Origin of the sequence: Streptomyces sp. NPDC088817 (assembly GCF_044750345.1) — a bacterium.
Lineage (GTDB): Bacteria > Actinomycetota > Actinomycetes > Streptomycetales > Streptomycetaceae > Streptomyces.
The window spans coordinates 228,181-284,814 of the sequence record NZ_JBIVJN010000011.1 but is presented as its reverse complement, the minus strand read 5'-3'; the positions used below and the strand labels follow the sequence as shown (position 1 = coordinate 284,814).

Below are 56,634 nucleotides of genomic sequence, written 5' to 3'. Positions count from 1 at the left end.
CCGCGGCTCCGCCGGCATCGAGGTCGGACACGCGAGTCAGCAGCCACCCCGGCAGGCCGGGGTGGCATCGCTGTCGCGGCGTCCGGCATCTCCCGGGCGCTCGGCGGCTCGGCGAGGAGGTCCGGCCACCGGTGCCCCGCCGACCGGCACACCGCGTCATCCCGAAGGAATGCGAAACTCGAATTCGGGACGGTCCCACGGCACGGCGGGCGGGTTCGCGAACGCGGTCCCGGTCCGCACCGCACCGACGCGGTGGTAGAAGTCCTCGGCAGGAAGGTGCGACACGACCTGGACCCGGTCGATCCCGGCGGTACGGGCCTCGGACTGCATGTGCGCGACGAGCAGTCGTCCAATACCCCGTCCTTGCATGTCGTCGGCGACGAACAGCAGGTCGAGCTCCGGTGGAGCGAGGACGAGCGAGTAGAACCCGAGGACCCGGCCTCCGTGCTCGTCGGCGCCGACGGCCACAAAGACACGGTGGGCCTCGATGTAATCAGGACCGACCCGATAGCCCGCCACTGCGGCCGCGTACTGACCCTCGTAGGCGCCTGAGCCACGCACGAGCCGCGTGAGCCGTTTGGCATCCCGCGCGACAGCCCTCCGTATCGTGATCAGCCGGCTGATCGGGGAAGTACGTGAACTCATCGGGAGAGTATTTCGCACCGAGGAGTGCCTTCGTGCGGCGGGTCGGCTGCTCGGGCAGGCGCCCCTGCACCGCTCCCGGGACACCGGCCCTGGAGTGGGACAGCCGGGCCTGCGAAACCAGGGCGTGCCCTGCCGACCCCTGATCCGGCCGAGACCACCGATCACGCCGCCGTGTTCGCACTGCTTTCCCGGTCCGCCCCTGGCCCGACTGAGCGCACCGAAGACATCGCCTGGCCCGGCAAGGTGCTCACCGCCGCCCGTGGGCAGGCGCACCGAGACGGACCGCCGCGCACCAACCCTGGTCGTGGGCCTCGCCGGCCGGCCCTGGCCGAGGCCGTCCATGGTGCCCGGGCGGCACCTGAGAGCGGCATCTTCGACGCGCTCGCCGAGGCCGGCGTCCGGTGCTGGGCGGGCAAAGGGATACCCCAGCGCCGGAGCGGGGCGGTCGGCGGTCCTCAACGCGGCGCGGCGGTAGCCGCCGCCAATAAGTGACTCGGCCAGTTTATTTACCCAGTTCAGTTTATGCTGTGACGCGGAGACCGCCGTCCGGCCCGGCACGGCGGCGCGCAGGCCCGTCACCTCGGAAAGGTCTCGATCGATGACGTCACACGTCCAGGACACGTACGGCGTCCAGGAGGCCGTCGGACTCGACGACGAACTGGCCCTGGAGCGTGCGTACGTCGCGACGTGCCGCGAGGCGATGACCCGTCAGGTGGGCGATGCCCAGTACCAGGTCGTCGCGGGCGAGGACGTGTCCGGCGACGGCGCGAGCGCCGAGGCGCTCGGACGTTGTCTGCGCACCCGCGCACGGCAGATGGCGGAGGAGCCCGACAGCCCGCTGTTCTTCGGGCGGCTCGACTTCGAGGACTCCGACGAGGCGGGAGACCACCGGCGGCAGCGGTACTACGTCGGCCGCAGGCGGGTCTCGGAACACCCGTCCGCACCGCCCCTGGTGATCGACTGGCGCGCTCCGGTCTCCCGCACCTACTACCAGGCGAGCGCCCTGGAGCCGCGCGGAGTGGCGGTGCGGCGGCGCTTCGGGTGGGCGCCGTGGAGCCACGGCGCCCCGGAGGACCTCACCGGGCTTGAGGACGAGCACCTCGACCACGCCCGGGAGGACGGCGACACGGCGAGCGCGATCGTCGCCGCCGAGATCGAGCGGCCCCGCCTCGGCCCGATGCGCGACATCGTCGCCACCATCCAGCCGGAACAGGACAACCTCGTCCGCAGCGAGCTGACCGAATCGGTCTGCGTCCAGGGCGCGCCGGGCAGCGGGAAGACCGTCGTCGGACTGCACCGCGCCGCGTACCTCCTCTACACGTTCCCCCAGCGGCTGCAGCGCAGCGGTCTGCTGATCATCGGGCCGAACCGGACCTTCCTGCGCTACATCTCGGAGGTGCTGCCCTCGCTCGGCGAGATCGACATCGCCCAGCTCACGGTGGAGGACGTGGTCGCCCGGCACCCGGTGCGGCGGGTGGACTCGGAGGACGTCAGCGCCCTCAAGCACAGCGACCGGATGGCCACGGTCCTGGAGCGGGCCCTGTACGCCCGCGTCCGGCATCCCGAGGACTCCATCGCGGTCACCGACGGCTCGTACCGCTGGCGGGTCGATTCGGGCGAACTGGCCCGGGTCATCGACGAGGTACGGGCCGTGGGGGTACCGTACGCGGTCGGCCGCGAGCACGTGCGCTCGCGGGTGATGACGCTGATCCAGCAGCAGGCCGAGCGGCGGGCCGGTCCGAAGAGCGTCACCTGGGCCCGGAAGATCGGCCGTTCGAAGCCGGTCGCCGCGCTCCTGGAGGTCGCGTGGCCGGTGGCGCGGCCTGAGGAGGTGGTGGCCTCGCTGCTGAGTGATCCGGCGGTGCTGGAGGCCGCGGCGGACGGCGTGTTCGACGCCGCGGAACAGGCGGCCCTGCTGTGGGCCAAGCCGCCGAGGTCGGAGAAGAGTGCCCCCTGGTCGGTCGAGGACATGCTGCTGCTGGATGAGGTCGCCGGGCTCGTCGAACGCCCCGAGAGCTTCGGCCACGTGGTCGCGGACGAGGCTCAGGACCTGTCTCCGATGCAGTGCCGGGCGATCGCCCGGCGCAGCGCCTTCGGCTCGATCACGGTGCTGGGCGACCTGGCCCAGGCAACCGCGCCCTGGTCGGCGCGGACCTGGCAGGAACAGCTCACGCACCTGGGCAAGGCGCAGGCCACCGTCGTCCCGCTGACCACCGGCTTCCGGGTCCCCGCCGCCGTCATGGAACTGGCCAACCGGCTGGTGGCCGACCTCGGCGTCGATGTGCCGCCGGCTCGCTCGCTGCGCCGCGACGGCGAGTTGACGGTCAGCTCGGTCGACGACACGTCGGCGGCCACCGTGTCCGCCGTCCGCGCGGCTCTCGAACGCGAAGGGTCGGTCGCCGTCATCGCCGCCGACGACGCGGTGGCCGCCACCTCGGCGGCCCTGCGCGAGGCGGGCATCGAGACGGCGACCGCCGAGGAGGTCGGCACGGCCGCCCGGGTGAGCGTACTGCCCGCGACGGTCGTCAAGGGCCTCGAGTACGACCATGTCGTCGTGGTGGAACCGGCCGCGATCGTCGAGTCCGAGCCGCGCGGGCTGCACCGGCTGTACGTCGTGGTGACGCGGGCGGTGTCCCGGCTCGACATCCTGCACGCCCGGCCGTTACCCGAGCCGCTCGCCGGCTGACGGTTGCGCTTTGGGAGATTTGACAACCAAGTCAACATACATACCGGGTAACCGTATTGCCCTGGTAAGAGATGCCGCTAGGATGGCCTGGTGAATGCGCCGATGGGCTTGCGGGAGCGCAAGAAGCAGCGAACGCGGCAGACGATCTCCGATACGGCGATCACGCTCTTCCTGGAGCACGGGTTCGACCAGGTCTCGGTCGTCGACATCGCGGCCGCGGCCGAGGTCTCCAAACCCACGCTGTTCAAGTACTTCCCCACCAAGGAAGACCTGGTCGTCCACCGGTTCGCCGACCACCAGACGGTGAGCGGCACCGTCGTGGCGGAGCGGCCGCCGGGCACGTCCGCGATCGACGCCCTGCACCAGCACTTCCTGAGCGGGCTGGCGGCGCGGGACCCCATCACGGGGCTCAACGACGACGAGGACGTCCTGGCCTTCCACAGCCTCGTCCACTCCACGCCGAGTCTCGTGGCGCGCGTCAGTGAGTACCTGGCCCACGCCGAGGAGGCGCTGGCCCGGGCCCTGGTCGACGCGCTCGACTCGAACCGCGAGATCACGGCGGCCCTGCTGGCCGGCCAGGTGATCGCCACGGAGCGCATCCTGGCGTCGATGAACTGGCAGCGCATCGTCGCCGGCCGGTCCGCGGACGAGGTCTGCCCCGAGGCGGTGGCCGACGCCGACCACGCCTTCGCACTGTTGCGCCACGGTCTGGCGGGGGTCGTCCCGCCGAAGTGAACGACGCCAGGGGCCGTTTCGAGGCGGACGGCAGCAGTCGTAATTCTGCCGTCGGCCAAGACGGTGGCGCCGCCCGCGCCGCGGCCGAAAGGATCGGCACATGCAGCCGGTCTTCGTTCTCGTGCACAGTCCGTCCGTGGGTCCCTCGACCTGGCACCCTGTGGCCGAACGCCTGGCAGCGGCGGGACACCAGGTACGTGTGCCGTCGTTGCTGCACGTCGGTGTCGGCGGTCCGCCCTTCTGGCCCCGTACGGTCAGTGCCGTCCGCGACGACCTCCGGCGGGTCCCAACCGACAGTCCCATCGTGCTGGTGGCACACAGCAACGCGGGGTTGTTCCTGCCGGCGATCCGCTCGGGCCTCGATCGTCCGGTGACCGGCTCCGTCTTCGTGGATGCCGCGCTGCCGGCCCGTCGCGGGCAAACCCCCGTCGCCTCACCCGAGTTGCTGGAGTTCCTCCGCCCGATGGCCGTGGACGGCAGGCTGCCGCGCTGGACCGACTGGTGGGACGAAGCCGACGTCGCGCCCATGTTCTCCGATCCGGAAACGCGGCGGACGGTCGTGGAGGAGCAGCCCGCCCTGCCACTGTCCTACTACGAGCAGCACGTCCCGGTCCCCGACGGCTGGGACGACCACCCCTGCTCCTACCTGCTGTTCGGCCCTCCGTACGTCGAACTCGCCGCCGAGGCACGCGAACGCGGCTGGCGTGTGGCCCACCTGCCCGGCGCACACCTCCATCAGATCGTCGACCCCACGGGAACAGCCCGACACCTCCTCGAACTCGCGGCCACGACGTGATGTCCCTTACACACTCGGTCCGGCCGGGATTCCGACGGGCCACGTGCTGATCGTCGCGCGAGGCCGTGGACCGTGACCGCATGGCCGCCGTGGTGAGCGGGTATCTCAGCCGACGGATCCGTGCGGGTGCCGAAGGCCCGCCGACTTCAAGGGGGAGCAGAACCAGGGGACATGGCGCGCTCTTCCTCCTGTTCGACAAGAACAACCGACGGGCACGGCTGCGACCCGTCCTCATCACGCTGCGTCCGGTCGCGCTGCCCGTCGCCGCGAGCGCCCCGGCCCTGCCCCGGACGCAGTGGCTGTGGTCGCTGGTCCTGCTGAGCGGACTTCCCCTGTTCGCCGACCAGTTGGGGCGCAGCAGGGGCAAGCGCATCGAGCAGCGGCTCTTCCTGTCGTGGGGAGGGAAGCCCGGCGTGCAGGTGCTGCGCTGGCGCGGCCCGACCGGCCGGCAGCAATTGGGCTTTCTGCACGCCCGCGTTCAGGAGATCACCGGCCCTTCGCTGCGGTTGCCGACCGCGGCGGAGGAGGAGGACCCGTGGAAGGCCGACCCGATCTACGACGCCGCGGGACTGGCCCTGCGGGTCAGGGCCCGCGGACTGCCGGGGGCCGAACTGGTCCACGAGCAGAACTGCGAGTACGGGTTCCGGCGCAATGTGCCAGGGTTGCGCCCGTACGCCCCGCCCGTCGCCGTGGCCGGGCTGCTGGCCGCACTGGCCTAATGCGGTTCCCGCTCACCAAGCCACCTCCGCGGTGTCGTCGCGGTCGGCGAGGCCCAGTTCACGGTCGCCGAGCGGGGCGAAGAAGCGGTCCACGTCGGCGTCGGTGACCTCGGCGAGGGTCCCGCAGGACCAGCGCGGGTCGCGGTCCTTGTCGATGACCTGGGCGCGGATGCCCTCCACCAGGTCGGGGCTGCTCAGGGTGGCGCAGGAGACGCGGTACTCCTGGTCGAGGACCGCCTCCAGCGATCCGAGACGGCGGGCGCGGCGCAGCGCGGTGAGGGTCACCTTCAGCGCGGTGGGCGACTTGGTGAGCAGGGTTTCGGCCGCCTCCTTGGCGGCGGGCTCCCCGTGATCGAGCAGTCGGCCCACGATGTCCTCGACCGTCCCGGCGTCGTAGCAGGAGTCGATCCACTCCCGCCGCCCCGCCAACTCCCCCTGCGGCGCGGGCCGGACATGGCGCGCGAGCACCTCCCACACGGGAGTGAGGGCGAGGTCGTCAATGAGGTCCGGCACGGAGGCCGAGGGGACGTAGTGGTCGGCGAGCCCGCAGAGCAGGGCGTCGGCGGCGCCGATCTGCGCGCCGGTCAGCGCGAGATGGGTGCCCAGTTCCCCGGGGGCGAGGGCCAACAGATGGGTGCCGCCGACGTCGGGGACGAAGCCGATGCCGGTCTCGGGCATCGCGATCCGGGAGCGCTCGGTGACGACGCGGACGCTGCCGTGCGCGGAGACGCCGACGCCGCCGCCCATGACGATGCCGTCCATGACGGCGAAATACGGCTTCGGATAGCGGGCGATACGGGCATTGAGGTGGTACTCGTCGCGCCAGAAGGCTGCCGCGGCGACGCCGTCCCCGTCGCGGGCGTCGTCGTGGATGGCGCGGATGTCGCCGCCCGCGCACAGGCCGCGCTCGCCCGCACCGGTGATGACGACGGTCTCCACGGCCGGGTCGTGCTCCCAGGCCGTCAGTGCCTCGTCGATACGGCGCACCATCTCGTGGGTGAGGGCGTTGAGGACCCTGGGCCGGTTGAGGGTGATGTGGGCGGCCCGTCCGGCGGTGTGGAACAGGACGGGTTCCTCGGTGGCGGTCATCCGAGCGCCTCCGTCAGGCCGTGGGCCACGATGACGCGCATGGTCTCGTTGGTTCCTTCCAGGATCTGGTGGACACGCAGGTCACAGACGATCTTCTCAGTGCCGTACTCGCTGAGGTAGTCGTCTCCACCAGGGCGATCGAACGAAACACGCCGGGCGCCGGAAATCAGCGGTTCCAGGGGTCTCCTACAGTCGATGTATGCGCATCGTCTCCCTGCTGCCCGCCGCGACCGACATCGTCGCCGAACTCGGCCTTTCGGAGCAGTTGGCCGGCCGCACCCACGAGTGCGACTGGCCGCCGCGCGAGGTCGCCTCCGTGCCCGTGGTGACCGGGGCGGACCTGGACCAGGACGCGCTCACCAGCCGGGAGATCTCCGACGCCGTCGGAGGGTCGGCGCACTCCGGTTCGTCGCTGTACACGCTGGACACCGAGGCTCTGGCCGCCCTGCGCCCCGACGTGGTGCTCACCCAGGACCTGTGCGACGTGTGCGCGGTGTCGTACGAGAAGGTCAGCCGGACCGTACGGCTGCTCGACGCCGGCACCTGGGTCCTCAGCCTGGAGCCGCGCACGCTCGACGACGTCCTGGACTGCCTGGTCACCGTCGGTGATCTGCTCGGTGTGAGCGAGCGCGCGCGGCGGCGCCGGGCCGAGTTGCGGGACCGCCTCGACCGGGTCCGCGGCGCGGTCGCCGGACTCGGCCGGCCCCGGGTGGTGGCGATCGAGTGGCTCGACCCGCTGTGGCCCGCCGGACACTGGGTCCCCGAGCAGATCACCACCGCCGGAGGCGAGCCGCTCCTCGCCGCCCCCGGCGAGCACACCAAGCCGATGACCTGGGAGGCGGTACGGGCCGCGCAGCCGGACGTCGTCCTCGTCCTGCCGTGCGGCTTTCCTCCCGAACGCACCCTGCGGGAAGCCTCGTTGCTCGGCGACCTGCCCGGCTGGGCGGATCTGCCCGCCGTCCCGTCCGGTCGCGTCCGGGTGCTGGACGGCCCGTCCTACTTCAACCGGCCGGGGCCCCGGGTGGTGCGCGGCGCCGAGATACTCGCGCAGGTGCTGCACGGCGTGCGGGCCGGCGACCCGGTCGCCCCGGCGGAGGCCCGGCCGTTCCCCGTCGGGTGACGACGGGCCGGTCTCCTCGGTGTACGGGCCTCCGCGCGAGCGCGTGACTCAGGACTCCGTGGCGCGTCGCGGCGGGGGGAAGGTGTACAGGTCGAGGATCTCCGGCAGGGGGGCCACCCCCGGACCACCGGCGCGCACCCAGGCGACGATGTCCTCCGTCGCGTCCGCGTCGTTGACGAGCCCGAGCCAGACCGGTCGCGCACCGGCCGCCCGGCCCTCGGCGGAGGGCTGGACCACGACGACGTTCGCCTGCTCGCACACGTCGAGGCATTCAGAGATGCGCATCGGCACCTCCGCGCGCAGCCGCGCGGTCTGCGTCGCGTGATCCACCCCGGTCACCTTGGCGCTGCCGCAGCAGCAGTCCCGGCACAGGACGACCCGGCACGGCACCGGACCGCTCCCCGCCACGGCACCGTCCGGCGCCTCGTCCGTCGGCTTCTCGGGCACGCCGCCCCACTCCCCTCCCGGGGAGATCCGCCCCGGTGTTCGTTCGAGGAGGCGACCGCGTGAGTCTCCTGGCTCCCGGGTCCTCGCTCGTCCCGCCTTCCCGCCCCGGACGGGGCAGTGGCGTTCCGGAACTCGCTCACCGGTCACAGTGGCGGGACCGCGCCGGATTCACACCGGCTTCCTCGGACCGCCGTCGCCTTTTGTCGCCGGTCATCATCCCATGATCGGTTCCGCCCCCCGCAACGGCCCGTTCCGCTCATCCCTGGCACCGCGGGCACCAGACCGTGCGGCGTCCGCCGACGCGGTTCGAGCACAGGGGCCGCCCGCAGCGAGGACACATCGGTACGCGGTCGTCCCGTTGTCCGGTGAGCCAGGACTCCCTCGGCGGCACGCACCCGGCACGGACGGACGACTCCAGGACCCTGCCCATCCCCGCATGGACACGTCGAAGCGCGGTCTCGCCCAGCTCCCCCGCCGGAGTCCGGGGTGCCACCCGGGCCCGCCAGAGGATCTCGTCGCACAGGAGGTTCCCGAGACCCGCGATCACGGACTGGTCCATCAACGCGCTCTTGACGGCGCGCCGCCGTCCCGACAACAGGTCCCGGAACTCAGCCCGGCTCACGGTCAGGGCGTCGGGCCCCAGACCGTCCACGATCCGCGCGAGCTGCGCTCCGTCGGCCAACCGCACGCCTTGGAGCTTGCGTTGATCGCGATAGCGCAGATGCCGGGCGTCGTCGAGCGTCAGCACGATGCGGTCGTGCGGCGCGAGGGGCTCGTCCGGGGCACAGCACCGCAGTGATCCCGTCATGCCGAAGTGCCAGACCAGCCAGACCAGTACGGGACCGTCGTCGCCGACCGGCACGAACAGCCACTTGCCGTGCCGCCACGCCTGACCCAGACGCCTGCCCGTCAGCTCCCTCCGCAGCCGCCGCGCGCTGACACCCCGGAGCACCCCGGTGTCCCGCACCTCGACGTCCGTGACACACCGCTGACAACCGCAGGTCATCAGCACCTCGCGGAATCCCTCGACATCCGGCAGTTCGGGCATGCGTTCGCCCCGATCGGCTCGTTCGTCGCGGCTCTTCGTCGTACGTCGTCGGCGTACGGTCATCGACGTATGGTCGTCGGCGTACGGTCGTCGGCCCGCCGCACGCGGAGACGGGTACCCGCGGAGGGCGACCGCACGCACTCGTCGTTCCGCCGCAGCCACGATGCCCCGAGGCAGGACGCACCGAGGCAGGACGCATCGGGGCACGGTGCCCCGATCGGACGTCCGCCGGTTTCGGCCTGCGGCCCGACCGGGATACCCATGGCACGTGATCCCGTCCAAGGTCGACGACACGCTGCCCGAGCTGGCTCCCTTCGTCCACGCCGTACAGGGCCGAAGGCCCGACGACGGCACGTGGTGCGAGGCGTGGACGGTACGCGACATCCTGGTCCACCAGACGGGGAACGCCGAGGAGCCGGCCCGGGTACTGCGAGCGTTTCACGCGGGCACACCGGTCGAGACCAGGAGCTTCGCGCACGAGGCTCCCTACCGGCGGATGTCGGACACCGAACTCTGGGCGGCGTTCTTGACCAACTGTGAACAGCTCACCGAGGTCGCGGCGGCCGCGGCACGGGACCTGTCCCCGGACACGGAAGTGATGTGGACCGGCCGGTCCGTGTAGGTCCCCTTCTTCGCGGAACACATGCGTGAGGAACTGATCCTCCACCGCTGGGACCTGACCGGCGACGACCGGACGGCCGTGCGGTCCCTCAACGAGTCGTGGATGACCGAGCACAGCGTGGTGTCGGTGGGCCGGCCCTTGCTGGTCCGGGGCCGCGCCGGTCTGAACCTGGGCCCCGAGGGGCGGGTCGAGGGCCGCCTGCGTACGCCGGGCACCGACGACATCGTGGTGACGGCCGACGCCGACGGCGGCACGATCCGGTTCGCCGCTCCCGAGGGCCCGGCCACGATCGAGAGCGACGCGGCCACCCGCGTCCTCCTCCTGTGGGGCCGCCGCCCCGCCGACCCCGCCCGCCGACCCCGCCCGCTGGCACAGCACCGCAGGCCCGGAGGCACTGCGGAGCGTACGGGCCCTCCTCGGCGGCTACTGAGTCACGGCGCCCGGACTACCCCACGAACCCGAGGAACTCCGCCCACGCCGGGGAGGCGACCTCGAACCGCGGTCCGTCACTCCGCTTGGAGTCGCGTACGTGCACGGCTCCGGGAGCGAGTGCGACTTCCACGCAGTCGTCACCCTCGGACCCGCTGTAGCTGCTCTTGAACCAGTCCAGTGCACTGTCGGTGTTCATAGCGCTCCTCGCATCCGCTGCAACAACTCGGCCGAGTCCGCGGGGGACAGAGCCTGCGAGCGCATCTTGGCATAGCGCATCTGCATCACGCTCACCGCTTCCCGGTCAGAAACCAGTTGCCCGGTCTTCTGCCCCTCCGAGTACCCCAACCACTGGCGCTCCGGGGTCTCCAGGAGCCGCATGGGACCGTCCGTACCCGCGTGGTGGGGTTGCCGCTGCGGCATGATCTGCAGCTCCACGTTCCACGGTTGCGTGCGGACGAGGAGGTGGTCGAGCAGTTCCCGGGTGACCTCCTCACCTCCGGTCTGCCGCAGCAGTACCGACTCCTCGACGATGAAACTGAACGCGACCGGCGGCCTGCGCGTCAACAGTTCCTGCCGCGCCAGCCGGGCGGCGATCCGCTCCTGCAACTGCTCCTCCGTGGGCGGAGGCGGCACGTTGAGCATCACCGCGCGCGTGTGGGCCTCGGTCTGGAGCAGCCCCGGCACGACCCGGCACTCGTACGTGCACAGGCTGACCGCCGCCTCCTCGAGCTGCGCCCACTCCCGGAACCAGACCGCAAGCCCGCGCTGCCGTCCCACGTGCCGGGCCACGGCCCGCAGCACACCGAACGACTCCAGCGCCTCCTCCGCCCGCTCGACGAAGGTCGCGGTGGGCATCCGCCGCCCCTGCTCCACCGAAGCGACAGAAGCATGCGAGTAGTTGAGCCTCTCGGCCAACTGTTCCTGCGTCAGCAGGGCCCGTTCACGGAAGACCTTCAGGGCCGCCCCGAACGCCTTCATACTGCCGGACGAATCAAGCGCACTGCCACCACCTGCCATGGCTGAACACCCCCTTGTCACACCGCGTCACCTCTTGCAACGAGTACAACGGCCGGACCCGGAGCAGGGGTTACGCGCCGGGCCCGCCTGGAACCCGTACACGAGGGCGTGTACGGGCGGCGTCACAGCACACGCGTGACTGTGGACGCCCACCCCGGAGGCGTCACTCGCGGTCGCGCAGGAAGGCGGTGATCTCCTCGCGGGTGGGGTGGTCGGGCAGGGCTCGGCGATGATCGTCCGGTGCTCCGCCCTCCACACCGACGCCGACGCGCAGGGGCCGTCCGACGAGGTGGCGCCGCGCCAGGAGTTGATCCGGCTGCGCGACGGGGAGCCGATCCCCACACGGATGTGGGTGCTCACTCCGCGGCTCTGGGAGGACCTCCTGACCGAGTACGGCTTCCAGGTGGAAGGAATCGAACTCCTCACCGCACCGGACCCCGACAACCCCGGGATCCTCCAACTCGTCCGAGCCCGACGCGACCACACGCCCAGCCGACATCCTGTGACCAGCCGCCCACGGACCACCCGGCCGCCCGTGCCGCACGCCGCGATCGGCGTCGGAGCCATCGTGTTCGGCGAACGGGGCCTGCTGCTGGGACGCCACCGGCACGGCACCTGGGAGCTGCCCGGGGGCACCGTCGAGCCCGGCGAGTCCCTGCACGACACCGTCGTACGCGAACTCGCCGAGGAGACCGGGCTCGTCACGCGCCCCGAGGACGTGACCCTGCTGGGCACACTCCTCGACCACGTCGACGACGTCGTACGCGTCACCGTCGGCGCCGTCGTCACGTCCTGGCAGGGCGAACCCGCCGACCAGCCGAACGAAAGCGTGGGCACCTGGCGCTGGTGGCCCCTGCACGAACTGCCCCAGGGCGTGTTCGTATGCAGCGCCCAGATCCTCACATCCTGGCGCCCCGACCTACCCCCCATCACCCACACGCCGGCCCACTTCACTCCGTACGCGCCCCTCGGATGACGTCGTCGAAGATCGCTGGCTGCTGGCCCGCAAGCGGTAGCGACCGCAGCCACTCGGATCTTGCGGGAGGCATACGCACGATCGATTCCCTGCGGTGTCTGCTCGGGGACTGACGCCGGGTCCCGACACGGTTGGAGGGGACGTACAGGCGGTGGCGGCTGGGCTCGGATCAGGCGCGCATGTGTTTCGGGGCGTCGGCTGCCCAGGCGGGTGTCCGATGATGCCAGGACCCAGTGGTTCCGGTCCTGTGTTCGGAGGAGGCGGCGACACATCAGGGATACCAGGATCGCCGTCCGCGTTCGTCTCACCCTGATGACATCGCCACCCGACCTTCCTTAGTCATCAGTGACGGGGTACATGTCGGCATAGGGGTCGGGCTCGCCGGTTTGCGGGTCCAGCCCGGCCACGAGCCGTCGACGTTGCTGCCCCCGGCAGCGTCGTCGAGCTCGCACGGACACTCCCCAACGACCAGGCGGACCTGGTGTATCAGCAGCAGCCGGCGCCGGTTGCGCTCGGGGTGGCGCTCTTGCCGAGGGTGTCCGTGTCGGACTTCACGACGTAGACCTCCCAAGGTTCTTGGCCGGGGCCGTGGACCCAGACCTTGTCCTGGAGGGCGTAGCAGCAGGAGGTGTCGTTCTGCTCGAAGGTGGCCAGTCCGGCGTTCCTGAGGCGGTCGGTGGCCGCGGCGACCTGTTCGGTGGTGTCCACCTCGACGCCCAGATGGTCGAGGCGGGTCTCCTGGCCGGGCTCGCCCTCGATCAGGACGAGCTTGAGCGGCGGCTCGGCGATGGCGAAGTTGGCGTAGCCCTCGCGCCGCTTGGCCGGTTCGGTGCCGAAGAGTTTCGAGTAGAAGGCGATCGACCCTTCGAGGTCGCTGACACGCAGGGCGAGCTGAGCACGGGACATGACATGGCTCCCATCGGGTTGCATTGATGTCTCTCGATGCAACCTTGTGACCTGGATCGAAGGATGTCAACATAGACGCATGTCGAAGCAAGAGTTTGTCGTGCTCGGTCGGAGCGACACGGACGGCACATGCTGCCCCGGGCTGGTGGCCGCGCCCTTGGACGAGACCCAGGCCGTCGAGTTGGCGAAGCTGTTCAAGGCGCTGGGCGACCCCGTGCGGCTGCGCCTGCTGTCGATGATCGCTTCGCGGGACGGCGGTGAGGTCTGCGTCTGTGACCTGACTCCGGCCTTCGACCTGTCCCAGCCGACGATCTCCCATCACCTGAAGTCGCTGCGGCAGGCCGGTCTGATCGACTGCGAGCGTCGGGGCACGTGGGTCTACTACTGGGCACTGCCCGCCACCCTCGACCGGCTCGCCGCGTTCCTCCAGACGTCACGGACGGCCGAGGCACCCGCGTGAGTGCCTCGCCGGCTCGCCGGGCCCTGGCGGAGGCGGTGGGGTCGGCCGCCCTGGTGGCCGTGGTCGTCGGCTCCGGCATTCAGGCGACCGAGCTGACCCGGGACGCCGGGGTGCAACTGCTGGCCAACTCACTGGCCACGGTCTTCGGCCTGGGCGTGCTCATCGCGCTGCTCGGGCCGGTGTCCGGCGCGCACTTCAACCCGGTCGTCACGCTCGCGGCCTGGCTCGGCGCACGCCGCGGCGGGGGCGGGCCGACCGCACGGGACGTCGCCGCCTACGTTCCCGCCCAGATCGCGGGAGCCGTCGTCGGCGCCGTCGTGGCCGACGCCATGTTCGGCAGGCCGCTCGTGCAGTGGTCCGCCCACGACCGCTTCGCCGGTCACCTGTGGCTGGGCGAGGTGGTCGCGACCGCCGGACTCGTCCTGCTGGTCCTCGGGCTGGGCCGCACCGACCGCGACCACCTCGGCCCGGTGGCCGTGGCGTCCTACATCGGCGCGGCCTACTGGTTCACGTCCTCCACCTCGTTCACGAACCCGGCGGTCACCATCGGCCGGGCCTTCACCGACACGTTCGCCGGCATCGCGCCCGGCTCGCTCGGGCCGTTCATCGCGGCCCAGTTGGCCGGTGCCGCGCTGGGACTCGGGCTGGTGAGCGCGGTGTTCGGGCGCCCGGCGCCCGTGTCGACCGGCACCGTGCCTCTTCGGGGCGGACCCGAACCTGAACCCGAACCCGCCACCCCCACCCTCCCCCGACCGGTTACTGTCCAGAAGGACCACTCGCCGTGAACACTTCCCCTGAGCGTCCGTCCGTGCTGTTCGTCTGCGTCCACAACGCCGGACGCTCCCAGATGGCCGCCGCGTTCCTCACGCACCTCGCGGGCGACCGCGTACAGGTGCGCTCCGCCGGGTCCGCTCCGGCCGACACCGTCAATCCGGCCGTCGCCGAGGCCATGGCGGAAGCCGGGATCGACATCTCGGCCGAGGTGCCCAAGGTTCTGACCGCCGAAGCCGTCCGGACGTCCGACGTGGTCATCACGATGGGCTGCGGCGACACCTGCCCGGTCTTCCCCGGCAAGCTCTACCTCGACTGGGAGCTGCCCGACCCGGCCGGACGAGGAGTCGCCGCCGTCCGCCCCATCCGCGACGAGATCGAGAAGCGCGTCCGCGGCCTGCTCGGTGAGATCGCCCGGGCGAGCCGGGTGTGACCACGTCGCAGCACCGCCGTGGCACAGGGCGTACGCGCCCCTGAACGCGTCCGGGGCCGCTCAGGGCGGCCCCGGAGTGCTGTCCGTGCTTCGGTGGTCAGGCGTGACCGCCCTGGCCGCCGTAGCGGAGGTGGTCGATGAGGGTGAGGAGGAGGAAGAGGTTCGGGATCCTCTTGACCTGCACCTGGGCCCAGGGCAGCTTCTTGCCGTGCTTGCGCAGTACCAGCATGCCCTGGGACATCTCGACCTTCTCGATCTCCGCCCAGGTCAGGCTGCCCTTGGGCGTGGCCGCACCGCCCGGGTTCACCGAGACGGTCCCGTAGGTCAGGGTCTCGCCGTGCTCCAGTCTGGTCAGCAGCCCGGGCAGTTGCGTCCGGGTGATCTCCTGCTGGAACGCCGGGCCCCAGCACTCGGGCCGCTCGTAGAACTCGGTGACCTTGAGCGTCGTACCGTCAGCACGGTGGAGCGTGTACACGTAGGTGGTCCCGACGTACATGCCGTTCGCGTACCGCTCGGTGATCTCCTGGAGCACCGTCATCGAGTCCCAGCGGAAGACGGAGACCTCACCGTTCCTTCCCACCTCGGCCAGGCCGTGCTCGAAGAGGTGCAGCCGGCGGGCGGCCTGCTTGCGCGAGAGGTTGGGCGTCCTGAAGGCGAGCCAGAAGAAGTAGACGCCGAAGGGGGGAAGGACCATGGCGACGATCCCCATGACCATCATGAGGGCTGTCCGCCATGCGCTGATGCGCTTCGGCAGGAATGTCTCCCGCAGTTGCCCAAGCCCTTCGGTCCCCGGGAGCGCCGTGTGATGCGCTGTCGCCTGCCCGGGGTCCTGCTGAGCGGTGGGTCCTGCCATGAGCCGTGCTCCTCGCCGAAGTGATCAGGGATTCGGCGATCATTGTGCGGCCAGGACCGCCGCTCGCACACATCGGGGTGCCTCCCGGCAGATGCCGGAATACGAGCACTTCAAGACGCCGTTTCGCCGAACCGACCGTCGGCAACCGCACTCGCGGCGGTGCCTCGGGGGTACTCGTTCAGGAAGGGCCCGGCGTGTGGGCGGTGAGGAGGGCCATGAGGCGATGACGGTCTCCGCCGTCAACCCGACGGACAGTGCCTCGGTGCTGGCCGCCTTCGGTGCGCTGGGAGTCCTGGTCGTGACCTTCGCCGAGTCGGGTCTGATCGTGGTCGGCTTCTTCCTTCCCGGTGACACGCTGCTGATCCCGGCCGGTGTGCTGTGCGCGCAGACCGACTCCCAGGCGCCGCGGATGGCGTTGTGGCAGGTGCTCGTGTGCGGCGCCGTGGGCGCGGTTGCCGGCGGGCAGGTGGGGTTCCTGCTCGGGCGGCGGGGCGGGCGGACCCTGCTGGCCCGCACCTCCAACAGGCGGCTGAAGGAACGGGCCGCGCGGGCGCAGGAGCTCCTGGCCCGCTACGGGCAGGCCAAGGCGCTGGTCATCGGACGCTTCATCCCCATGCTGCGGAGCGTTCTGCACCCCGCGGCCGGGGCGCTCGGCGTGCCCACGCGGACCTTCACGCTCTGGGCGACCGTCGGAGGCGTGCTCTGGTCCCAGAGCCTGGTGCTGGCGGGATACGGCCTGGGAGCGTCGGTGCCGCGCATCGGCGACTACGTCCTGGTCATGGTCGCCGTGCTCGTCGTGCTCTCCCTCGTGCCGCTGCTGGTGCAGGTACGGCGTACACGGCACATCCGGCAGCCGCCCTCGGGGTGAGCGCCCCCGGCCCCACGTCTGAAGGCCTACGCCACCGCCTCCCGCGCCTCCTCCGCCCGCTGCTCGTACTGCGTCCGGTACAGCTCCGCGTACCGGCCCCCCGCCGCCAGCAGTTCGTCGTGGGCTCCGCGTTCGACGATCAGTCCGCCCTCGACGACCAGGATGAGGTCGGCGGTCCGCACCGTGGACAGCCGGTGGGCGATCACCACCGCGGTCCGGCCCTCCAGAGCCTCGGCCAGCGCCTCCTGGACGGCCGCCTCCGAGGTGTTGTCGAGGTGGGCGGTGGCCTCGTCGAGGATGACCACCCGCTGGCGGGCCAGCAGCAGCCGGGCGATGGTCATCCGCTGGCGCTCGCCGCCGGACAGGCGGTAGCCACGCTCGCCGACGACCGTGTCGAGGCCGTCGGGCAGGGAGCGTACGAGGTCGTCGAGGCGGGCCCGGCGCAGGGCGTCCCACAGTTCCGCGTCGGTCGCGGCCGGGCGGGCCAGCAGCAGGTTGGCGCGCACGGAGTCGTGGAAGAGGTGGCCGTCCTGGGTGACCATGCCGAGGGTGGCCCGCAGGGACGCGGAGGTCAGGTCGCGTACGTCGACTCCGCCGATGCGCACGGCGCCCTCGTCGACGTCGTACAGGCGCGGCAGCAGTTGCGCGATCGTGGACTTGCCGGCGCCGGAGGAGCCGACGAGGGCGACGGTCTGCCCGGCCTCGGCGCGGAAGGAGACGCCGTGCAGGACCTCGGCGTGGCTGCGGGTGTCGAGGCCGGCGACCTCCTCGAGGGAGGCGAGGGAGACCTTGTCGGCGGACGGGTAGCCGAAGCGGACGCCGTCGAACTCCACGGCGAGGGGTCCCCCGGGCACCTCGCGCGCGTCCGGCTTCTCCTCGATCAGCGGCTTGAGGTCGAGCACCTCGAAGACCCGTTCGAAGCTGACCAGGGCGCTCATCACCTCGACGCGCGCCCCGGCGAGCGCGGTGAGCGGCGCGTACAGGCGGGTCAGCAGCAGGGCGAGCGACACGACGGCGCCCGGCTCCAGGGTGCCGCGCAGGGCGAAGTACCCGCCGAGGCCGTAGACCAGGGCCAGCGCCAGCGAGGACACCAGGGTGAGCGCGGTGATGAAGGCGGACTGCGCCGTCGCCGTACGGACGCCGATGTCCCGTACCCGGCCGGCGCGGGCCGCGAACTCCTCCGACTCCTGCTCGGGGCGGCCGAAGAGCTTGACCAGGGTGGCTCCGGGGGCGGAGAAGCGCTCGGTCATCCGGGTGCCCATCGCCGCGTTCAGCATGGCCGCCTCCCGCTGCATACGGGCCATCCGGCTGCCCATCCGCCGGGCCGGCACCACGAACACCGGGAGCAGTACGAGCGCGAGCAGGGTGATCTGCCAGGACAGGGTGAGCATCACGGCGAGGGTGAGCAGCAGCGTGACCACGTTGCTGACGACCCCCGAGAGGGTGTTGCTGAAGGCCCGCTGGGCGCCGATGACGTCGTTGTTGAGCCGGGAGACGAGCGCCCCCGTACGCGTGCGCGTGAAGAACGCCACCGGCATGCGCTGGACATGGTCGAACACCGCGGTGCGCAGATCGAGGATGAGTCCCTCGCCGAGCGTGGCCGAAAGACGTCTGCCGAGCACGCCGAACGCCGCCTCGGCCACCGCGATCAGGGCGATGAGCAGGGCCAGCCGTACGACGGTGCCCTGGTCGCCGCGGGACACGATCACGTCGACGACGCGTCCGGCGAGCACCGGGGTCGCCACCGCGAGCAGCGCGGTCACCACCCCGAGGGCGACGAACCGCGCGATACGGCGGCGGTGGGGGCGGGCGAACGCGCCGATGCGGCGCAGCGTCGCACGGGCGAACGGGCGCCGCTCCTGCTGGGCGGTCATGACGCTGTGCAGCTGCGTCCAGGCGGTGGTCTCCATACTCATGAAGGAGAACCTAGAACCTCAAGCTTCGTTGAGGTCAATGTGCGCACCCCGAAGGCTCCGGCGACTCCGCCTGTCCACCCGCTTCCCGCTCGTAAGGCGCCGTCCTCGGTTCCGCCACCCGGCGTTGACGCGGCGGGGGGAACCTCTTCGGATGTGACCCCGGATGCGACAGCGGTCGAACTCCCCGTCCCCGATCTGCGGCCAGGAAGGCTTCCACGGCGCCTGCCCGTGCGCCAGGTGCTGTGCCTGCTGCCGGTGCTGCTGGTGGCGGTGGCCGCGGTGCGGCACCGGTCGGTGCTGGCCGAGGGCTTCGCGCACCTGCGGACCGCCGAGTGGCCGTGGCTGCTGGCCGCGGTCGGCACGACCTGTCTGACCTGGGTCGCGGCGGCCGTGACCCGGCAGGGCGCGGTCGTGCAGCGGTTGCCGAGACGGCGGCTGCTCGCCACCCAGTTCGCGGCCGGCGCCGCCAACCACCTGCTGCCGACCGGCCTCGGGGCGAGCGCGGTGAACCTGCGGTTCCTGACGGTGTGCGGGGTCTCCCTGGCCCGGTCCTCCGCCGCGCTCGCGCTGTACATGCTCGCGGAGAGCATCGCCCGGCTTGCCCTGCTCGCCGCGCTGCTGCTCGCGTTCCCGGACGCGCTGCGGCTCGGCGGCCTGCTGCCCTCGGGCATGGCCGGTCCGCTGCTGTACACCGTGGGCGGGGTCCTGATCGCCGCGACCGGGGTGGCGTTGTGCGTACGGCGGCTGCGCGCGGCGGTGGCCGCGTTCGTGCGCACGGCGCTGAGCGAGGCACGGTCGGTGCACGCGCGTCCGGCGCGGGCGCTCGCGCTGTGGGGCGGCTCGCTGGCCTTCCCTGCCCTGCAGGCGGTCTCCCTGGTCGCGGTGGGGCGGGCGCTGGCGCTGCCGGTGCCGTCCGTGTACATGGCGCTGGCGTATCTGGCGGCCACCACGGCGGTCGCGCTGGTGCCCACGCCCGGCGGGATCGGTTCGGTGGAGGCGGCGCTCGTCGTGGCGCTGGTGGCGGCGGGCGGGCCGGCCGTGGTCGTGACGGCGGTGGTGGTGGCCTACCGGATCATCACCGTCTGGCTGCCGCTGCTGCCGGGGGCGCTCACGTTGGGGGCGCTGGTCCGGCTGAAGGTCATCTGACCTCTCCCCCTCCCGAGGCTCCGGCACCGGCCCGTACTCCCGTCTCCCGCGTGAGGTGACCGAGGAGTAACCTGCCCGTCCCAGCACGCAGCAGGAGGTCGACGCCATGCCGGTGCGGATCGAGCGCCAGGGGTACGTCACCACGGTCGTCCTGTCCCGGCCCGGCGCCCGCAACGCGGTGGACGGCCCGACCGCCGCCGAACTCGCCGACGCCTTTCGCAGGTTCGAGTCCGACGAGGAGGCCAGGGTGGCCGTGCTGTGGGGCGAGGGCGGCACGTTCTGCGCGGGCGCGGACCTGAAGGCGGTCGGGAGTGAACGGGGCAACCGGGTCGCGGAGGACGGCGACGGGCCGATGGGGCCGACCCGGATGCGGTTGTCCAAGCCGGTGATCGCGGCGGTGGCCGGACATGCCGTGGCGGGCGGTCTGGAACTGGCGCTCTGGTGCGATCTGCGGGTGGCGGAGGAGGACGCCGTGTTCGGAGTGTTCTGCCGCCGCTGGGGCGTGCCGCTGATCGACGGCGGCACGGTACGGCTGCCCCGGCTGATCGGCACCAGCCGCGCCATGGACATGATCCTCACCGGACGGCCTGTCCCGGCCCGCGAGGCGTACGAGACGGGCCTGGTGAACCGGCTCGTGCCCACGGGCCGTGCCCGCGCCGAGGCCGAGTCGCTGGCCGCCCGGCTCGCCGGGTTCCCCCAGGCCTGCCTGCGTGCGGACCGCGCCTCGGTCCTGGAGCAGGAGTCCCTGGACGAGTCGTCGGCCCTGCGCGGGGAACTCCGGCACGGCACGGGCGTTCTGGCCGAGGGCCTCCGGGGCGCGGCCCGGTTCGCCGCGGGTGCGGGACGGCACGGCTCGTTCGCGGACGACTGAGCCCGCCCCGCGGAGACGGCCGAGCGCCCCTTCCTGAGAAGAGTGAGCCCGCCCTCCCGATCGGGGGCGGACCCCTGTCGAGTCGGGGGCCGTCACGAGATATCTTGATGTCGAGCAATGTTGCAGACGTGGAGCGGAGCACCCGGTGACTGACTCGACCATCATCTACACACACACTGACGAGGCCCCGGCCCTGGCGACGTATTCCTTCCTGCCGGTGGTCCAGGCGTACGCCTCGCAGGCGGGTGTCACGGTGGAGACGCGTGACATCTCGCTGGCCGGGCGCATCATCGCCGTGTTCCCGGAGTACCTCGCCGAGGACCAGCGGATCCCGGACGCGCTGACCGAGCTGGGCGAGCTCGCCAAGACGCCCGAGGCCAACATCATCAAGCTGCCGAACATCTCGGCCTCGATCCCTCAGCTCAAGGCCGCGGTCGCCGAGCTCCAGGGCCAGGGTTACGCGCTGCCGGACTACCCGGACGCCCCGAAGACCGACGAGGAGCGGGTGATCCGCGCCCGTTACGACAAGGTCAAGGGCTCCGCGGTGAACCCGGTGCTGCGCGAGGGCAACTCCGACCGCCGCGCCCCCGCCTCGGTGAAGAACTACGCCAAGACCCACCCGCACCGCATGGGCGCCTGGACCTCCGCGTCCCTCACCAACGTGGCGACCATGGGCGTCGACGACTTCCGCTCCACCGAGAAGTCCGTCGTGATCGCCGAGGACGGCGCGCTGCGCATCGAGCTGAAGGGCGACGACGGCTCCACCACCGTGCTGCGCGAGTCCGTGCCCGTCCTCGAGGGCGAGGTCGTGGACGCCTCCGTGATGCGCGTCGCCGCGCTGCGCGAGTTCCTGACCGCCCAGGTCGCCCGCGCCAAGCAGGAGGGCGTCCTGTTCTCCGTGCACCTGAAGGCCACGATGATGAAGGTCTCCGACCCGATCGTCTTCGGTCACGTGGTGCGCGCCTTCTTCCCGAAGACGTTCGCGAAGTACGGCGAGACGTTCGCCGCGGCCGGCCTGACCCCGAACGACGGTCTGGGCGGCATCTACAAGGGCCTGGAGAACCTGCCCGAGGGCGCCGAGATCAAGGCCTCCTTCGACGCCGAGCTCGCCGAGGGCCCGGAGCTGGCCATGGTCGACTCCGACAAGGGCATCACCAACCTGCACGTCCCCTCCGACGTGATCGTCGACGCCTCCATGCCGGCCATGATCCGCACCTCCGGCCACATGTGGGGCCCGGACGGCCAGGAGCACGACACCCTCGCGGTCATCCCGGACTCCAGCTACGCGGGCGTCTACCAGGCCGTGATCGACGACTGCCGCGCCCACGGCGCCTACGACCCGTCGACCATGGGCTCGGTCCCGAACGTCGGCCTCATGGCGCAGAAGGCCGAGGAGTACGGCAGCCACGACAAGACCTTCGAGATCCCGGTCACCGGCACCGTCCGCCTGGTCGACCAGGCCGGCGACGCCGTGCTCGAACTGACCGTCTCGGCCGGTGACATCTTCCGCGCCTGCCAGACCAAGGACGCCCCGATCAAGGACTGGGTGAAGCTGGCCGTCACCCGCGCCCGCGCCACCGGCGACCCGGCCGTGTTCTGGCTGGACGAGGGCCGCGCCCACGACGCCAACCTGATCGCCAAGATCAAGCAGTACCTGCCGGAGCACGACACCGAGGGCCTGGACATCAGGATCCTGTCCCCGGTCGAGGCGACGAAGCTGTCGGTGGAGCGCATCCGCCGCGGTGAGAACACCATCTCGGTCACCGGCAACGTGCTGCGCGACTACCTCACCGACCTGTTCCCGATCCTGGAGCTGGGCACCAGCGCCAAGATGCTCTCCGTGGTCCCGCTGATGGCGGGCGGCGGCCTGTTCGAGACGGGCGCCGGCGGCTCCGCGCCGAAGCACGTGCAGCAGCTCGTCAAGGAGGACTACCTGCGCTGGGACTCCCTGGGCGAGTTCTTCGCCCTGGTGCCGTCCCTGGAGCAGTACGCCGAGGCCACCGGCAACGCCCGCGCCAAGGTGCTCGCCGACACCCTCGACCGGGCCACGGCGACCTTCCTCAACGAGGACAAGTCCCCGACCCGTCGCGTCGGCGGCATCGACAACCGCGGCAGCCACTTCTACCTGTCCCTGTACTGGGCGCAGGAGCTGGCGAAGCAGACCGACGACGCCGGTCTGGCCAAGGCGTTCGCACCGCTCGCCGAGAGTCTCGCCGCCAACGAGCGGAAGATCGTCGACGAGCTGGTCGCCGTCCAGGGCAAGCCGGCCGAGATCGGCGGCTACTACCAGCCCGACCCGGCCAAGGCCGCCCAGGTCATGCGCCCCTCGGCCACCTGGAACGCGGCTCTGGCCGCCCTCTGAGACGACCCGGGCGCCGGCACCCCGCCGGGCCCGGCGGTCCTCACCGCTCCGCCCCGACCGGCATTCCGCCGGCCGGGGCGGAGCCCTTTTGTGACGGCTGTGTGTCGTCCCCGCTCCGGCGCTGGTGCGCCGCTGGAGCCCTGTGCTTACCTGTTCGCATGATCGCGCTCGTGAGCCGCCGCCACGTCGACTACGGACGTGTCACCAGCATGGGTTGTCGCCTCGCCGGCTGACCTGCCCCGAAGCCCACAGGCAACTCTCCTTCCTCTCGCCTCCCGCGGGTCCCGCACGCGCTTCCGTCTGCCCGGGACACCCCTGGTGCTGTGACCGGCACGCCGCGCCCGGGACCCGCGGCACATCCGTGGCCTTCCGCGCCACCGCACTTCGTACGAGGAGCACCATGAGCGACCCCACGCAGCCCATCGACGCCGTCACCGCAGGTCACACGCCCGACGAGGCGTCCGCCGGGCCCGACACCTCCGCCTGGTCGTTCGAGACCAGGCAGGTCCACGCCGGGGCCGTGCCCGATCCGGCGACCGGCGCGCGGGCGACGCCGATCTACCAGACCACCTCGTTCGTCTTCCGGGACACCCGGCACGCCGCCGACCTGTTCTCGCTCGCCGAACCCGGCAACATCTACACCCGCATCCACAACCCCACCCAGGACGTCTTCGAGCAGCGGATCGCGGCGCTCGAGGGCGGGGTCGCCGCGGTGGCGCTGTCCTCCGGGCAGGCCGCGGAGACGCTCGCGCTGCTGACGGTCGCGCGCGCCGGCGACCACGTCGTCTCCAGCACGTCGCTGTACGGCGGCACCTACAACCTGTTCCGGCACACCCTGCCGAAGTTCGGCATCGAGGTGTCGTTCGTGGACGACCCCGACGACCCGGACGCCTGGCGGGCGGCGGTCCGCCCGAACACCAAGGCGCTGTTCGCAGAGACGCTGGGCAATCCGCGCGGCAACGTGCTGGACGTGCGGGCGGTCGCCGACGTGGCGCACGCGGCGGGCGTGCCCCTGATCGTCGACAACACGGTGCCCACGCCCTACCTGCTGCGCCCGATCGAGCACGGCGCGGACGTCGTGGTGCACTCGGCGACCAAGTTCCTCGGCGGGCACGGCACCGCGATCGCGGGGGTCGTGGTGGACGGCGGCACGTTCGACTTCGGCGCGCACGCCGACCGCTTCCCGGACTTCACCGAGCCCGACCCCAGCTACCACGGTCTGCGCTACTGGCCTGCACTCGGGCCCGGCGCGTTCGCCGCCAAGCTGCGGGTGCAGCTGCTGCGCGACCTGGGCCCCGCGCTGTCCCCGCACTCGGCGTTCCTGCTGCTCCAGGGCGTGGAGACGCTGAGCCTGCGCATCGAGCGGCACTCCGCCAACGCGCAGGCCCTCGCGGAGTGGCTGGAGCGGCGCGACGAGGTGTCGGCGGTCCACTACGCCGGACTGCCCTCCAGCCCCTGGTACGAGGCGGGGCGCAGGTATCTGCCGCGGGGCGCGGGCGCCGTGGTGTCCTTCGAGCTGCGCGACGGGGTCGAGGCGGGCAAGCGGTTCGTGGACGGGGTGGAGCTGTTCAGCCATCTCGCCAACATCGGCGACGTACGGAGCCTGATCATCCACCCGGCGTCGACCACGCACAGCCAGCTGGACGAGGAGCAGTTGGCGGCGACCGGGACCGCGCCGGGCCTGGTGCGGCTGTCGGTCGGCATCGAGAGCCTCGTGGACCTCAAGGCCGATCTGGAGGCCGGCTTCCGCGCGGCCAAGGCGGCGTCCTGAACAGCGTGCTCGCCTCCCCCGCCAACGCGTTCCCCCGCCCGCCGGCCTCCGGGGCCTGGCGGGCGGGGGACCCGCCGGGGCGCCGTCGGTGGCACGCGCTCGACAGGCCGCTGCCGCTGGAGGCGGGTGGTGAACTCCCAGGCGTGCGGCTGGCGTTCGAGACGTGGGGCCGCCTGGCTCCGGACGGCTCCAACGCGGTGCTGGTGCTGCACGCGCTCACCGGTGACAGCCATGTCGCCGGGCCGGCCGGGCCCGGTCATCCCACGCCGGGCTGGTGGGAGGGGCTGGTCGGGCCGGGCCGGGCGCTGGACACCGACCGGTGGTTCGTCGTGGCGCCGAACGTGCTGGGCGGCTGCCAGGGCAGTACGGGACCGGCCTCGCCGCGGCCCGGCGGCGGGCGGTGCTGGGGCGGGGCCTTCCCGTTCGTGACCCCGCGGGACCAGGTGGCGGCCGAACGGCACCTGGCGGACGCCCTCGGCGTCGAGAGGTGGGCCCTGGTGGCCGGCGGCTCGATGGGCGGGATGCGGGCGCTGGAATGGGCGGTGTCGTACCCCGAGCGCACGGGCGCGCTGCTGCTGCTCGCCACGACGGCGGCGGCGAGCGCGGAGCAGATCGCCTGGGCGAACATCCAGTCGCAGGCCGTCCGCGGCGACCCGCACTGGCGCGGCGGCGACTACCACGACACCGGCCTCGGACCGCACGCCGGTCTGGGGCTCGCGCGTCGGCTGGCCCATGTCACCTACCGCAGCGAGCCCGAACTCCAGCTCCGTTTCGGCCGTTCGCCACAGGGCGCGGAGCATCCGTGGCGCGGCGGCCGCTACCAGGTGGAGTCCTACCTCGACCACCACGCGGGCAAGCTGGTGCGGCGGTTCGACGCGGCCAGCTACGTCGTCCTGACCGAGGCGATGAACGCCCACGACGCCGGCCGTGGCCGGGGTGGTGTGCGCGCCGCCCTGCGCCGGGTGACCGCTCCCACGGTGGTGGCCGGGGTCGACTCCGACCGTCTCTACCCGCTCGTTCAGCAGGCCGAGTTGGCCGACGGCATCCCGGGCGCCGACCGGCTCCGGGTGATCGAGTCGCCGTACGGCCACGACGGCTTCCTGATCGAGACGGAGCAGGTGGGAGGGCTGGTCCGGGAGCTGCTGGGGGCGGGCTGAGCCGCGTTGTCAGTGGGGTGCGGCAGGATCAAGTGTGGCCATGGCGCCGAGATGCGCGTGGCGACGCGAAGAGAGACAGGAACAGCAGCATGCACGACACCCCGCCGTCGTTCGAACTGCTGCCCGGCGCCGCCGAGTCGCCGGTGATCCTGCATGTGCCGCACGCGGCGCGGGCGATACCGGCCGCCGTCCGGGCCGGGATCGTGCTGGACGACGCGGAGCTGGAGCGGGAGCTGGACCACATCACCGACGCGTACACCGACCGGATCGCCGAGGCGGCGGCCGGGCTGGCGGGGCTGACCCCGTGGCGGTTCGTCAACCGGCTGTCGCGGCTGGTGGTGGACCCGGAGCGGTTCCCGGACGAGCGGGAGGAGATGCTCGCCGCCGGGATGGGCGCGGTGTACACGCGGACCACGCACCGGGAGGTCCTGCGGCCCTCGGGCACCGACCCGGAGCCGCTGATCGAGCGGTACTTCCGGCCGTACGCCGAGGCGATGACGAAGGCCGTCGCCGACCGGCTGGCCGCCACCGGGCGTGCCGTGATCATCGACGTGCACTCCTACCCCGGCGCCGCGCTCCCCTACGAGCTGCACGGCGAGGGCCCGCGGCCGCCCGTGTGCCTGGGCACCGACTCCTTCCACACCCCGCCCGAGCTGACCGGGCTCGCGCGGGCGGCGTTCGCGCGCTGCGGCGGAACGGGCCTGGACAGCCCGTTCAGCGGCGCCTACGTACCGCTGGAGTTCCACGGCGAGGACGCCCGCGTCGGCGCCCTGATGGTGGAGATCCGGCGGGACACGTACATGACCGAGCCGGGCGGTCCCGCCGGTCCGGGGCTGGACCGGCTCGCCGGGGCACTGGCAGCCCTGGTCGACGGTCTGGTCCGCTGAATCCGGCGGGAGCCCGCACCGCGTGTCACGCGGTGCGGGCTCGGTCAGGGCGACACGGACCCGGTCACGCCCGCAGCCACTCCGTGACGACGACCTCGGCGCCCGCGCGCAGCCGCAGCGCGAACGGGCCGGAGGGCGGAGCGTCGCCGCTGAACCGGCCCAGTCCGTCGGCGGTGAGCGCGGGGACCTGCCGTCGCGGGCCCGCCAGGACCTCGATCCGGGCCGGCTGCGGCGGCATCACCTGCCCGATCAGCCCGTCCCCGGTGACCTCGACGTCCACGGTCAGCTCACCGGCCTGGAAGGTCAGCATCCGCGGTGTGTCCGTCGCGCCCCGGACCGGAAGGGCGTCGACCAGCGAGTCGAAGGTCAGCTCGGCGATCCGTGCGTCGAGGTCGCGCAACGCGAATGCCTCGATGGCGAGTTGACGCAGGTCGTGGGGCACCGGGTCGAGGATCGCGACGGCCTGCCGCAACTCCTCCTCCAGCAGCTCCGCGGCCATGTCCTCCTCGTCGGACGTCCCGTCCCCGAGGGGGAGTTCGTCGCCGGTGCGGTCGTCGTGGTTGTTGCCGCTCACACTGTCCCCCGTGCGTCGAGTCGTGCGCGCAGGCGCCGCAGACAGCGCTGGCGCAGTGGTCCGATACTGCCCACGGCGACGCCGAGGGCCGCTGACACCTCCTGGTAGCTGGGCGGCGGCGAGGCGATCAGCACCCGCAGCAACTGGCGGCAGCGGTCGCCGAGTTTCTCGAACTCCTGCCACAGCCTGCGGATCCGCTCGCTCTGCGCGGCGGCCTCCTCGGAGTCGAGCAGCGACTGCTCGGGCGTGCGGTCCTCACTGACCCGGTCCAGCAGTTGCGGATCGCTCGTCACCGTCAGCCGGCTCAGGCTCCTGAGCGTCTTCAGGCACTCGTTGCGGGCGGTGCTCGCCAGCCACGAACCGGCCTTCTCGGGTTCGCGGATCCGCCCGAGGTGCTGGGCGAAGCGGAACCACACGGTCTGGTAGATGTCGTGCCCGTCGGCGTCCGAGAGCCGGTGCGCGCGCACCACCGACCACACCAGCGGGCTCAGCCCCTCCACCAGTGCCTTCCAGGCCGCCGCGTCACCGTCGACGGCGGACTGGACGAGCACGCCGACCTCTGCGCGATCCACTGACTCACCCCTCGAATACGGCAAGTCATCGTACGCCGTGGAGGGGAGGGTTCCGGACCTCATGCCGACGGGGTGAGCCGGACGACGGGGACCGGGCGCCAGGTGGGCGGGCGCAGCGCCGGGACGTGCGCCCCGCGTACTTCCGCGTACTCGGTGTTCGCCTCCAGCAGTTGGCGCCGGGCCGCGCGCGGGTCGCGCTCCTTGTGCGCGCTCATGTGTGCCGCGATCATGCCCGCCGCCACCGGAGTGGCGAAGGAGGTGCCGCTCCACTGCGCGAAGCCCTCGAACACCACCCGGTCCGCCTGCGCCGGCCGGCTCTGCTCCGCCTCGCTGAGCACTCCGGTGTGCCGCGGTGACTGGCACGTGCAGGCGTAGGCGAAGCCGAACCGGCAGGCCTCGTAGGTGGAGTGCTGGTAGACGTACGGCACGGGCGTCTCGAAGCCGGTGAGGGCGCTCGTCAGCCGCTCGCCGGGGGCGTACACCCGCACCCAGGAGCCGTGGTTGCTGAAGCAGGCGCCGTACTCGCCGTCACCGCGCAGGGCGCCGACCGACAGCACGGACTCCGTGAAGCCCGGCAGGCCGGCGTAGGCCGCGGGCCAGAACGGGGTGCCACTGGCGTTGTTGCCGGCGGCCGCGACCAACAGGGTTCCGTTGTCGCGCAGTTCGCGCATGAATCCGTCCAGTCCGAGCAGTCCGTCGGTGCGGCCGTTCGGGGTGCCCGCGGACAGGCTGAGGATGTCGGGCCAGCCGCCCGCGTCGACGGCTTCGAACAGCCGGTGGCCGAAGTCGGACTCCAGGATGGCGCCGGCGTCGTTGAGGGTGCCGCGCACGGTGATGTCGGTGTTCGGGGCGACGGCCGCGACCAGTCCGGCGATGAACGTGCCGTGTCCGACGTACTGCTGGAGAACGCCCGCGTCGTCGGTCTCCCGCTCCTGCGCGTCGCCCTGGACGTGGGCCAGCGCCGGGACCGAGCGGTAGTCGTGCATGAGGCCGGTGTCGACGACGAGGACGCCGACGGCGGTGTCCTCGTCGTAGGGGGTCTCGGCGGGCGCCGGGTTGGGGCCCTCGGCGAACGGGGCGGGCACCGGCTCGTCGCCGGGGCAGGCGTTGACGGACGCGATCGACACCACGTGGTTGCGGCTGACCAGCCGCCGTCCGGTTCTGCCCTCGGGCTCGCGCAGGGCGCGCAGCGCGTGCGTGACGGCGAGGTCGCCGCCGCGGTCGCCGCGTCCCGGGTCGCCGACCTGGATACGGGTGACTCCGGTGCGGTTGGTCTCCGGGCCCGCCCGGCGGACACGGTCCGCGGTCAGGTCGGGCGCCGCCGCGAAGTGCGCGCGGACGGTGTCCTCGACCATCCGGGCCTCCTCGCCGTCGCGGGCGAGTACGACGCCCTTCTCGTAGCAGAACTCGGCCGCGTCGTCCGGGCCCATCGCCAGCGGCACGTCCGGCATCGAGCGCTGGATCTGGGCGAACTGCTCGCGGAATCGCTGAGGTGCCATGGCGTGCCCTCCGGTTGGTGCGACGGTCGTCAGTCTGAGCCATGTGGCTCTCCCCTGATACAGCGCCGACGGGTGTGCGCCGGTTCCAGGGGCCTCACCAGGCCACTACCATCCGACAGGTGACAGCGGGAAGCGACTCGGTCCTCGAACTGCTGCCCATGGTGTTCGCCGCGCCCGGCGAGGCCCTGGCGCGGGCCCGCGGGCTGCTGGATTCCGCTCCGCCGCCGCTGCACGGATCCGTGGCGCACCAGGTGATCGGCATCTGGCAGCGGGACTTCGGCGACACACGGCTGGCGCTGCGGCATCTGCGGCGGGCCCGGGACCTGGCGGCGCGCGCCGACTCGGCAGAGCGGGAGGCCGACGTACTGGCCACGCTGGGGGTCGCGTTGGTGCACGCGGGGCGTACGCGGCAGGGTCTCGCGGCGTTCGAGCGCGGGGTCGCGCGCGGGGCGGGCCACACCCGGGCGCGGGTGCTGTTCCGGCGGGCGTACGTGTGGTGGGTGCTGGGCCGCCATCGTGAGGCGCTGGAGGACGTACGGAGGGCGATTCCCGTACTGCGGCAGGCGGGCGACGTGATCTGGACGGCGCGGGCGCTGACGCTGCGGGCCACCGTGCATCTGGCGCTGGGCGCGGTGGAGCGCGCGGACGCCGACTTCACCGCGGCTCAGACGCTGTGGGACACCACCGGCCAGGAGCACGACAAGGCCGACGCGGTGGAGAGCCGGGGCCTGGCGGCGTTCCGGCAGGGCGACATCCCGGCGGCGCTACGGCTCCTCGACGAGGCGGAGGAGCGGTACGCCGAGCTCGGCACGCCGACGTTCATGCTGGACATCAGGCGCTGCGAGGTCCTGATGGCGGCCGGTCTCGCCCCCGAGGCACTGGCCGGGGCGGACGCGGCCATCGCCGAACTGGACGGTATCGGCGGGCAGTCGACCCGCAAGGCGGAACTGCTGCTGGCCGCGGCCCGGGCCGCTCGTCTGGCGGACGACCCGCACACGGCGACCGCGCGCGCGGCGCTCGCCGTGCGGCTGTTCGCGGGGCAGCGGCGCGCCTGGTGGGAGACGCACGCCCGGCTGGTGCTGATCGAGGCGCGGGTGGCCGACGGGCGCCGCTCGGGGCGGCTGGTCGCGGACGCCGCGGCGGTCGCCGAGCGGCTGGCCTCCTTCGGCTCGCCGGCCGCGCCTGAGGCGTCCCTGCTGGCGGGCCGTATCGCGCTCGCCCTGGGCCGGCCCGCGGACGCCGAGAGCCACCTCGCGGTCGCCGCGCGCAGCCGGTTCGGCGGGCCGCCGCTCGCCCGGATGACGGGCTGGGCGGCGCAGGCGCTGCGGGCGCGGGCGGCCGGTTCCCGCCGCGGCGTCCTTGAGGCGTGCCGGCGCGGGCTCGACGTCCTCGACGACCACCGGATGACGCTGGGCGCCTCGGAGTTGCGGGCCCGCGCGACCGCGCAGGGCGCCGAACTGGCCGCGCTGGCCCAGGAGGCGGCGCTCGCCTCCGGTGAGCCGCGGCGGCTGCTGGTGTGGAGCGAGCGCTGGCGGGCCACCGTGCTGTCCGCGCCGCCCACCCGGCCGCCCGCCGACCCGACTCTGCTCAGCGGGCTGACCGCCTTCCGCGAGATCGCCGCCCGTGCGCAGGACGCCCGCCAGGACGGCCACCCGGTGCCCGCCCTGGAACGCGAACAGCGGCGCCTGGAACGGGAGATCCGCTCGCGCACCCTGCGCCTGCGCGGCGAGGCGCCCGGCGGCGGCGACCGGTTCGGCCCCGGCCGGCTGCTGGCTCGGCTCGGGGACGCGCGGCTGGTCGAACTGGCCGTGCTGGACGGGCGGGTGCACGTGCTGCTGTGCGGGGAGGGACGGGTACGGCGCTTCGAGGCCGGGCTGCTCGCGGACGCGGTGACCGAGGCCGAGCACGTGCAGGCCGGACTGCGACGGCTGGCCCATCCGGGGGCGGCGGCCCGGCTGCCGCTGGTGGAGGCGGCGGGGCGCCGTCTGGAGGAGCTGCTGCTCGGACCGGCCGCCCGCCGACTGGGCTCCGGACCTGTCGTGGTGGTGCCGCCGGGCTCGCTGCACCGGGTGCCGTGGGCGCTGCTGCCGTCGTTGCGGGAGCGGGTGCTGAGCGTGTCGCCGTCGGCGAGCAGCTGGCTGCGCGCCCACGAGACGCAGCCGCCTCCCGGAGGCCGCCGGGTGCTGGTGCGCGGGCCGGGTCTCGCGACCGGGGGCGCGGAGGTGCCCGAACTCGCCGACCGCTACGGCGCGCCGACCGTGCTGGAGGAGGACGAGGCGCATGTGTCGCGGGTGCTGCGGGAGTTGGACGGGGCCGCGCTCGCGCACATCGCCGCGCACGGCACCTTCCGCGCGGACAGCCCGCTGTTCTCGTCGCTGACGATGGCCGACGGACCGCTGATCGTGCACGACTTCGAGCGCCTGGACCGCAGCCCGTTCCGGATCATCCTGTCCTGCTGCGACACCGCCCGCTTCGCCTCGGTCGGGGCCGACGAACTTCTGGGCCTGGTCACGGCGTTGCTGCCGCTGGGCACCGCCGGGGTGGTGGCGTGCAGCGCCCCCGTGAACGACGAGGCCGTGGTCCCCCTGATGCTCGCGCTGCACAAGGGCCTGGACGCCGGCCTGTCCCTGGCCGAGGCACTCCGCGACGCCCGCACCGCCCTTCCGGGCGACGCGACCCACCAGGCGACGGGGTGGGCCTTCGCGGCGTTCGGCGCGGCTTGAGACAGGCGGCCGGCACGGCTCGTGACGGTCGGACGGCACGGTTCACCGTGGAGCACCCGGGAGCAACCTGTGGCGGAACTGTGCATTGTCATGTTTCCGCCATGCACGATCATTCCTGTCGCCTCGCGCCGCGTGCCACTCTCCGCGGGTGCCGGACGGGCAATCCCTGTCCGGCCCTTCTTGAGGAGAGGGGTACGAGTGCGCACTTACTCCACACGCTCCACACGTGCACGGCGGACCGTCCTGGCGCTGGCCACGGCCTGCATCGTCGCGGTCATCCAGACACCGACCGCCGGCGCCGACCCGGGCCCGGCGCGAAATTCGTCCTCGGGCTCCGGTTCGGGGATGACCGGCGCCCACCACCACGGCAAACCCGACAAGGACCTGCCGGGCGCCGACAGAGCCCCGTCGTCCAAGGCCAGAGGCGCGGCGGCCAAGGCCGCCGCCCGGGTGAGCTGGAGCCGGTACGGCACCCCGACCACGGTCGTGCCGGAGGGCGACGGCACCGCCCTGGCGAAGGGGCTGCCGACCAGGCCCGAGCAGACCGCCCGCGCCTATCTGAAGGCCAACGCCGACCTGTTCGGCATCCCGGCCGCCCAGGTCGACGATCTCAAGCTGGTGTCGAGCACCCCGATCGGCAAGGGTGCCGCGGTGCTGCTCGCCCAGGAGGTGGACGGCAAGCCGTTCGCCCGGGACGGCCAGATCTCCGTGGGTGTCGTCGACGGCACCGTGGTCAGCGTCACCGGCGCCCTGGCCCCGGTCACCGGCACGCCGCAGCCGGCGACCCTGTCGGAGCAGGACGCCATCAAGGCCGCGCTGGCCGACGTCGCCCTGGCGCCCGGCAAGCTGTCCGCGGCGGACAGTACCGACAAGTGGCGCAAGTTCGAGGCTTCGGGACTGTCCGGACCGCAGCTCGTACGCCCCGTCGTGATCGCCGACCCCGACGGCACCGTCCGCTCGGCCTACCAGGTGCAGGCCGGTGCGGCCGGCGAGGAGCCGGAGCTGTACGACAGCGTCGTCGACGCCCGTACCGGCGAGGTGCTGGCCCGTCGGTCCCTGGTCGAGGACGGGGTCGCGGACGGCCACGACGGCAACCCGCAATGGAAAGTCTTCCCCTTCTCTCCCCCGCTGAACGACTCCTCCGCCGACACCCGCGAGACCTGGTGCTGGACGGCCGCGCCCGGTTGCGACCGCGTCATGAGCGACTCCGCGCCGGGCACTCCGCACCACGCCTGGGACATCGCCTCCGGTGAGGGCGGCGGCACCTACGGCGGCTCCTACAAGCTGGGCACCACACTGGGCGCCAACGCCTTCGCCAGCGACGGTCTGACGGCCACCGGGCGCAACTGGCTCGGCATCACCCCGGACGTGCGGGCCGACCGGGCCTACGACTACTCCTACACCGACGCCTGGCACGCCACCGGCTGCGACCCGAAGGTGCTCACCGACCCCGCGAAGCCGGACCGCGACGCGGCGATCGGCAACCTGTTCGCCCAGCACAACGTGATGCACGACTTCTCGTACCACCTCGGGTTCACCGAGAAGACGTGGAACATGCAGCACGACAACTACGACCTGGGCGGCAAGGGCGGCGACCCGGAGATGGGCGTGGCCCGCTCCGGCGGCAGCAACCCCGCCACCCGCAACAACGCCAACCAGAGCACCGGCGCCGACGGCGGTGTGGCGCTGACCAACATGTACCTGTGGCAGCCGCAGGCCGGGGCCTTCTACGGACGCTGCGCCGACGGCGACTTCGACGCCTCCGTCATCGGCCACGAGTACACCCACGCCATCACCAACCGCATGATCGGCGGCGGCACCTCCGGCATCTCCGGTACGCACGGCGGCTCGATGGGCGAGTCCTGGAGCGACCTGGTCGCCACCGAGCGGCTGATCGAGACCGGCGCGGTCCCGGACGGCGTGGACCCGTGGGTGGTCGGACCGTACGTGACCAACAACAACGAGCGCGGCATCCGCAACTTCGCCATCGACAAGAGCCCCCTCAACTACTCCAACTTCGGCTACGACATGGGCGGTCCGGAGGTCCACTCGGACGGCGAGATCTGGAACGCCGTGCAGTACGAGGTGCGTCAGGCGCTCGTCGGCAAGTACGGCGAGCCGGCCAAGAAGGTCCTCGCCTCGTGCGCGGCCGGCAAGACCTCGGTCGACGACTGCGGCGGCGGCCGGCGCTGGGTCCAGCTGATGTTCGACTCGTACCTGCTGATGGGCACGGGCAAGATCACCATGATCGACGCCCGTGACGCGATGCTCGCCGCGGACAAGATCCGCCATCACGGCGCCGACCTCGACGTCATGTGGGGCGCGTTCGCGAAGCGCGGCATGGGCATCGACGCCACCGCCACCTCGACCAGCGACACCCGGCCGCACGCGGACTTCGCCACCCCGACCGGCGTCAACGGCAACATCACCTTCAAGGTGGTCAACACCGGCGACGAGATCCCCAACGCCCGCATCTACATCGGCAAGTTCAGCGCCCGGACCACGCCGATCGCCGGCACCACGACCGACCTCGACAAGAAGGCGCTGTTCACCAAGGGCCACTACGACGCCATCGCGGTCGCCCCGGGCTACGGTCTGACCCGGTTCGACTTCCAGGTCGACGACGCCTCCAAGCAGACCGTCAAGGTGAAGATGCAGCCCAACCTCGCCTCGGCGGCGGCCGGCGCCACCGCGACCGGCGACGGGTTCAACGCGGCCAGGCTCATCGACGACGACGAGGGCACCAACTGGGCGTACGTCGGTGACAAGACGGGCACCTCGGTGACCGGCAAGGGCGTCAACGTCCACCTGGCCGTCGACGGCCCGACCAAGGTCCGCCGCATCCAGGTCAGCGCCATCAACCGGCCGACGGACAGCAAGGACCCGGGCGGCGACACCGGCAGCCAGAGCCGCTTCTCGGCGCTGCGCCAGTTCGAGGTCTCGGCCTGCACCCGCACCGCGACCGTCGACTGCTCCCAGCCCAAGCAGTTCCACGTCGTCTATCTCAGCCCGGCGGACGCGTTCGACGCGCCGAAGCCGCGCCCGGCGGCACCGGACCTCGTCATGCGCAGCTTCGACATCCCGGCGACCTCGGCCACCGACCTGCGGATCGAGACGATCACCAACCAGTGCGTGGGCAACCCGGCCTACGCGGGCAAGCAGGACAACGACCCGAACAACGTGACGGACTGCGCCACCGGTTCCCCGGCGGCGTTCAACGTCCGGGCCGCGGAGTTCCAGGTCTTCGAGAAGTGATCCCCCGGCGGCTCCGGTGCGCGAGCACCGGAGCCGCACGGCGGTGAAGCCCGGGCATCGCGGTGGTGCGACCCGGGCCTCACAGCCAGCCGCGGCGGGAGGCCTCCCAGGCGAGCTGCATCCGGGTCCGGACCCCGGCGAACTCGATCAGGTCGCGGATGCGGCGCTGGACGGTGCGCAGGCTCGTGCCGAGCTGTCCGGCGATGGCGGTGTCCGTCAGACCGGTGAGCAGCAGCGACAGCAGGAGCAGGTCCTCCGGCGGAGGGGTCCGGTCGGACTCCCTCTCGCCGACCAGCCCGTCCTCGGTGAGCACCAGCGGCGAGGCGCCCGCCCACAGGCTCTCGAAGAACGCGATCAGGGCGTCGAGCAGCGCGCCGGGCCGGACCAGAACGGCGGACGGCGGATCGCCCGCCGGGCCGCCCGCGTCCGAGGCGCGTGCCAACGGGGACACCAGCATGGCCAGTTGCCGGTCGGCGACCACCATCTTCACCGGAACCTCCGCGGCGACCCGGGCCTGTTCACCGCCCTCGACGAACTCCCGGATCCGGTACACCTCGGGCGGCACCTCCAGCGCCGACCGCTCGTACACCGCGCGGTACGTCACCCCCGAGGCCAGCAACTCCAGTTGGGTGTCGTTGCCGCGCGACGGCACCGCCACGTTCGGCGGCTTGCACAGCGCCAGGATCTCGGCCTGGGCGCCGCGCTGAAGCTGGTCGAACGTCCGGACCATCGCCCGCGCCCCCGTCACCGTCTCAACCGTCTCGGCCGAGCCCCGGCGCCGGGTCTGGTGACGGTACTCCTCGGTGAGCTTCGCCATCACCGAGCGCGCGGCCTGCAACTCCTGCTGCCGGCTGAGCAGCAGCGGACCGAGCGCCAGATCGGGGGGTGACGCACGGAAGCGGTGTGCCGAGCCCTCTGCGCGGCACACGAGCCCCTTGGCCTCCAGTGTGTCGAGGAGTCTGGCCGCCTCGCGTCCGGACAGACCGAGACGGCGGGCGAGTTGGGACGGTGTGGCCTCGGGCATCCTGACCAGGCTGCGGTACGCACGTACTTCCACGGAGTCGAAATTCGCGGTCTCGAACATGTCGCTCCTCTCCTCCTCCGGTCGTGCGCCGGGACCTCACCGGTACCGGCTCACGGCCGGTCGGAGCCGCCCTGAGGAGAAGATCTTGACGTGTCACCGTCCACTCGCGCCAGTACGCGAACGGCGCGGTCCGGCGCGTCCGAGGTGACCGGTCCGGCCCATCCGGCCGGGTGACGCGGGCCGGGCCGGGTGGGTCAGGCCGAGCGGGTCAGGCCGAGTGGGTCAGGCCGGCGAGAAGATGTGGTCGCTGATCAGCCGGGTGGCGCCGACGACGCCCGCGGCATGGCCGAGCTCGCCGAGGACGATCGGCAGGTTGCCGGTCGCCAGCGGCAGGGACTGGCGGTAGACCTGGGTGCGAATGCTCGCCAGCAGGTTGTGGCCCAGCCCGGTGAGCCCTCCCCCGATGACCACGAGGCCGGGGTTGAAGAAGCTGACCAGGCCGGCGATGACCTGACCGGTACGCCGTCCGCCCATGCGGATCAGCTCCAGGGACGCGGCGTCCCCGGCACCGGCGGCGGCCGACACGTCCTCGGGGGTCAGCCTTCCGGCCGCCTCCAGCCGTCCGGCCAGCTCCGTCGAGCGGCCGGACTGGGCGAGCGCGGTCGCGTCGCGGACGAGGGCGCTGCCGCCGAAGTACGCCTCGAGGCAGCCGATGTTGCCGCAGGCGCACCGCGGCCCGTCCGGGTCCGCCTGGATGTGGCCGATGTCGCCGGCGCTGCCGGTGACACCGCGGTGCACCTCGCCGCCGACGACGATTCCGCAGCCGATGCCCGTGCCGAGCTTCACGCACAGGAAGTCGCGTACCGACCGGGCGACGCCGGCCTGCTGCTCGCCCAGGGCCATCAGGTTCACGTCGTTGTCGACGAGGACGGGGCAGCCCAGTTCCTGGCTCATCGCCTCGCGTACGGGGAAGCCGTCCCAGCCGGGCATGATCGGCGGCGCGACGGGGACGCCCTCGGGGAAGCTGACGGGTCCCGGTACGCCGATCCCGGCGCCGTCGAAGTGCTCCGCCAGCCCCGCCTCGCGCAGTTTGCCGGCCAGGGCGAGCACTCGCTCGAAGACGGCGACCGGGCCCTCGCGCACGTCCAGCGGTTCGGCCATGTGGCCGAGGACGTCCAGCTCGGCGTTGGTGACCGCGACGTCCACGGAGGTGGCGCCGATGTCCACGCCGAGGAACCGCAGGGACGGGGCGACGCGGACGTTGTGCGAGCGGCGGCCGCCGCGGGAGGCGGCCAGGCCGTCCTGGACGACCAGCCCGGTCTCCAGGAGCCGGTCGATCTCGAAGGCGAGCTTGGAGCGCGACAGCTCGACCCGCTCCCCGAGGGCGACCCGGGACTGCGGGCCGAGGTCACGCAGGAGGCGGAGCAGCCGGGCCTGGTGAAGATTGGCCGGTCGAGCCGTCATAGACCTCACGCCGCCCCCGTCGTGGCAAGAACCGTACGCATGCCCGGCACAGGGGGGCACGACTTTGAGGAGGACCGTAGCACCGAGCCGCCACCGATGAAAGAAACTTGTGCACTGACGTGGGGTACTTTCATCAGCCGATGGACAAAGCCGTGCGCGGCAGTGTCCGGAGCCCGGTGCCGAAGGGGGCCCTGGCGGGCTTGTGGCGCGGCCCGCCAGGGCTCACGGTTCAGGCGGGGTCACCGCCCTGGCCGTGACTCACGCGCCGGAGGGCCCGCGGTTGGGCTTGCCCACGTCGGACTGGCCGGCTGCCTTCTTGATCTCGGCGGCCTCGCGCTGGTCGATGACGCCCTCGTCCCGCAGCGTCTGGACGACCTTTCCGACGTGCGACACGAACGCACCGTGGTTCTCCCAGGCCTTCTGGTCCTCGATCAGCTCGTTGATCGTGCAGCCGCCGGCGGTCACACGGTTGGGGACACCGGTGTTGATCGAGCCGACGAACACGGTGGCCCGGTCGTCCCTTTCAGGACAGTCGGACGGCGGCTCGCTGTCGACGACCGTCAGGGACAGCGACTTGGGCGTGGACGTGTTGCCGGCCTTGTCGGTGGCCCGGTGGAGGAGCGTGTGGCTACCGGCCCTGTCGATCACCACCGGTTCCGCGTACTGGAGATAGGGGCCGCCGTCGAGGGAGTACTCGATCCCGGCGACACCGGAACCGGAGTCCGAGGCGGACACCGTCACGGTCGCGCTGCCCACGTAGTTGCCGGACGCGTCCTTCGTCCCCGACACCGACGCCGACGTCTCCGGCGGCGTCACGTCCTCCGGCTCCGCCGCCACCACGGTGAACTCCACCGACTTCACCGCCGACGCGTTCCCCGCCTTGTCCGACGCCCGATACGCCAACACATGCGCACCGACCTCACTCACCACAACCGGCTTCGCATACGCGGTGAACGCACCACCGTCCAACGCGTACTCCACACTCGCCACACCCGACTCGGCATCCGAAGCCGACACCGTCACCGTCGCGCTGCCGACATAGTTGCCGGACCCGTCCTTCGTGCCGGACACCGTCGCCGATGTCTCGGGTGCGGTGGTGTCGCCCTCGTCGGGTGCGGGGGTGACGACGAGCTGGCCCGTCATCGACTGGTGGCCCGGCATCGCGCAGAAGTAGCGGTACACGCCGGGCTTGAGGACGACCTCGGCCGTGTACTTGCCGTTGTTGGAGTCGAAGGGGCTCGCCTGGATGTTGAGGCTGAGATCGTTGTTGTAGTCGGGGTTCGAGACGTCGAACGTCAACGTGTGCGGCATTCCGGTCGTGTTGCCGGTGGCCGCGCTGTTCTCGAACACGATCGTCGCCGGTCCCGCCACCGCGGTGGTGGGGGCCGACGTGTACTTCGTGTAGTCGTCGCCGGCCGTCCAGGTGAGCACCTGGGCCGCCGCCTTCTCCGACCCGCGGCCCACCGCCGCGTACGCGGCCGGCACGGCCAGCGAGAAGGCCGCGAAGACGACCGTCACCAGCGCCACCAGCACCGGGTGTGCGCGGAACCGTTTGCGTGGCGCCGATCCTGAGCGGGGCGGATCCGTCTGGGCATGGAGCAGTCTTCTGAACACCGCTGCACCTTTCGCGAATTCGCTTGTGCGGCACCGCGCAGGGACACTCGCGGTCCCGTCTAGTGGACGACCAGCCGCCGGGATGGAGCGCGTCGAGGGGGCCAGTCCCGCGGACCCGGCCTCTCGCAGGGTCACGCGGCCCCACCTCTCGCGGAGTGCGGCAACGCTGGGAAGCTACCGGGCTTTTGACGACCCGCCAAGGTCTATGGCCACAATCCAACCAACTTTGACCTGAGTCTGGAAAAACTGGAGGGGCGCCCGCTACGGTGATGCGGTCCCGAGGCGAACCCCGTTCGCCCAGCCGACCCGATCCCCCGCCGTATCCGGCACATCGAGCCGAGTCGGACGGCCTCACCGGCAGGCCGATCCGGCGACCGTCCCGCGGGCCCCGCGGGCCCGAACGCGCGGCGCACCACCGCACACCGCCCTGACGGGACGGCTGCCGTCGGCGACGGCTCACATCACGACCACGCGACGCCTTCGGGCCCGCACGCGTTCCGAGGATTGGAGAACGATGACCGACTCAGGCGCAGGTACCAGACGCTTCTCCCGGCGGGCCTTCGCCACCGGGGCGGCCGCCGCCGCGGTCGTACCCACGGTGCTCGGCATCACCGCGACCGCCGCCGCCCCGAAGGACAAACCGGTGGAGGGAAACGGTCAGGGCAACAACAAGGGCACCGTCCGCAACCTGACCCTGTACATGGAGAAGCTGCCGAACGGGGAAATGGGCTACGGCCTGAAACCCGGGGAAGCGACGATCCCCGGCCCGCTCATCGAGCTGACCGAGGGCGACACGATGAACATCGAGGTCGTCAACAACCTGGACGTCGCCGCGAGTCTGCACGTGCACGGCATGGACTACGACGTCGCCAGCGACGGCACCAGGATGAACGACAGCGTCGTCGAACCGGGCGGCCGGCGGACCTACGTGTGGCGCACCCACGCCCCGTCGAACCAGGGCGGGACATGGGAGGCCGGCAGTGCCGGCTACTGGCACTACCACGATCACAACGTGGGGACCGAGCACGGCACGGGCGGCATCAAGAAGGGCCTCTACGGCCCCGTGATCGTGCGCCGCAAGGGCGACGTGCTGCCCGACAAGCAGTTCACGGTCGTGTTCAACGACATGACGATCAACAACCGGGGCCCCCACGACGCGCCCACCTTCAAGGCCGTCCGCGGTGAGCGGGTGGAGTTCGTCGTGATCACACACGGCGAGTTCTTCCACACCTGGCACATCCACGGCCACCGCTGGGTGGACAACCGCACCGGCATCCTCCAGGGTCCGCAGGACGTGAGCCGGGTCATCGACACCAAGACGGTCGGACCGGCGGACTCCTTCGGATTCCAGGTGGTCGCGGGTGACCGGGTCGGCGCGGGTGCCTGGATGTACCACTGCCACGTCCAGAGCCACTCGGACATGGGCATGGCCGGTGTCTTCCTCGTGACCGAGGCCGACGGCTCGGTCCCCGGTGGCATGCCCCACCACATGGCCGAGCCCGACGGCACGGCCTCCGACGACATGCACCACCACTAGAGGGCAGCGGCGGAGCCCTCGATCCGGGCTCCGCCCCCGAGCCACGCCCCCCAAAAAAAGCCACGCCCGTCGTTCCACCTGACGGTCCGACGGGCGTGTACGACTGCCGCCGGCCGGTCCTGACCCGTGAAGGACCTGAGGCGAACCCGTCCTCGTTCCTCCGGCACCCCGTCCCCTCCGGGCATCGTGACCGCCCGCCGGAATCCGCCGCGTCCGGCGAAAAAGCCGGGCGGGGCGTCCGCGGCAGCCCTCGCTCCATCCCCTGACCACTCTTCCGTTGTCGGATCGAGTCAAGGAGCAACCATGGGCAAGAGAGACCGGTTCGCCCTCTCACGACGCAGCGGAGCACCGCCGTCGCGTCCGGTGCGGACCGCTCGTCACGCGTGGTCCTGGCGCCGCGCCGTCGTCCTGCTGTCCAGCGCCGCGCTGACCGTGGGACTGTCGGCGCTGCCGGCCGCGCAGGCGAACGCGCAGCCACCCGCGGAGAACAGCGAGGGCGGCGCCGGGAGCCAGGTGAACGTCCTGGTCTTCCACGGGCCGGCCGCCAAGCAGGACGACCCGGTCAAGAAGGCCGCGGCGGCGATCGGAAACCTCGGCGAGAAGAACGGGTTCAAGGTCGTCGAGTCCGAGGACACGGGCGTGTTCACCACCGCCGGCCTCGCCAAGTACCGAGGGGTGGTGTTCCTGTCGGCCGACGGTGTGACCCTCAACGCCGAGCAGGAGGCCGCGTTCCAGTCGTACATCAACAACGGCGGTGGCTTCGTCGGCGTCCACGACGCCGCCCGGGCACAGTCCGACTCCTCCTGGTTCACCGGGCTGATCGGCACCCGCCCGGCGCTGGGCCTGCCCGACGCCGAGAAGGTCGTTGAGAGCGCGGTCAACTCGGAGAACCCTCCGAGCGAGACCAAGGACAAGCTGTTCGACGGCAGGGACGACACCAAGTGGCTGGCCCGCACGCCGACCGCCTGGGTCACCATGAAGCTGGACAAGCCGGTCGCGGTGGTCAACTACGCGCTGACGTCCGCCAATGACTACCAGGGACGGGACCCGAGGGACTGGAAGCTCCAGGGTTCGCAGGACGGCGAGAGCTGGACGACCCTGGACACCCGGAGCGGCGAGACCTTCCCGTCGCGGTTCCAGACGAGGCAGTTCCAGTTCTCCAACAGTCAGGCCTATCAGCACTACCGGCTGGAGATCACCGCGAACGGCGGCGAGCCGCTGATTCAGCTGGCCGAGCTGCGCCTGTTCAACGCCAACCCGACGCCTCCGCAGGCCTCCAAGGTCCAGCAGGCGGTCGTCGACGTGACGGACCGCCGGCACCCGGCCAACAAGGGCCTGCCGCTGAACTGGACCCGTTCCGACCAGTGGATCAACTGGGACCCCAACCCGATCGGCAAGGTCCACACCGTCGCCCAGGTCGAGGAGTGGAAGTACAAGCCGGGCACCGGCGCCAACGGCCCGTTCCATCCCATCTCGTGGTGCCGTGACTACGACGGCGGCCGGTCCTTCTACACCGGCATGGGCCGCACCGAGGAGAGCTACACCACCGACACGAAGTTCCAGAGCCACCTCCTCGGCGCCATCCAGTGGACCACCGGCATGGTGCGCGGCGACTGCCAGGCGACCATCGCGTCCAACTACAGGACGGAGCGGCTGACCGCCCAGAACCAGGCGGGGCAGCTCGACCAGATCGGTGAGCCGCACGGTCTCACCATGGCCCCCGACGGCAAGGCCTTCTACATCGGCAAGGCCGCCTGCCCGTCCGGCCCGATCGTCGACTGGAACAACCCCAAGGTGGGCCTCGGCTGCGGCACCATCCACCAGTGGGACCCCAAGACCAAGAAGGTCAAGCTGCTCACCACGCTCGACGTGATGGGCAACCGGGGCAGCGGCGACGAACTGGTCAAGAACGAGGAGGGCCTGGTCGGCATCACCCTCGACCCGAAGTTCGAGCAGAACGGCTGGATCTACGTCTACTGGATGCCGCACGAGTCGATCGACCGCGACAAGCGGATCGGTCAGCGGACGGTCTCCCGGCTGACCTACGACTTCGCGTCCGAGTCCATCGACCAGGGAACCCGCAAGGACCTGCTGCACTGGGACGCCCAGATCCACAGCTGCTGCCACGCCGGCGGCGGCATGTCCTTCGACAAGGACGGCAACCTGTACATCGGCTCCGGCGACAACAACTCCTCCGGCGGGTCGGACGGTTACTCCGGGAACAACTGGACGCAGGACTACAAGGGCGTCTCGTTCCAGGACGCACGCCGCACCTCCGGCAACACCAACGACCTCAACGGCAAGATCATCCGTATCCACCCCGAGGCCGACGGCACCTACACCGTCCCCAAGGGCAACCTCTTCGCGCCGGGCACGGACAAGACCCGCCCGGAGATCTACGTGATGGGTGTCCGCAACATCGCGCGGCTCTCCGTCGACCCGGTGCACAACTGGCTGAACGCCGGCTGGGTCGGTCCCGACGCGGGAGCCTCCAGCCCGGACCTGGGACCGGCCAAGTACGAGACGGCCACGGTCATCACCTCCGCGGGCAACCAGGGCTGGCCGTACTGCATGGGCAACCGGCAGCCCTACCGTGACCGCAGCAGCACCGACGCCAAGGTCCTCACCGGCTGGTACGACTGCGACCACCTCAAGAACGAGTCGCCGCGCAACACCGGCCTGGCGGACATCCCGCCGGCCCGCGACAACATGATCTGGTACTCGCCCCAGGGCGGCGGACCGGTGTTCCCCGAGCGCTCCGACGGCAGCGGCGTGCCCAGCTACGTCGACAGCGAGGCCACCTACACCCAGCCGTACCTGAAGGGCGGCGGCCAGGCCGTCATGTCCGGTCCGACCTACCACCGCTCCCAGGTGGACACCAAGAGCGGTGTCGCCTGGCCGGCCTACTGGGAGGACAAGTGGTTCATCGGTGACGAGTCAAACGCCAACAACCGGGTCGCGGTGACCCTCGACCCCGACCGCGTCAAGGACCAGGGCGCGCCCGCCTTCGGCGAGGACCTGCGCAGCATCATCGCGCCGGGCGGCGGCGCCACCCAGATGCAGAGCTGGATGGACGCCAAGTTCGGTCCCGACGGCGCCCTGTACATGCTCGACTACGCGGGCGGCTTCTTCAGCCTGGACAACAACCAGAAGCTCGTCCGCATCACCTACCAGGGCGGCCCGGCCACCCCGAAGCCGCAGGACGCCGGGGCGCGGGTGGTCACCCAGAGCAAGCCGAAGACGGTGGAGTTCTCCAGCGCCAGGACCGGCGGCGTGGCCTGGGAGTGGGACTTCGGCGACGGCAGCAAGCCCTCGCACGAGGCCAACCCGGCGCACACGTACGGCGATTACGGCACGTACCACGCAAAGCTGACCGTCACCTACGCCGACGGCGAGAAGGCCACGGCGACGTTCGACGCCAAGGCCGGCTGCCCGGCTCCCGACGCCCGGCCGACCGTCCATCTGCTGGACACCGACACGGGCGTCACCAACCACGGGGCCGGCGGCGGCTGCACCGTCAACGACCTGATCGACGACGAGGTCTCCTGGCCGAACCACGGGGAGTTCGTCAGCCACGTCAACGCCGTGGTCAACGACCTCCGCAAGCAGGGCGTCCTCGACAACCGCGAGTCGTCGGCGATCAGCAAGGCGGCGGCGCAGAGCGAGATCGGCAAGGTCGCCGGGTACAAGCCCATCTTCGACGGGACCGCGGCGAGTCTGGCCGACTGGCGGCAGGCCGGAGCGGGCAAGTTCTCGCTCCAGCCGGACGGCACCATCCGCAGCTCCGGAGGCATGGGCATGCTGTGGTATGCCAAGCAGGAGCTGAAGGACTTCTCGGTCAGGCTCCAGTTCCGTGATGTGGCGCCGGGCAGCGCCAACGCCAACAGCGGGGTCTTCGTCCGGTTCCCGGACCCGAGGACACCGCTGGCGGAACGCCCGGACGGCAGTTGCGGCACGGTCGGTTCGGCCCGCACCGCGCCCGAGTGGGTCGCGATCTACTGCGGCCACGAGATCCAGATCTACGACGGGGCCGCGGGCGAGGTCCAGAAGACCGGTTCCGTCTACAACTTCAAGTCGCTGGGCCTGGACAAGGCGGGGGTGACCCCGAAGGGCCAGTGGAACGACTACGAGGTGCGTGCGGTCGGACAGCACTACACGATCATCCGCAACGGCGTGGTGATCAACGAGTTCGACAACACGCCCGGCAAGTCGTCGTCCCGTGCGGGTGACCCGCCCACGGACCTGCGCCAGTTCCTCAGCGGGTACGTGGGGCTGCAGAACCACAGCGACACCGATCTGATCGAGTTCCGCAACATCCGGGTACGCGGTCTGTAGCCGGACAGCAGTAGGAGCCGGGCCCGGGGTGGCAGCCCCGGGCCCGGCTCTCCCCTTTTCCCGCCGCTCTCCCGCTGCTCGTGCGGGCGGTCAGCCCAGTTGGCCATCCAGCCAGCGCTCGATCTCGGTGGTCACGGGGTCGGTGATGTCGGCGAACTCCTCGTGCCTCCTCAGGAACCCGGCCACGTACGGGCAGACGGGCACGACCCGCTTCCCGGACTCGCGCACGTCGGTGAGCGCCTCCCGGACCAGCCGGGAGGCCAGGCCCTGTCCGGCGAAGGCCTCGTCGACCTCGGTGTGGTAGAAGACGCGCTGGTCACCGTGGTCGCGGTACGCGGCAAGCCCGGCGCGCTCGCCGTCGACCAGGATCTCGTAGCGGTGCTTGGCGTCCGTGCGCCGGACGGTCGCGGAGCTGGAGGACGGGCTCATCGGGTTTCCTCTCGGGGGGTCGGTGACACGTCGGGCGGATCAGTGGCATGGTGGATTCCCGCGCGGTCTGATGACGGCGTTCGGCAGCACGGGGGCGGGAAGCCGGTCTCCCGGGTACCCCTCGACGGCGCCGAAGCGGTCGGAGGCGTTCTGCCAGTCGTCCCGGGCCTTGGCGATGTCCTCGTGGCTGCGCCCGATGAAGTTCCACCACATAGCGAACTGTACCGGCGTTTCCGCAGCTCAGCGATGTTGCGGCGCCCTGACTGTCAGCAAAACGTCAGCATCAGTCGTGAGGGGTTCGTCGGCCATGGGTCGTGAGGTGTTGGTTCGTGGGATGGGGTCGTTTTTCAAGGAGTGCGGGCATCCGCGGTCGAGGTGGTCGAAGTGTCCACGCCCGTACAAGATCCGGTATCGGTCGGCGGAGGGCAAGCAGGTCGAGGAGTCGGGGTTTGCCATCCAGGAGGCGGCGATCGGGCGGTTGACGGAGGTCTACAACGCCAAGAAGGCCGCGGGGCCGCGTTCGCAGGCGAGGATGGAGCGGATCGCCGTGTACGGGGCGATGCGGTTCGAGGAGTACGCCGAGGAGTGGAAGGCCGGGCAGCGGGACCTGAGCCCAAGTTCGGTGCGGCACCTGGACTCGCTGCTGCGCCACCATCTAGTGCGGCGAACAGGGTGGTGACGCCACCGCGCACGTAGTCGTGGGTGCGCCGCTCGGGCATGCCCGGCATCATCGGCAGCACCGGCGCCGACCGGTCCAGAGCCTGGATCTGCGTCTTCTCGTCCATGCAGAGCACCAGCGCGTACTCGGGCGGTGCCAGATACAGCCCGACCACGTCGCGGACCTTCTCGATGAACTGCGGGTCCTTCGAGAGCTTGAAGGTGTCCACCAGATGGGGCTTGAGGCCGAAGGTCCGCCAGATCCGCGAGATCGCCGACTGGGACAGGCCCACCTCCTTGGCCATCGCCCGCGTCGACCAGTGCGTGGCGCCCCTCGGCGTGCTCTCCAGCGTCCTGACGATCGCCTCTTCCACCTGATCGTCGGTGATTTTCCTCGGCCCGCCCGGACGAGGCTCGTCGGTCAGACCCTCCAGCCGGTCGCGCACGAACCGGGCCCGCCAAGGGCTGACCGTATGCGCCTCGACACCCAGACGGGCCGCAACGTCCTTGTTCGTCAGGCCAGTTGCGCTCTCCAGCACGATCCGACACCGCAGAGCCAGAGCCTACGAAGAAGTCCGGCGCCTGGCCCAGCGGGTCAACGTCTCGCGTTCATCATCGGTCAGCACCAGCTCGGCCTTCGGCCGTCCCATCCTCGCCATCCGACCCGAATGCCGCACCCGGACAGATTACGAAGCGAATTCCCGACTCAGGACACTAGTTCTGCGGTGCCAGGGTGCGCAGGACGCAGAACTCGTTGCCCTCGGGGTCTGCCATGACCACCCAGTTTCGGTCTGAGCCCTGGCCCACATCCGTCCTGGTGGCGCCGAGGCCGAGCAATCTGGTCACCTCGTCCTCGGTACTGCCGTCGATCGGGCTGACGTCGAGGTGAAGCCGGTTCTTCACGTTCTTACCCTCGGGCACCGGGATGAACAGCAGAGTGGGCGACATCTGGCGGGCCCGAACATCTTCGACGGTCGGCACCCAGGAGCCGATCTCGACCTTGCCCCTGCTCCGGTCGATCACCTCGAAGTCCAGGACCTCGCACCAAAAGGCCGCGAGCCTCTCCGGATCGTGGCAGTCAACGGCCAACTCGGTGAACCTGCTTGTCATGACTCCCCCAGATAGTGCGGACGGGGCTCAGAGTATGCCGCCCGTCCGACAGATCCGAGATCTTCCCGACCAGGACCACGACTTGACTGAGCATCAGATTCGCGAGAAGCCCTGGTATTGAGATCTCCTCGGCAACGCGACCGTTGCGGTGCGTGATCATGCGTCGGACGGCGGGGTGGCCTGAATAGCCCCGTTGCAAAGTGCCTCAATTTGGGGTTGCGGAGATCTTGACGGCGCTTTACCTCTCCCAACAGACTTCCCACAACTTGGGTGCCTCGCCCGACTGACACCCCCGTCTCGGGAGGGCGCGCCAGATGGAGGAAACTCGATGAGGAGTCCCCGCAGAGCGCGCCATTACGCGCTCTTGCTCGCAATTCCCTTGGCGGTCACCATGAGTGCCCTTCCGGCGCTCGGCGCCCCCACGAGCCAACCGGTCACACCCGACCGCGATTCCAGCACCGCCCAGAACGGTGTCGCACTGATGCGCATCGTCGTCCCCGATAAGTCGGGGGTGGACAAGCTTGACGCCATGGGTGTCGATTTGGCCGAATACAGTAAGCCGGTCGACAACGGCATCGAAGTGCACGCCGTCCTCAGCCCTGATGAGACCGAGAACCTGCGTGACCAGGGCTTCGACGTCCAGAACCCCATTTCGGACCAGGGCGATTACAACGCGAACATGCGCGCCCGTTCGCAGGCGGTCGCGATCGAGGCCGCCGACGCGGCCGAGGCTGACACGCTCACGCCCCTGCGCGCCGAGTGGTTCACCAGCCTCAACGACCAGCGGTTCCTGTCGGTCGAGGTGAAGTCCAGCGCGACGGACGCCCAGACCGTCCTCACCGCCTCTTGGGACAGTGGCAAGGGCACCAAGCCCGGCTCCGGCGGGACGGCGACGATGTCCCGCTTCACCGACGCCGGCCAGTACATGTACCACCGGTTCAGCGCGCCGCTGGCCATCACCGAGGCCCCCGCCACGGTCACCGTCACCAGCAGCCGCGGCGGCACGATCACCGTGCCGGTGACCAAGTGGCTGGGTGACCCGGTCAAGGCGCCGAGCCCGAACTACGTATCGGACTTCGTCGACCACTACATGGACCCGACCGAGGTCACCGACCGGGTCGTCGGCCTCGCCAAGGAATTCCCGAACATCTCGGAGATCATCAATCTCCCGTACAAGACGAACGGCTACCGCCGCCAGGCGCAGGCGCAGTTCGGCACGGGTTCGGGGACCGCGCTGGCGAGCACGTTCTACGTGACCTCCAAGGCGTACGGCAGTGAGGGCGGCAACGACCTCAGCATCACGCTGAAGAACCCGGGAGCGAACAACGCTCCGCTGTCGGTCGCGGTCAACGGCAAGGAATTCGTGGTCAACCTGGCCACGGACGCCTCCGGCGCGATCACCAGCACCGCGGGCCAGGTCGTGAACGCCATCAACGCCAACGCGGCGGTGTCGAGGCTGGTGACCGCCAGCCTCTACCGGACCAGCAATGGCACCGGTGTGGTGGCCGCGGCCCCGGCGACCCCGCTGACCGACGGCCTCAAGGCGCCGGCGAGCGTCTCGCGTGAGCCGTTCCAGATGAAGGCGATCCGGATCGGCAAGCACCGGGACGGCTCGAAGACCGGTGTGTTCCTCTATTGCCAGGAGCACGCGCGCGAGTGGGTGACCCCGATCACCTGCGTGGAGACCGCCGAACGGTTGCTGCGCAACTACGCGCGGGACGCGAACACCAAGAAGCTGGTGGACGACCTTGACATCTTCATCATCCCGACGATGAACCCCGACGGCGCCCACTACTCAATGTACGACTACAACATGCAGCGTAAGAACATGGTCAACTACTGCGCTGCGGACAACTCGGACCCGGCACGCCGCAACTCCTGGGGCGTCGACCTCAACCGCAACTTCTCCGTCGGCAGTGGCTTCGACGGCTACACCGGCGGCAGCACCAGCTGCACCGGCGATACCTACTCAGGTCCGTCGAAGCTGTCGGAGCCGGAAGCGCGCAACGAGGTGTGGCTCGCGAACAACTTCAAGAACATCAAGTTCGCGATGAACACCCACTCCTACGGCGGCTACTTCATGTGGCCCCCGGGAGCGTACAAGTCCGCCGGCCGTGAGGTGCTGCCGCGGACGGACATGGGCACGGAGAACTACTTCTGGAACGCCTCCACCCACATCCTGTCCGCCGTCCAGGACTGGCGCGGCACCGGCATCCAGCCGGGACGCACCGGCCCCGTGGTCGACGTGCTGTACTCGGCGGCCGGCAACAGCGCCGACGAGTTCTGGTACAACAACGGCATCATCGGCTGGGACTTCGAAGTCGGCACGGACCTCTACGACCCGGCCACCAAGAAGTACAACGCGGTCGGCTTCCAGCCCCCGTTCAGCGAGGGCCACGAGGAGGCCATGGAGTTCTCCAACGGCCAGATCGGCATCCTCGATGTCGCCCGCGCCTACGACAAGGACCACCAGCAGCCCACGTCGAAGCTCGCGGTGACCGACGCGTCCGCCACCTCGACGACGTTCACCTTCACCGTGGACGAGCCGGCGAACATCTACTACACGCTCGACGGCAGCCGCCCGACGATGAACTCGCCGAAGCTCGCCGCCGCGGGCATGCGCGAGGGCGCCGAGAAGATCACGGTCCACAAGAACACCGTCGTCCAGTGGTTCTCCATGGACCTCGCGGGCAACTACGAGCGGAACTACAAGCCCGACGGCAACGGCAAGAACTACAACAAGCAGAACGTAACGGTCGGCGGCACGAACTAACCCTCCGCTGACCCTCGGCCAACCAGCCCCGGCCCGTGCCACCCAGGCACGTGCCGGGGCTGTCTGCTGAGGTGCAACCGCGATGCCGGTCGGGAACGTGCCGGATGCGGCCCGTCGGCCCACTTCACCGGGGGACGCCAGAACACCTCGGGGTCAACGACTACCTCGGCGACGCGCGATCCGATGACCTGGTCGAGGTTGCCCGCGCCCTACGCACCTGCGCGGGGCGCGCACTCCGAAGGCCGACGAAGCCCGAGCCGCTATGCGAAGGGTCGTCGCTAGCCTCCGGTGCGCGGGGCGCCCGGACATGCCGCGACCGGAGCGTCCGCAGCCTTCACGGCGGTACGGTCTCGCCATGCCTACGCCGACCCGAGCCGAGGAAGCCCTTGCAGCCGTGCTGGCCGGCGTTCCACGCCCGAGCGAAGAGAACGGCGATCTACGAATCCTGGACTCATGGACTGTGGGCGAAGACACGATCTGCGTGGCCTATCAAGGCTGGTGGGAAGACGGCTCGATCGGTCTGCGCCGCCGGATCGGTGACGACTTGCCGGTGAGCTGGGTCGTCGGCCAGATCCTCGACGCCGAGTTGGGCGAGCCTCCTGGCGGCATGATCGAACAGGATCAGCGTGCCGCCCACATCCAGGACAGCCCCTCCCTCTTCGGTAAGGCTCAACTGTCCACGAACGACAATGCAGCCACCGTCCTCTCCCACCTCAGGGGCATCGGAGGCACTCGGCCAGGCGTTCTCCGCCCAGGCAATCTCCTCATCCACGGTCCGCTCGACATGGTGTTCTCGCCCCGCTGCCTCAGGGGGCCCCTGCCAGAGCGCCACAGCGGTGCCCACGGCCGAGTGCACTCGGCCGTGGGCCTCAACGGGGCTGGCTGCACTGCCTCTACTTTGACCAACACCCCGTCATCATCCTCGATCGGCTCACCAAACGCCTTCGCCAGGACAAAACGCTCTTTCGGACTCGAAGAGGCCCGCTGGCGCGCGTCGACGCTGGCCAACTCGGTGAGGCGGTGTCGCCCGGGCTGGGCACGGGGAACGCGCTGGTGGTGACGTTGCTGGTGCAGCTCGGGGTGGTGGCGGTGACGGGGCTGCTGAATCTGCGGCTGCGCCAGTTGGTCGGCTGAGACGCGGGTGCTCGGCCGAGAGCTGAGCGGGGCAGGCCGCGCCCGGTACGGCAGCAGGGCCCGGACCACGTATCGCGGTCCGGGCCCTGCCCCGTGCGGTGCCGCCCTGCGGTGGCGGTGCGTCAGCTCTGTGCGGTGTTGTCGCCCGTCTGCCCGGCGCCCTCGGCTGTGCCTGCCTTCTCGCGCATCTTGCGCACCAGCTCCGCCCTCTGGTCGGCGGCACCCTGGCGGTCGAGGTTGCGGTGCGGACCGTTGTTCCGCCGTTCGGCGCGGGACAGCTTCTTGCGCTGACCGCCGCCCATGCCCACGGGGTTGTTGATGTTCTTGCTCACGGGTTCTCCCGGAATGTTGTGAAGTGATCTACGGATTCATCGGTGGGGGACGGGCACGGCGACGTCGAAGGACGTCAGCAGGGGCCCATCACGCTCTCACTCGTAAATCGGCGTCTGGAAGAACATGAACAAGACGTTACCTGGTCCCGCCGGCTCCGCATACCAAGGCGAGGATGGTCACCGGGGTGCTCGCCACAGAGGCTGAGCACGCCGAGGATCTGCCGGGCCACTCCTTCAAAGACAGACCTGGCGGGCTGCTGCGCCTCCCCCGCGCCCATGCGCACCAGCCCTTGCTTGGCAGCGAGGCGGTTACTTCGGGGCCGGCGTCCCATCCGCGCACGGCCTTCCCCACGATCTCGCGGACGTCTTGCCCGTACGTGCCCACCAGCGATACGGGCGGCTCGCACGGTGCCGGGTACGTGATGTCGTGGTCGTCGAGCCGCCGTTTGGCGCGGGAGTAGGGTCACAGCAGGACGTCGTCCGATGCGTCGGGCTCCAGTCTCACGATGGGGAACTTGCGCGATGTCCTGGTCTCGTACTGCGCGCTGTCAGGCCAATACGCCGACCAGAGCCCGTAGAGACGTTCCCAATCCGGCGACGCATGCGTGACCAAGGTAGGGGTCGCCTTGAGGATCTGCTCCCCCACCTCGATGGTCGCCTTGGGCATGGCGGCGACATTGCCCACCCATGCTGGATCTTGTTCCGCGCCGCGCGCGGTGCCGCAGACGAGGAAACAGTTTCCGTCGGCCGCGTACACCAGGGGGTTCACCCGTTCCTGGCCGGTACGGCGGCCGACCGTATGCAGGAGCAGCAGATGCCTGCCCTCGAAGAAGCCTCCCACAGTGCCGCCCTGCGCCCGGAACTGGGCAATGATCCGCTGATTTACCTCATTTACGTCTGTCATGTCCGCCTCTCTACGGCCGAAGACCTCACTTCCTACTAGCCAACCAGCGAGGTACGCGGCTGCGCCGAGCCACGCCCGAGCCGTGTGGTGGACGTCGAGCGCATGGCCGACACGCGCTCGGCGGCGCCGATCCACAGCACCAGGACAGTCGGCTGGGCGGGTACGAGGTTGCCGTCGGGCCCACTGAGCAACCTGCGGTGGAGCGTGGGGGGACGGGAAAACAGAGGGGAAAGGAGCGGGCTCTCGCTCATGGGGGATGGCGATGGCAACCCCGACCATGCTGTGGCGGTGGCAGCCCAATCCGCTCAGGCGACGCATCGACGTCGTTGAGCAACGGCTGTTCCTCGCTGCAGGGCTGTGCGCTACAACTGGCAGCCTCTTGATCGGCGTGGTCACGCGGGTCACGACCGCTGACCATCTCGATGAGCAGCAGGCCGGACAGCATCCGGTGCAGGCGGTCGTTGTCAAGGAGACCGCGGACCCTGCCGCCGTCTCCTCCGGGCGTCTTCCCATGCGGGCCACGGTGCGGTGGAGGGGGACCAACGGCCTGCCCCATACCAGCCAGACCGACGTCGGCGTCGGCGTCGCCGTCGGCAGCCGGACAACGGTGTGGACCGACGCGCACGGCCGCCCCACGTCCAATCCCCTGCCCCCGAGCCAGGTGGCGCTCGATGCGGGCGGGGCGGGCACCGCGGCCGCGGTCGCTACGTCCTCGGTCGCGCTGGGCGGGACCTGGGCCACCCACCGCGTGCTGGACCGGCGCCGTATGCGGCAGTGGGACAGGGATTGGGTGAGCTTGTTCCGCTTCGACGGACACCATCGGTGTGGTGGTCAGGCCGCCGGGGCAGCCTCGTAGTCAGCGGGGCTGCGGTAGCCGAGGCGACGGCCTGCAGCCGTAAACGCTCCCGCGCTGTCCTCCCAGGGTCGGTCAACCCGCCGCTCCGCGCAGCCGCGTTCGAAGCGTGCTACGGCGCAGACCACGGAGACGAGGTGGGGCACGTTCACCGCTCGCCATCACTGCTGGGCGGGCGCCGATCCCTGTCAACGTCAACACCCACGTGTAGCCCTGCCCCGGCCATATCCACGCCAGGCGCGGCCAGCAGCAAGAAGCGTCGATGTACTCGAATCTTGTTGACTCCCCACAACGTCTAGCCAGGCGCCCCACTTCCACATGTAGTCCCGCAGCCCGCCGCTTCCAGAGTCAGCAACAGTCTGGTCGGCGCCGATCCAGCGAGACCCCGCTGCGGGCGGTAGAACTGAGGAGGGCACGCCTTGGTGCAACCTGACTCGACGTCAGGAAAGTCAGCATCGGGTCAGCATGGGGACTCCTACAGCTACCCACAGACGGCGATACTTTGGATCGGCGGTCACCTCAGTCAGCCCGTCCGACCAATCAGCCGCCGCTTTGTCGAGCACGCTCAGAACAGGGGCAAGACCTTACGAGCAGCCCGCCCATCCGGCGACCGAACAGGCAGGCATCTTCGCAGGTCAGCGCCGCTTTCCCCGAGGTTTCAGCGGCACCGTCGGCAGCTCCGGAGCGGGCAAGGGAGCGCCGTCGTATCCCTGCACCTCGCCAAATCGGCGGCCTTCCATCCAGTCCTGGCGCGCCTGTACGATGTCTTCCGCTGACCGCCCGATGAAGTTCCACCACATGACGATCTCCTCCTCGAACGGGGTTCCGCCGAGCAGGACCGTCCGCGCGATGCCGTCGGACTCGTTCGCCAGGGTCAGCGCGTCGGCGCCCGGGTGGGCGTAGCCCAGCTCCGCGCGGCCCACGAGGGTGCCGGACAGGCGCACCTTCCCCTGGTCGACCAGGAGGCCGTGCTCGAAGCCGGGGTCCACGGCGAGGGTGAGGGCCGCGCGCGGCTGGAGGACGATCTCGGCACCGAGCAGGGGCGTGAACGTCCGTACCGGGGAGGTGTGGCCGGCGAGGGAGCCCAGGAAGACCCTGATCTCGGCGCCGTCGGCCCGCACGGGCTCGGGTACGTGGTGCTGGAAGTCGCGGTCGGCGTCGCGGTGCGCCTCCGGCAGCGCCACCCAGAGCTGCACGCCGTGCAGGACGGTGGTCCGCGGGGTGGAGACCTCCGAGTGGCTGATGCCGTGTCCGCCGGTCATGAGGTTCAGCTCGCCGGGCCGCACGAAGGCGTGGCTGCCCAGGCTGTCCCGGTGCTCGATCTCCCCGCTGAACAGCCAGCTCACCGTCTGGAGCCCGGTGTGCGGATGCGGGGCGACGTCCATGCCGCCGGTCACCGAGACGTCGTCGGGACCGTAGTGGTCGGCGAAGCACCAGGCGCCGATCAGGGTCCGGGCGCGTTGCGGCAGGGTCCGCCGCACGGTCATCGCGCGGGGGCCACCCAGGGGCACATCACGCGAGGTCAGGACGTCGACGCGGACCGCTTCGGTCGCCCGCTCGCCGTCCGCCGGGCCGCCGCACCGCATCTCCACGGGTTTCGTCTCGGCCTTGCTCACCGTGGACCGCCTCCCTCAAGAATCGTTTTATATTCAACTATCATGCTTGACGCCGGGCCGTCGGCGCAACGTCAGCCCATGACGGTCCGGGAGGCGGCCCCCTCGGCCACGTGACGCTTACGGGAGAAGGCTGCCAGATCGATGACGTTTCCGGTGTGCTCACCGACGTACCGCAGCGGATCGCGGTCATGGTCGTGGCCGGCCTCGACGCGGTCCACCAGGGTGGCGAGGAACCGCCCGGCCAGGGGGGCGTTCTTGAACTGGTTGCCGCTCGTGCCGATGGCGACATAGAAACCGTTCAGGTCGGTGCGGTCGTAGATCGGGGACCAGTCGTCCGTGACGTCGTAGACGCCGGCGATTCCGGTCGGCCGGTTCGGAACGCCGAGGAGCGGAAACCGCCGTGCCACCCGCGTCACCTGCGTCTCGAACCGCGAGGCGGTCGGGTGGGGGTTGCACGTGTCGGGGTCGTCGAGCCACTCCATGGGGTCGCAGGCGGGCACGGTGCTGCCGATCAGCAGGTGTCCGCCGGGCGCGGGACGGAGGTACGTCCCGAGGTCGGTGTCGGCCACGACCGGTCCGAGCACGTCCTCGGCGCCGCCCCGGACCGCCGGTGCGGCCACTTGGTGGACCTCCTGGCGCAGCGGGCGGACCGCGACGGTGAACTCGGCCCCGACCCCGGCCAGCCGGTTCAACGCACCCGACCAGGGGCCGGCGGCGTTGACCACGACCGGTGCCGTGATCCTGGTGCCGTCGGCGAGCCGAATGCCCGTCACCCGGTCCCCGCCGCGCAGGACACCGGTGACCGTACGGCGGAAGAGGAAGCGCGCTCCCCTGCCGACTGCCGCGTCCGCGAGGTTCTGGGCCGCGAGCCGCGGATCGTCGACGAAGCCCGCGTCGGGTGTGAACAGTGCGCCGAGCTCTCCCTCCGGCCCTGCGAAGAAGGCCTCGTCGTGGAGGGGTTTGGGGGGCCAGTGGCGTCCCGTGTCGATGCCGGGGACCCGACTGCGCAAGGTGGCGGCGTCCCAGCGTTCGTAGGGCACACCGACGCGATCGAACAACGCGACGGCCTCGGACGTCCCGGAGTCCGGCGCGTCGAGCAGGACCGCTCCGGTCCGCCGGAAGCCCGCCAAGGCGGGGCCGCCCGAGGTGCCGAGATGGTCCGCCCACCGCGCCCAGCAGTAGTGCGCTTCCCACGCGGAGGCGACGCCCTCCCATGTCGAGAAGTTGAAACGGATGATCGCGCTCGATGCGCTGGTGGATCCGTGCCCGACACCGCCGGACTTGTCGACGACCACGACCCGCCGACCGGTGCGCGCCAGCTCCAGCGCCACCGCGGCGCCGATCACACCGGCCCCGACGACGACCGCGTCCGCGCCCGGCGGAACCCTGTCCGGCTCCCTGATCGTCATGACGGCAGCTCCCCGGGAATCCTGGATGCCCGGCCACCGCTCGCGTCCGGTCGCGCGTTCCCGGCGGGCGGCGGTCGGTCTTCGGCG

At 71.0% G+C, this 56,634-nt stretch carries 47 protein-coding genes, 7 pseudogenes and 1 riboswitch (1 of these 55 only partly in view); of the genes and pseudogenes, 28 read left to right on the top strand and 26 right to left on the bottom strand.

What is annotated here, in order from left to right; all coding sequences use genetic code 11:
* Positions 1-156: 156 nt before the first annotated feature.
* Positions 157-645, bottom strand: a complete 489-nt coding sequence (locus tag ACIP4X_RS22040; RefSeq protein WP_358737772.1) for a GNAT family N-acetyltransferase — start codon at positions 643-645, stop codon at positions 157-159.
* Between the two features lie 598 nt (positions 646-1,243).
* Between ACIP4X_RS22040 and ACIP4X_RS22035 the strand changes: the two genes are divergently transcribed.
* The 4 genes from ACIP4X_RS22035 to ACIP4X_RS22020 all read left to right on the top strand — a co-directional run bounded on the left by ACIP4X_RS22035 (position 1,244) and on the right by ACIP4X_RS22020 (position 5,581).
* Positions 1,244-3,331, top strand: coding sequence for a HelD family protein (locus tag ACIP4X_RS22035; protein WP_401350106.1), 2,088 nt, complete (start codon positions 1,244-1,246; stop codon positions 3,329-3,331).
* Between the two features lie 90 nt (positions 3,332-3,421).
* On the top strand, positions 3,422-4,066 hold the full coding sequence (locus ACIP4X_RS22030) for a TetR family transcriptional regulator (protein WP_358737774.1): 645 nt from the start codon (positions 3,422-3,424) through the stop codon (positions 4,064-4,066).
* A 310-nt stretch (positions 4,067-4,376) separates the two neighbouring features.
* Entirely contained in the window at positions 4,377-4,862 is a 486-nt protein-coding gene (locus tag ACIP4X_RS22025) for an alpha/beta hydrolase (protein WP_401350103.1), read from the top strand.
* An 80-nt stretch (positions 4,863-4,942) separates the two neighbouring features.
* Positions 4,943-5,581, top strand: coding sequence for a hypothetical protein (locus tag ACIP4X_RS22020; protein ID WP_358737777.1), 639 nt, complete (start codon positions 4,943-4,945; stop codon positions 5,579-5,581).
* A gap of 12 nt (positions 5,582-5,593) precedes the next feature.
* Here the strand turns inward: ACIP4X_RS22020 and ACIP4X_RS22015 are convergent, their stop codons facing one another.
* Positions 5,594-6,670, bottom strand: a complete 1,077-nt coding sequence (locus ACIP4X_RS22015) for an enoyl-CoA hydratase/isomerase family protein (protein WP_358737779.1) — start codon at positions 6,668-6,670, stop codon at positions 5,594-5,596.
* Positions 6,667-6,801: pseudogene (locus ACIP4X_RS22010) on the bottom strand (acyl-CoA dehydrogenase family protein); the annotation flags it as partial. The gene ACIP4X_RS22015 and the pseudogene ACIP4X_RS22010, both read right to left, overlap by 4 nt.
* 68 nt (positions 6,802-6,869) lie before the next feature.
* Between ACIP4X_RS22010 and ACIP4X_RS22005 the strand changes: the two are divergent.
* Positions 6,870-7,790, top strand: coding sequence for a cobalamin-binding protein (locus tag ACIP4X_RS22005; protein ID WP_358737781.1), 921 nt, complete (start codon positions 6,870-6,872; stop codon positions 7,788-7,790).
* A 48-nt stretch (positions 7,791-7,838) separates the two neighbouring features.
* Here the strand turns inward: ACIP4X_RS22005 and ACIP4X_RS22000 are convergent, their stop codons facing one another.
* Positions 7,839-8,237, bottom strand: coding sequence for a (2Fe-2S) ferredoxin domain-containing protein (locus tag ACIP4X_RS22000; protein WP_358737783.1), 399 nt, complete (start codon positions 8,235-8,237; stop codon positions 7,839-7,841).
* A gap of 61 nt (positions 8,238-8,298) precedes the next feature.
* Positions 8,299-8,421: riboswitch (cobalamin riboswitch) on the bottom strand.
* A gap of 72 nt (positions 8,422-8,493) precedes the next feature.
* Entirely contained in the window at positions 8,494-9,285 is a 792-nt protein-coding gene (locus ACIP4X_RS21995) for a DNA-formamidopyrimidine glycosylase family protein (RefSeq protein ID WP_358737816.1), read from the bottom strand.
* A 268-nt stretch (positions 9,286-9,553) separates the two neighbouring features.
* Between ACIP4X_RS21995 and ACIP4X_RS21990 the strand changes: the two genes are divergently transcribed.
* Positions 9,554-9,907 (top strand): maleylpyruvate isomerase N-terminal domain-containing protein, encoded by a 354-nt coding sequence (locus tag ACIP4X_RS21990; protein WP_358737785.1) that lies wholly within the window; start codon positions 9,554-9,556, stop codon positions 9,905-9,907.
* A gap of 445 nt (positions 9,908-10,352) precedes the next feature.
* Here ACIP4X_RS21990 and ACIP4X_RS21985 read toward each other — a convergent pair whose 3' ends face one another.
* Entirely contained in the window at positions 10,353-10,535 is a 183-nt protein-coding gene (locus ACIP4X_RS21985) for a DUF397 domain-containing protein (RefSeq protein ID WP_358737787.1), read from the bottom strand.
* Positions 10,532-11,317: a helix-turn-helix domain-containing protein gene (locus tag ACIP4X_RS21980; protein WP_401350097.1), complete on the bottom strand. Its 786-nt coding sequence runs from the start codon at positions 11,315-11,317 to the stop codon at positions 10,532-10,534. Before ACIP4X_RS21980 ends, ACIP4X_RS21985 begins: the two co-directional genes overlap by 4 nt.
* A gap of 268 nt (positions 11,318-11,585) precedes the next feature.
* Here ACIP4X_RS21980 and ACIP4X_RS21975 point away from each other — a divergent pair, with 268 nt between their 5' ends.
* Positions 11,586-12,332, top strand: coding sequence for an NUDIX hydrolase (locus ACIP4X_RS21975; protein ID WP_401350094.1), 747 nt, complete (start codon positions 11,586-11,588; stop codon positions 12,330-12,332).
* Positions 12,333-12,818: 486 nt separating this feature from the next.
* Here the strand turns inward: ACIP4X_RS21975 and ACIP4X_RS21970 are convergent, their stop codons facing one another.
* The gene (locus ACIP4X_RS21970; protein WP_358737790.1) at positions 12,819-13,238 is read right to left on the bottom strand and encodes an ArsI/CadI family heavy metal resistance metalloenzyme; all 420 of its coding nucleotides are present in this window, start codon (positions 13,236-13,238) and stop codon (positions 12,819-12,821) included.
* Positions 13,239-13,317: 79 nt separating this feature from the next.
* Between ACIP4X_RS21970 and ACIP4X_RS21965 the strand changes: the two genes are divergently transcribed.
* The 3 genes from ACIP4X_RS21965 to ACIP4X_RS21955 are packed head-to-tail and all read left to right on the top strand — an operon-like array spanning position 13,318 to position 14,902.
* The gene (locus ACIP4X_RS21965) at positions 13,318-13,698 is read left to right on the top strand and encodes a metalloregulator ArsR/SmtB family transcription factor (protein WP_358737792.1); all 381 of its coding nucleotides are present in this window, start codon (positions 13,318-13,320) and stop codon (positions 13,696-13,698) included.
* Positions 13,593-14,483: an aquaporin gene (locus tag ACIP4X_RS21960; RefSeq protein WP_401350129.1), complete on the top strand. Its 891-nt coding sequence runs from the start codon at positions 13,593-13,595 to the stop codon at positions 14,481-14,483. Before ACIP4X_RS21965 ends, ACIP4X_RS21960 begins: the two co-directional genes overlap by 106 nt.
* On the top strand, positions 14,480-14,902 hold the full coding sequence (locus ACIP4X_RS21955; protein WP_358737796.1) for an arsenate reductase ArsC: 423 nt from the start codon (positions 14,480-14,482) through the stop codon (positions 14,900-14,902). The genes ACIP4X_RS21960 and ACIP4X_RS21955 overlap by 4 nt, the downstream gene beginning before the upstream one ends.
* Before the next feature lie 97 nt (positions 14,903-14,999).
* Here ACIP4X_RS21955 and ACIP4X_RS21950 read toward each other — a convergent pair whose 3' ends face one another.
* Positions 15,000-15,755 (bottom strand): DUF6585 family protein, encoded by a 756-nt coding sequence (locus ACIP4X_RS21950; protein WP_358737798.1) that lies wholly within the window; start codon positions 15,753-15,755, stop codon positions 15,000-15,002.
* 223 nt (positions 15,756-15,978) lie between these two features.
* On the opposite strand from ACIP4X_RS21950, the gene ACIP4X_RS21945 reads away from it, so the two are divergent.
* The gene (locus tag ACIP4X_RS21945; protein ID WP_401350089.1) at positions 15,979-16,623 is read left to right on the top strand and encodes a DedA family protein; all 645 of its coding nucleotides are present in this window, start codon (positions 15,979-15,981) and stop codon (positions 16,621-16,623) included.
* A gap of 26 nt (positions 16,624-16,649) precedes the next feature.
* Here ACIP4X_RS21945 and ACIP4X_RS21940 read toward each other — a convergent pair whose 3' ends face one another.
* Positions 16,650-18,533, bottom strand: coding sequence for an ABC transporter ATP-binding protein (locus ACIP4X_RS21940; protein WP_401350127.1), 1,884 nt, complete (start codon positions 18,531-18,533; stop codon positions 16,650-16,652).
* A gap of 234 nt (positions 18,534-18,767) precedes the next feature.
* Between ACIP4X_RS21940 and ACIP4X_RS21935 the strand changes: the two genes are divergently transcribed.
* The 6 genes from ACIP4X_RS21935 (at position 18,768) to ACIP4X_RS21910 (ending at position 26,733) form a co-directional block, all read left to right on the top strand.
* Positions 18,768-19,685, top strand: coding sequence for a lysylphosphatidylglycerol synthase transmembrane domain-containing protein (locus tag ACIP4X_RS21935; RefSeq protein ID WP_358737800.1), 918 nt, complete (start codon positions 18,768-18,770; stop codon positions 19,683-19,685).
* Positions 19,686-19,791: 106 nt separating this feature from the next.
* Complete coding sequence (locus ACIP4X_RS21930) at positions 19,792-20,556, top strand: crotonase/enoyl-CoA hydratase family protein (RefSeq protein ID WP_358737802.1); 765 nt, start codon at positions 19,792-19,794, stop codon at positions 20,554-20,556.
* A 145-nt stretch (positions 20,557-20,701) separates the two neighbouring features.
* Positions 20,702-22,918, top strand: coding sequence for an NADP-dependent isocitrate dehydrogenase (locus ACIP4X_RS21925; protein WP_401350085.1), 2,217 nt, complete (start codon positions 20,702-20,704; stop codon positions 22,916-22,918).
* Between the two features lie 400 nt (positions 22,919-23,318).
* The gene (locus ACIP4X_RS21920; protein WP_401350082.1) at positions 23,319-24,689 is read left to right on the top strand and encodes a bifunctional o-acetylhomoserine/o-acetylserine sulfhydrylase; all 1,371 of its coding nucleotides are present in this window, start codon (positions 23,319-23,321) and stop codon (positions 24,687-24,689) included.
* A complete protein-coding gene (locus ACIP4X_RS21915) occupies positions 24,686-25,846 on the top strand; it encodes a homoserine O-acetyltransferase (protein WP_358737820.1) in 1,161 nt (386 codons plus the stop codon). Before ACIP4X_RS21920 ends, ACIP4X_RS21915 begins: the two co-directional genes overlap by 4 nt.
* Positions 25,847-25,935: 89 nt before the next feature.
* Entirely contained in the window at positions 25,936-26,733 is a 798-nt protein-coding gene (locus tag ACIP4X_RS21910) for an N-formylglutamate amidohydrolase (RefSeq protein ID WP_401350079.1), read from the top strand.
* A 64-nt stretch (positions 26,734-26,797) separates the two neighbouring features.
* On the opposite strand, the gene ACIP4X_RS21905 is transcribed toward ACIP4X_RS21910, so the two are convergent.
* The 3 genes from ACIP4X_RS21905 to ACIP4X_RS21895 form a co-directional block, all read right to left on the bottom strand.
* On the bottom strand, positions 26,798-27,232 hold the full coding sequence (locus tag ACIP4X_RS21905; protein ID WP_358737821.1) for a hypothetical protein: 435 nt from the start codon (positions 27,230-27,232) through the stop codon (positions 26,798-26,800).
* A gap of 71 nt (positions 27,233-27,303) precedes the next feature.
* Positions 27,304-27,879 (bottom strand): sigma-70 family RNA polymerase sigma factor, encoded by a 576-nt coding sequence (locus ACIP4X_RS21900; protein ID WP_358737809.1) that lies wholly within the window; start codon positions 27,877-27,879, stop codon positions 27,304-27,306.
* Between the two features lie 59 nt (positions 27,880-27,938).
* A complete protein-coding gene (locus ACIP4X_RS21895) occupies positions 27,939-29,378 on the bottom strand; it encodes a S8/S53 family peptidase (RefSeq protein WP_358737811.1) in 1,440 nt (479 codons plus the stop codon).
* 158 nt (positions 29,379-29,536) lie between these two features.
* Here ACIP4X_RS21895 and ACIP4X_RS21890 point away from each other — a divergent pair, with 158 nt between their 5' ends.
* Together ACIP4X_RS21890 and ACIP4X_RS21885 are read left to right on the top strand one after the other, a co-directional pair.
* Positions 29,537-32,101, top strand: coding sequence for a CHAT domain-containing protein (locus ACIP4X_RS21890; protein WP_401350123.1), 2,565 nt, complete (start codon positions 29,537-29,539; stop codon positions 32,099-32,101).
* A gap of 198 nt (positions 32,102-32,299) precedes the next feature.
* Positions 32,300-35,356 carry a M36 family metallopeptidase gene (locus ACIP4X_RS21885; protein ID WP_391454643.1) on the top strand — a complete coding sequence of 1,019 codons (3,057 nt, stop codon included), beginning with the start codon at positions 32,300-32,302 and terminating at the stop codon, positions 35,354-35,356.
* Positions 35,357-35,435: 79 nt separating this feature from the next.
* Here ACIP4X_RS21885 and ACIP4X_RS21880 read toward each other — a convergent pair whose 3' ends face one another.
* From ACIP4X_RS21880 to ACIP4X_RS21870, 3 genes and pseudogenes are all read right to left on the bottom strand, one after another.
* On the bottom strand, positions 35,436-36,440 hold the full coding sequence (locus ACIP4X_RS21880; RefSeq protein WP_358730632.1) for a helix-turn-helix domain-containing protein: 1,005 nt from the start codon (positions 36,438-36,440) through the stop codon (positions 35,436-35,438).
* A gap of 222 nt (positions 36,441-36,662) precedes the next feature.
* Positions 36,663-37,844, bottom strand: coding sequence for an ROK family protein (locus tag ACIP4X_RS21875; RefSeq protein WP_358730630.1), 1,182 nt, complete (start codon positions 37,842-37,844; stop codon positions 36,663-36,665).
* A 276-nt stretch (positions 37,845-38,120) separates the two neighbouring features.
* Positions 38,121-39,377 (bottom strand): annotated as a pseudogene (locus ACIP4X_RS21870) (OmpL47-type beta-barrel domain-containing protein); the annotation flags it as partial.
* A 595-nt stretch (positions 39,378-39,972) separates the two neighbouring features.
* On the opposite strand from ACIP4X_RS21870, the gene ACIP4X_RS21865 reads away from it, so the two are divergent.
* The 5 genes and pseudogenes from ACIP4X_RS21865 to ACIP4X_RS21845 all read left to right on the top strand — a co-directional run bounded on the left by ACIP4X_RS21865 (position 39,973) and on the right by ACIP4X_RS21845 (position 45,330).
* Entirely contained in the window at positions 39,973-40,995 is a 1,023-nt protein-coding gene (locus tag ACIP4X_RS21865; protein ID WP_358730628.1) for a multicopper oxidase domain-containing protein, read from the top strand.
* Positions 40,996-41,298: 303 nt separating this feature from the next.
* Positions 41,299-42,231: pseudogene (locus ACIP4X_RS21860) on the top strand (ThuA domain-containing protein); the annotation flags it as partial.
* A 6-nt stretch (positions 42,232-42,237) separates the two neighbouring features.
* Positions 42,238-44,187, top strand: a pseudogene (locus ACIP4X_RS21855) (ThuA domain-containing protein); the annotation flags it as partial.
* 9 nt (positions 44,188-44,196) lie between these two features.
* Positions 44,197-44,400 (top strand): annotated as a pseudogene (locus ACIP4X_RS21850) (PKD domain-containing protein); the annotation flags it as partial.
* Between the two features lie 180 nt (positions 44,401-44,580).
* On the top strand, positions 44,581-45,330 hold the full coding sequence (locus ACIP4X_RS21845) for a DUF1080 domain-containing protein (protein ID WP_358730649.1): 750 nt from the start codon (positions 44,581-44,583) through the stop codon (positions 45,328-45,330).
* Between the two features lie 90 nt (positions 45,331-45,420).
* Here ACIP4X_RS21845 and ACIP4X_RS21840 read toward each other — a convergent pair whose 3' ends face one another.
* Entirely contained in the window at positions 45,421-45,759 is a 339-nt protein-coding gene (locus ACIP4X_RS21840) for a GNAT family N-acetyltransferase (protein ID WP_401350072.1), read from the bottom strand.
* A gap of 39 nt (positions 45,760-45,798) precedes the next feature.
* A pseudogene (locus ACIP4X_RS21835) lies at positions 45,799-45,981 on the bottom strand (pirin family protein); the annotation flags it as partial.
* 112 nt (positions 45,982-46,093) lie between these two features.
* Between ACIP4X_RS21835 and ACIP4X_RS21830 the strand changes: the two are divergent.
* A complete protein-coding gene (locus tag ACIP4X_RS21830; RefSeq protein ID WP_358730652.1) occupies positions 46,094-46,438 on the top strand; it encodes a hypothetical protein in 345 nt (114 codons plus the stop codon).
* On the opposite strand, the pseudogene ACIP4X_RS21825 reads toward ACIP4X_RS21830, so the two are convergent.
* Positions 46,413-47,075: pseudogene (locus ACIP4X_RS21825) on the bottom strand (IS630 family transposase); the annotation flags it as partial. The gene ACIP4X_RS21830 and the pseudogene ACIP4X_RS21825 overlap by 26 nt on opposite strands.
* A gap of 55 nt (positions 47,076-47,130) precedes the next feature.
* A complete protein-coding gene (locus ACIP4X_RS21820; protein WP_358730624.1) occupies positions 47,131-47,526 on the bottom strand; it encodes a VOC family protein in 396 nt (131 codons plus the stop codon).
* A 391-nt stretch (positions 47,527-47,917) separates the two neighbouring features.
* Between ACIP4X_RS21820 and ACIP4X_RS21815 the strand changes: the two genes are divergently transcribed.
* Both ACIP4X_RS21815 and ACIP4X_RS21810 read left to right on the top strand, forming a co-directional pair.
* Positions 47,918-50,299, top strand: a complete 2,382-nt coding sequence (locus tag ACIP4X_RS21815) for a M14 family zinc carboxypeptidase (RefSeq protein ID WP_391454647.1) — start codon at positions 47,918-47,920, stop codon at positions 50,297-50,299.
* Positions 50,300-50,654: 355 nt separating this feature from the next.
* On the top strand, positions 50,655-51,359 hold the full coding sequence (locus tag ACIP4X_RS21810) for a hypothetical protein (RefSeq protein ID WP_401350067.1): 705 nt from the start codon (positions 50,655-50,657) through the stop codon (positions 51,357-51,359).
* 196 nt (positions 51,360-51,555) lie between these two features.
* Here ACIP4X_RS21810 and ACIP4X_RS21805 read toward each other — a convergent pair whose 3' ends face one another.
* From ACIP4X_RS21805 to ACIP4X_RS21795, 3 genes are all read right to left on the bottom strand, one after another.
* Positions 51,556-51,765, bottom strand: coding sequence for a DUF6243 family protein (locus ACIP4X_RS21805; RefSeq protein ID WP_401350064.1), 210 nt, complete (start codon positions 51,763-51,765; stop codon positions 51,556-51,558).
* Positions 51,766-52,228: 463 nt separating this feature from the next.
* Positions 52,229-52,669, bottom strand: coding sequence for a nitroreductase/quinone reductase family protein (locus tag ACIP4X_RS21800; protein WP_358730617.1), 441 nt, complete (start codon positions 52,667-52,669; stop codon positions 52,229-52,231).
* A 35-nt stretch (positions 52,670-52,704) separates the two neighbouring features.
* Positions 52,705-52,860: a hypothetical protein gene (locus ACIP4X_RS21795; RefSeq protein WP_401350061.1), complete on the bottom strand. Its 156-nt coding sequence runs from the start codon at positions 52,858-52,860 to the stop codon at positions 52,705-52,707.
* A gap of 71 nt (positions 52,861-52,931) precedes the next feature.
* Here ACIP4X_RS21795 and ACIP4X_RS21790 point away from each other — a divergent pair, with 71 nt between their 5' ends.
* Positions 52,932-53,525 (top strand): hypothetical protein, encoded by a 594-nt coding sequence (locus tag ACIP4X_RS21790; RefSeq protein WP_401350058.1) that lies wholly within the window; start codon positions 52,932-52,934, stop codon positions 53,523-53,525.
* A gap of 632 nt (positions 53,526-54,157) precedes the next feature.
* On the opposite strand, the gene ACIP4X_RS21785 is transcribed toward ACIP4X_RS21790, so the two are convergent.
* From ACIP4X_RS21785 to ACIP4X_RS21775, 3 genes are all read right to left on the bottom strand, one after another.
* Positions 54,158-55,138 (bottom strand): pirin family protein, encoded by a 981-nt coding sequence (locus ACIP4X_RS21785; protein WP_401350056.1) that lies wholly within the window; start codon positions 55,136-55,138, stop codon positions 54,158-54,160.
* 71 nt (positions 55,139-55,209) lie between these two features.
* Entirely contained in the window at positions 55,210-56,547 is a 1,338-nt protein-coding gene (locus ACIP4X_RS21780; protein WP_358730611.1) for an FAD-dependent oxidoreductase, read from the bottom strand.
* Positions 56,544-56,634, bottom strand: the end of a protein-coding gene (locus tag ACIP4X_RS21775; protein ID WP_401350053.1) for an ABC transporter ATP-binding protein. Its footprint extends 962 nt past the window's final position; the window shows 91 of its 1,053 coding nt (coding positions 963-1,053); the start codon falls outside the window, past its right edge; its stop codon occupies positions 56,544-56,546. Before ACIP4X_RS21775 ends, ACIP4X_RS21780 begins: the two co-directional genes overlap by 4 nt.

What these genes read in the sequence shown, in the direction of transcription:
- ACIP4X_RS21920 (WP_401350082.1), top strand. Translation starts at nt 23,319, where the DNA reads ATGAGCGACCCCACGCAGCCCATCGACGCCGTCACCGCAGGTCACACG.
- ACIP4X_RS21980 (WP_401350097.1), bottom strand. Translation starts at nt 11,317, where the DNA reads ATGAAGGCGTTCGGGGCGGCCCTGAAGGTCTTCCGTGAACGGGCCCTG.
- ACIP4X_RS21865 (WP_358730628.1), top strand. Translation starts at nt 39,973, where the DNA reads ATGACCGACTCAGGCGCAGGTACCAGACGCTTCTCCCGGCGGGCCTTC.
- ACIP4X_RS21820 (WP_358730624.1), bottom strand. Translation starts at nt 47,526, where the DNA reads ATGACAAGCAGGTTCACCGAGTTGGCCGTTGACTGCCACGATCCGGAG.
- ACIP4X_RS22040 (WP_358737772.1), bottom strand. Translation starts at nt 645, where the DNA reads ATGAGTTCACGTACTTCCCCGATCAGCCGGCTGATCACGATACGGAGG.
- ACIP4X_RS21945 (WP_401350089.1), top strand. Translation starts at nt 15,979, where the DNA reads ATGACGGTCTCCGCCGTCAACCCGACGGACAGTGCCTCGGTGCTGGCC.
- ACIP4X_RS22015 (WP_358737779.1), bottom strand. Translation starts at nt 6,670, where the DNA reads ATGACCGCCACCGAGGAACCCGTCCTGTTCCACACCGCCGGACGGGCC.
- ACIP4X_RS21970 (WP_358737790.1), bottom strand. Translation starts at nt 13,238, where the DNA reads ATGTCCCGTGCTCAGCTCGCCCTGCGTGTCAGCGACCTCGAAGGGTCG.
- ACIP4X_RS21995 (WP_358737816.1), bottom strand. Translation starts at nt 9,285, where the DNA reads ATGCCCGAACTGCCGGATGTCGAGGGATTCCGCGAGGTGCTGATGACC.
- ACIP4X_RS21965 (WP_358737792.1), top strand. Translation starts at nt 13,318, where the DNA reads ATGTCGAAGCAAGAGTTTGTCGTGCTCGGTCGGAGCGACACGGACGGC.
- ACIP4X_RS21905 (WP_358737821.1), bottom strand. Translation starts at nt 27,232, where the DNA reads ATGGCCGCGGAGCTGCTGGAGGAGGAGTTGCGGCAGGCCGTCGCGATC.
- ACIP4X_RS22020 (WP_358737777.1), top strand. Translation starts at nt 4,943, where the DNA reads ATGGCCGCCGTGGTGAGCGGGTATCTCAGCCGACGGATCCGTGCGGGT.
- ACIP4X_RS21830 (WP_358730652.1), top strand. Translation starts at nt 46,094, where the DNA reads ATGGGGTCGTTTTTCAAGGAGTGCGGGCATCCGCGGTCGAGGTGGTCG.
- ACIP4X_RS21890 (WP_401350123.1), top strand. Translation starts at nt 29,537, where the DNA reads ATGGTGTTCGCCGCGCCCGGCGAGGCCCTGGCGCGGGCCCGCGGGCTG.
- ACIP4X_RS21895 (WP_358737811.1), bottom strand. Translation starts at nt 29,378, where the DNA reads ATGGCACCTCAGCGATTCCGCGAGCAGTTCGCCCAGATCCAGCGCTCG.
- ACIP4X_RS21940 (WP_401350127.1), bottom strand. Translation starts at nt 18,533, where the DNA reads ATGGAGACCACCGCCTGGACGCAGCTGCACAGCGTCATGACCGCCCAG.
- ACIP4X_RS21815 (WP_391454647.1), top strand. Translation starts at nt 47,918, where the DNA reads ATGAGTGCCCTTCCGGCGCTCGGCGCCCCCACGAGCCAACCGGTCACA.
- ACIP4X_RS22035 (WP_401350106.1), top strand. Translation starts at nt 1,244, where the DNA reads ATGACGTCACACGTCCAGGACACGTACGGCGTCCAGGAGGCCGTCGGA.
- ACIP4X_RS21790 (WP_401350058.1), top strand. Translation starts at nt 52,932, where the DNA reads ATGGCAACCCCGACCATGCTGTGGCGGTGGCAGCCCAATCCGCTCAGG.
- ACIP4X_RS21985 (WP_358737787.1), bottom strand. Translation starts at nt 10,535, where the DNA reads ATGAACACCGACAGTGCACTGGACTGGTTCAAGAGCAGCTACAGCGGG.
- ACIP4X_RS21875 (WP_358730630.1), bottom strand. Translation starts at nt 37,844, where the DNA reads ATGACGGCTCGACCGGCCAATCTTCACCAGGCCCGGCTGCTCCGCCTC.
- ACIP4X_RS21950 (WP_358737798.1), bottom strand. Translation starts at nt 15,755, where the DNA reads ATGGCAGGACCCACCGCTCAGCAGGACCCCGGGCAGGCGACAGCGCAT.
- ACIP4X_RS21910 (WP_401350079.1), top strand. Translation starts at nt 25,936, where the DNA reads ATGCACGACACCCCGCCGTCGTTCGAACTGCTGCCCGGCGCCGCCGAG.
- ACIP4X_RS21930 (WP_358737802.1), top strand. Translation starts at nt 19,792, where the DNA reads ATGCCGGTGCGGATCGAGCGCCAGGGGTACGTCACCACGGTCGTCCTG.
- ACIP4X_RS21800 (WP_358730617.1), bottom strand. Translation starts at nt 52,669, where the DNA reads ATGACAGACGTAAATGAGGTAAATCAGCGGATCATTGCCCAGTTCCGG.
- ACIP4X_RS21810 (WP_401350067.1), top strand. Translation starts at nt 50,655, where the DNA reads ATGCCTACGCCGACCCGAGCCGAGGAAGCCCTTGCAGCCGTGCTGGCC.
- ACIP4X_RS21840 (WP_401350072.1), bottom strand. Translation starts at nt 45,759, where the DNA reads ATGAGCCCGTCCTCCAGCTCCGCGACCGTCCGGCGCACGGACGCCAAG.
- ACIP4X_RS21880 (WP_358730632.1), bottom strand. Translation starts at nt 36,440, where the DNA reads ATGTTCGAGACCGCGAATTTCGACTCCGTGGAAGTACGTGCGTACCGC.
- ACIP4X_RS22005 (WP_358737781.1), top strand. Translation starts at nt 6,870, where the DNA reads ATGCGCATCGTCTCCCTGCTGCCCGCCGCGACCGACATCGTCGCCGAA.
- ACIP4X_RS21780 (WP_358730611.1), bottom strand. Translation starts at nt 56,547, where the DNA reads ATGACGATCAGGGAGCCGGACAGGGTTCCGCCGGGCGCGGACGCGGTC.
- ACIP4X_RS21975 (WP_401350094.1), top strand. Translation starts at nt 11,586, where the DNA reads ATGATCGTCCGGTGCTCCGCCCTCCACACCGACGCCGACGCGCAGGGG.